The sequence below is a fragment of the Clostridium sp. CF012 genome (genome assembly GCF_018861755.1).
GTDB lineage: Bacteria > Bacillota > Clostridia > Clostridiales > Clostridiaceae > Clostridium_AD.
In genome coordinates, this window is sequence record NZ_JAHLEF010000005.1 from 1 (window position 1) to 57,671 (window position 57,671).

Sequence of the window (57,671 nt, forward strand, 5' to 3'; positions counted from 1 at the left end):
AGTACCCTATAAAAGTTTAAAAAAATACCCTAATATCAGAAAATATGATATTAGGGTATTTTTAAGGCTCTTTTTTTAGAATGTCCTTGACACAGGGTCCACTTTATTAACTTCACAGCCTTTTCTTTTATTTTAATTGCTCCTTAGTTTTACCCAATTTGTATACTGGTCATAGACATAGAACTATGTTGTATCCCTTTATATATAAACTTAACTTCATCTGCTTCTTCTTGCAGTCCCGCTATATAAAGTAATGGTAGATAATGTTCCTTTGTAGGTACAGATAATTTAGCTGTTTTGCCTAATTTTTCATAGGATATAATATTATCATGCATTCTACTTACAATAGCTTCCGAAATGTAATCATCAAATTCAGTTGCCCACTCAAAGGGTGCTGCATCCATATCATAATTCATAATTCTTAGGTTATGCACTATGTCCCCGCTTCCTATTATTAAAATTCCTTTTTCACGAAGCGCTGATAATTTTCTGCCAAGGTTATAATGGTAATTCTCATCCCCTAACCTATTTAAACTCATTTGAAACACAGGTATATCGGCCTTTGGATACATATGGGTCAGTACGGACCAAGCACCATGGTCTAGCCCCCACTCCTGCGTTAGCATAACATTCGAATCCACAAGTTCCATGGCTACCATCTGCGCATATTTTTTAGAACCAGTTGGGTTATACTTGATATTGTAAAGTTCTTCCGGAAAACCATAAAAGTCATAAATCTGTTTAGGTGCATCACTGGCTGTAATGTAAGTACCATTGGTCTCCCAATGGGCAGAAATCACTAAAATTGCTTCTGGCTTTGGTATATTTTCTATTGATTTACAAATAGCTTGTGTATAGGAATTGTCTAAAATTGCATTCATGGGACTACCATGTCCAATAAATAATACAGGCATTTTTTTATTCATTTATAATTACCTTCCTCTCTATATTATAAATTACTGACCTATTTGACACTCTAATTTTATCTCTTCACAATTATTAAATTCAGAAAATCTTTTAATACAGTCATAAATATTCTCAACAAATTTATCAGGGTTTACAATATCATCCTCAAACCAGAAATTTTTCACTATAAGTTGTTTTAGCTTTTTATCATTTACTATTTCTATCCTACCAATAAACCTTTCTCCAGACAATACAGGCAAAACATAATGACCATACTTTCTCTGAAGAGTAGGCGTGTATATTTCCCACTTGTAGTCGAAATTAAAAATCACTTTTATTAGCTTTCTATCCCAAAGCATATTATCAAGAGGTGCAATAAACTCTGTTCTCCACTTGAACTCATTATCACGCAACACCCTGTCAATGAGGGGTCTATCCCCGGACAAGCAATAAAAACTATCAGATATATTTTCAATTAGAATTTCTATAATTTCGTCTTCTTGAAATAATTTCTGATATATCATTTTTCGATTAGCCGCTTTTAAGCTACCAATTCCAAGCAATGCGTCTGATGGCTTATTCCAGAGCATTCCAACTGCACCAATACGTCTTAGAATTTGCCACTCCAGATATTCTTCCTGCGTTAAATTTGGATCACTAGCAGACAGAATTTCATTATCTATGTGATCCCTCGCAAGAGAATACTGCTTAATTGTTCCTTTTTTATGATGAATAATTAGCTCTCCACGAAAATACATAGTTTCAAGGGCTGCCCTGGATAATGTAGTAGGATTCCAAGCCCAGTCAACCTTCTCTTTTAAATTAATATCTTTTGAAGAGGCAAACCCTTTTTCTTTAATAATTAACTTTATCTCTTCTGAGACAGCATTTACCTGCTCCATGCTTCTACCATATCCAAGGTAAGAGGCCCTGAGCCTCGCGAAGTATTTCCAGTCCTCTATACTGAATATAGACATGTTCTTATCAAGGTAATCTATAAGTTTTCTGTCTATGTATAAAAGCTTATAAAGCATATCTTTAGTAAAGCCTTCTATTCTTGATTGCAATACCAATTCTGCATTTTTACCACAAACATCAATGGGGTCAAACTGAATACACCCTGCCTGTTTAATATAGTCACAAACGCCCTTTTCTTCAATAAATTTATGTTGTCCCATTAACCCTTGCTTTAGCAAAATAAACTCTCGAGCTTGTTTATTTGTAAGATTTACTGATTTCATAATGTTTCTCACCTTCTACTTTATTGCATTTGTTTATCAGGTTAAAATCGTCATTAATTTCATATACTCAGTGTATCACAAATGATTTTTTTTTGACATGGATTAACATATATTAAATAATTGGTTGCATAACATTTTTAGGTGATTTATTTATTTGAAATCAAAAAAAGCTCTTGAGAAATCAAGAGCTTAGATGGTCACTAAATTTAATGTACTTTTCTTTAATAGTTCTGTGGGTTTCATCCCTCTCATCATTAGTTGTATAATTGCATGTTTTATTTCATCATACTTACTGAAAATAACTTCTGCACTTTCAATATCATGATATACCTTCCAATAACCTACCAATTTACATTTAGTATTGGGACAGTCAACAAAGGATGTTACATCTTCTATAGGATATCCTAGGAAAATTCCAATTTCATGAGGGCACATGTATTGGAATCTTCTGCCGAGTAATAATAAACATTGCGCAGCATCCATGTCTTCATTGTATCCAAATCTTTTTAAGAACTCCATATTTTTATTATCCCGAATACTTAAATTAATTTTTTCACTATTATAAAATAGTACAAGAGTAGTTGTTTCATCTTTTTTTAATTCAAAGTAATCAACATCTAGCTTACCTTTAACTTCATTTTTATATTTTTCCCATATGTTATTTAAATTTCTATTACTATTACTAAAATTAATTAAAGAGGATGTCTTATGTTTTCTTATAGTTGGTGCAGCATTACGTATTATTACTGAAAATAAATACTCCAGTTCATCATATTCATTTACAATCTTTAAAAGTTTACTTATCTCTTCTGTTTTCATAAAACAACCTCCATTAACTTCATACTGGAACTTTTTAAGCTTTCGACAACAACTCACCAATTTCCTTGCACTTTTCTATGCCTTCACTATCCGCAGCATAATTAATTATAAGTCCATCTACTATAACCTTGGCACCATATCCTTCCATTCTCTCTTGCCAATCAGTCATCCATTCTCCATTACCCCATCCATAAGAACCAAACAATATAATATTTTTACCATTTACCACGCTGGCAATTGACTCAATAAATGGTTCCATTTCTGATTCCTCAAGCTCCTCAGCTCCCATAGATGGACATCCAAATGCTACTGCATCTGCCTTTGAAACATCCTCCACATTTGCGTCTCCTACATTAAGTAGTCTAACGTTTGTATCTCCTTTTTGGGAACCTTCCATAATCCATTCTGCCATAGCCTCTGTACTCCCTGTTCCACTCCAATAAATAACAACTATATTTTTCATTTTTTTCCTCCTCATATTTTAAATATGTACTTCTATATTAAATACTCACTTAGTTAAATTATCTGTTTTTAGAATCTAAATACTTTCTTGCAGCATTCATGTTGTCTACAATATATTGAACTATATCAGGAGCAAACATTAATCCTGTATTAATAATTATTTCATTAATACATTCTTCAAAACCCATAGCTTTTCTATAAGGCCTATCAGATGTCATAGCATCAATTGAATCGCATACTGCAATTATCCTTGCCCCTAGTGGTATATTAATTCCAGCTAATCCCTCTGGATAACCTTTCCCATCCCATCTTTCATGGTGATAAAGAACAATTTCACTTATATACTTTAACCTTATTGATTTGCTTAAAATATTATATCCTATTTTAGGATGCATTTTTATAAATTCCCATTCATCAGGTAATAACTTCCCTTTTTTGTTTAAGACTTTATCTGGAACTCCTATTTTACCTATATCATGTAAATGCGCAGCTATATGAATATTTTCAAGGTCAACCCCTTTAATTCCAAAGCCTTTTGACAGTTCATAACTCATTGATGCGACTCTTTCCGAATGACCACTTGTGTAATTATCTTTAGCTTCAAGTGCCGCCACTAAGCTTTCAATTATGTCATGAAATATTTCACTCTCGCTAAATTTAGGTAACACTTCTCTAAACATTTATATCCCCTTAATACAATTGTGAATATTGTTTGCTATGTGTATCCATGAACGCTTAGAAAAAGTTATTTGCACACCATATTTTTTAGATTCTTTTTTAATAATATTCATTAATGAATGATTTATAAAATCTACTAAAACTAATACTAAATCCGTTTCATAGGATAATTTAATTTTTTTATCTCCAGGTTTTCTTCCACTTATATGTTGTATCTCGGAAAATCCATTTTCAGATAATTTCTGAATAATATTTTCTATCCTATCCCCTCCCACAACTAAAATACTCATAAAACTCACCCCTTAAATTAATTCACATACTTAATCTCTATTTTTATTTAACACTTGTATTACATTTGTCCTCATACTTATTGATATTGATTATCGTTCTTATTTGTATTATAATATAAATAAGCTATATTTTTATTAAAATTATTACTATATTTTTTAAGAATATTAAGGAGATATTATGAATACTTTACTAAATCATACTGAACTGGCCACAAATATTAGAGATAACAATTTAGAAAATGCCAAATCCCTTTACATAAAAAAGATAAGAACGCTATTACATTTATCACATAACCCAAATGAATTAAAAAAACTGCTATATTCAATTAACATCTTTGTATACACTTATTTCTGTATCAACAGTTCAATATCCCTAGAGGATTCATGCAGTGTTAACCACGATCTCATAGATAAATGCCTCTCAAAAGAGGAGTTAATGACACTAGGAGAAAAAATTATTAAGGGCTACATAGAATTCATACATAATGATAATGTAATATCAAATAATGAAATTATAAAAAATGCACTTACTTATATTCACACAAATATTGAAAACAAGATAAGTTTAGACAAAGTTGCAGCTCACATTCATATAAGCAGTAACTATCTATGTTACCTTTTTAAAGAGAATACTGGTTTTAAATTTTGCGAATATGTAAATATATGTAGAATAAATGCAGCCAAAGATTTCTTAGATAATTCCTCCAGTCCTATAGAAATAGTTTCCTTTAAATGTGGATTTAATAGTCAAAGTCATTTTTCTACCACCTTTAAAAAATATGTAGGTACTTCGCCTAATGAATATAGAAAAAGGACCCGATAATAAATTATTAATTTTCATTATCAATCTATTGACATTTTCAGTTGTAAATGATATTCTTTATCAGTGAGAAGTAAATTAGTAGGTAAGCTACAAGAAAGGGTGATGTATCATGTTATTATCAAAAGCAAAAATCGGCGATACTTTTAATATTAAACAAGTTGAAGGTAAAGAAAAGGTTAAAAAATTTCTTTTTACTTTGGGATGTTTTGAAGGCGAAGAAATCACTCTTATTTCGAAACTTGCAGGAAACTATGTGGTAAATATTAAAGATAGTAGATATGCGCTTGATGAAAATATGGCAAAATCTATTACGATATGTACATAAGATATGTTGTTAATTTTTTTTATTTAATATAATGTCATTGATATGCTATAAAGTACATAGCATATTATTTTTGCTCTACAATTGATAATGATTATTAATATTAAATGAATTTATATAATGAGGAGGAATTTTCTATGAAAATAGCATTAGCTGGTAATCCAAATTCAGGGAAAACTACACTATACAATGGGATTACAGGGAAATCGGAGCATGTAGGAAACTGGTCTGGCGTTACTGTATCAAAGAAGGAATCAGATCTTAAGAAAAAGTATAATTCCAAGGGTCTTGATGTTAAAATCGTTGACCTTCCAGGTACATATTCTATTTCACCCTTTACTGGTGAAGAAGCAATTACTAGAGACTTTATCTTAGACGAAGCTCCAGATGTAATTATTAATATTGTTGATGGTGCCAACGTTAGTAGAAGTTTATTTTTTACAACTCAGCTTCTAGAACTGGGAATCCCGGTAATCATTGCTCTTAATAAAAATGATATTATATCCAAAAGAGGAGATATTATAGATATAAATCTTTTAAGTAGTGAATTAAATTGTAAAGTTATTGCTACTACTGCCACCTCTGAGGATGGGTTATTAAATTTAATTAATGAAGCTGTTAAGCTGGGCCAGGAGAAGAAACCTCAAATTGCGCCAGTTTTTGCAGATAGTGATTCCGATCTGGCAAGACAAAAGTTTGTAGATGGAATAGCCCTAAAATCTCAGGTTAAGAAAAGAGATGCTAGCAAGATCACCTTTTCTGATAAAGTAGATAGAGTTGTAGCACATAAATGGTTAGGTCTGCCTATATTTTTCGTGATCATGTGGGCAGTATTCGCATTTTCTATTGAAGGGCTAGGTGGGTACTTATCAGGATACTTTAATGATGTAGTGTTTGGAGAAATTGTTCCAAAGGCAGCGAATGCTTTTTTACAGGGCCTGGGGGTTAATTCACTATTGCAAGCCCTTATTGTAGATGGTGCCATCGGTGGTGTTGGAGCTGTTGTAGGGTTTTTACCTCTGGTTATGGTATTATTCTTTTGCTTATCACTACTTGAAGACTGTGGATATATGGCTAGAGTAGCAGTAGTAATGGATCGGTTTTTCAAAAAGATCGGATTATCTGGAAAATCTATTATACCAATGATTGTAGGTTCTGGTTGTGCTATTCCCGGTGTTATGGCAACGAGAACTATAGAAGATATTAATGAAAGGAGAATGACTACAATTCTTACTCCTTTTGTACCTTGTGGTGCTAAACTCCCAATTATTGCTCTGTTTGTAGCTGTATTTTTTCCTAAGAATTCTTGGGTTGGACCTAGTATGTATATCATCGCGATTACAGTTATTGTACTTGCCGGACTTCTACTTAAGAAAATTTTCGTATGGGACAACACCTCTCAATTTATTATGGAACTTCCTGATTATAAATTTCCTAGTTTAAAATATGCTTTTCTTCAAATGATGGACAAAGCAAAAGCTTTTATTATTAAAGCTGGAACAATTGTACTTGTGTGTAACACCTTAGTATGGTTCGCACAGGCATATAGCTGGAATCTTAGCCCTGTAATAGACCAGAGTTCAAGTATACTTGCTTCAATTGGGTCGGTAGTTTCTCCGATTTTTATTCCTCTTGGATTTGTTGGATGGCAGCTTGCAGCTGCAGCCATAACCGGTTTTATTGCAAAAGAAAATATTGTTGCAACATTTGCTGTATTACTGGCTGTGACTTCAGAAGAGGCATTACATTTGCCTGGAGGTGTATTAACACAATTTTTTACACCAGTAACTGCTTTTGCATACCTTGTATTTAATCTATTTACCCCTCCTTGCTTTGCAGCAATTGGAGCTATGAATTCGGAAATGGGTTCAAAAAAATGGTTATTTAAGGCTCTGGGTTTCCAATTTGGTGTTGGATACACTTTAGCCATGCTAGTAAACCAAATTGGGTCACTTATAGTATACGGTAAACCAGCAGCAGGTCTTATACCATCTATAGGAATAGCTGTTATTACCGCAACTTTTCTTGTTATAACCATTAGAAAAGCGGATTCTAAACGTGCGCAGTTAGGAGTTGAAATGTAATATGGGTAATATAATAGTTGGTTTAGTTTTTGCATGTATTATAATAATAGCTTTTAAAAAAGTTTATACTGATACCAAAAATAATAAATGCAGTTGTGGCAGCAGTTGCTCTGATAAAAGCAAGTGCAATAAACGCTAATTTTCATAAAATATAAAAGAGGCTATGCATCAAATTTAAAATTTGATGCATAGCCTCTTTTATACTTTATTCTTTATTTCTTATATATTTTAGACTTATACTTGGATTGCTTGTTTTTGTTGATCTAATCTCAAAATGATTTAAGGAAGCTACAAAAGGTGTGAGCTTTGTATAGCCATAGTTTCTTGTATCAAAATCTGGATATCTCTTATTAAGAGTGCTACCCAATTCACCTAAAAATGCCCAGCCGTCTTCATCTGAAATCTCAGTTATAATAGTTTTAATAGCCTCTACTAATTTATCGGTACTTGTCATACCAAGCTTAGATTCTTCTTGTATTTGTATTCCTTTAGTAGTAGTTGTTTCGGTATTTTTGGGCGACATTGAAGCTAATACTTCAAGATATTTAAACTTCTCACAAGCTGAGATGAAAGGTGTAGGTGTTTTCTTTTCTCCCATGCCGATAACATACATACCAGCCTCCCTAAGTCTTGCTGCGAGTTTAGTAAAGTCACTATCACTAGACACAATGCAAAAGCCATCAACATTCTTTGAATAGAGTATATCCATGGCATCAATTATAAGGGCTGCATCTGTTGAATTTTTACCTGTGGTATAACTGTATTGTTGTATTGGACTAATAGAATAATTAAGCAATACATTCTTCCAGGAAGCTAGTTGAGGCTTGGTCCAATCTCCATAAATTCTTTTATATGTAGGTGTTCCATGATTTGAAATTTCATCAATTATATACTTTATATATTTATCAGATACATTGTCAGCATCAATCAAAACTGCTATTTTTTTATCCTTTTCCATTTTTATCTCCTTCACACCTTAATGTCTTTAAACTATTTTGCAGAAAATATAATACTCATACTCATTACTTTAAAATAACATACTATTCTATAGAATTCTACAAAATCCTAAATATTCCTTCTTAATTTATATAATTATTGTAATCACGCATAATTTCTTTTAAATGAAATATAAATAATTAGATTATCAGTTATTGACAACTTATATTTTATGTCATCAATAGTATGTTTTATTTTCAATATTCGATACATTTACAAATTAATTATTTAACATTTTCTAAATATTATATTTTAAAAAACACTATGAAGGATTATTGAAATTCAATAATTATTCATAGTGTTTTTATTAAATCATGAAAGCTTTCCATCAAATTGTTCTCTAAAAATGAATTTTATACCTGCTTATGCTTTTTTATAATCTTCACTTCTACAACTTAAACTCACCTACTATTAAATCAAGTATTTGCGATACGCTCTTTAATTTTTCTGATGCTCGTGCTACATTTTCCATTTCCATAGATTGCTCTTGAACACTAGCACTAACCTGCTCTGTAGCCGCAGCTGTTTCTTCTGAAACAGCTGAAATATCATGTATTGCTTCTAAAACTATATTTTTATTATCATTTACAGTTTTAATATTATTACTAAGCTCCTCTATTTGTATTACTGTATCTTTAATAGATGACTTAATATAGGTAAAGGCACTTTCTGCTCCCTCCATGGCTTTGTTAGCTTCAATATTTATGTTTGAAGCATTATCCATATTAGTTTTGGTTCCCCTTATTTCATTTTGAATTTCTTCCACCAAACTACTTATTTCATTTGTTGAATTAGCCGTTTGTTCAGCTAATTTTCTAACTTCATCAGCTACTACTGCAAAGCCTTTTCCACTTTCTCCAGCTCTTGCAGCTTCTATAGCTGCATTTAGTGCAAGTAAATTAGTCTGCTTTGCTATAGCTTATATACTATTTATAATTTCTCCAATAAAGCTTGATTTACTGGAGAGGAGATTTATATTGACTTCTAGTTCACCTATAGCTTTATCGTTTTCCTTAAACTTGTGTGAAAGTAATTCCATAGATTTTATACCTTTATTGTTTATATCATCTGTTTTATTCCAGTATTCTTTAACTAAATTAGTGCTGTGGACAGCATTATCAATTTCTTTTGCAAAACTTACAATTTTTTCAGTGAAGTAATAACCATCCATCAATTATACTTGAATACTTCTCACTAGTTACTACTAGATTGTTGGTAGCTTCTTTTAATATTAATTTATTAGAAATCAGATATCCTGTAAATGTAGAAAAACAAAGCACAACTAAGACTATTAAACATATAAATGTTATAATTCTCGTTTTAATACTTTTCATTTTTTAAGCCCCCCTTTATTGTCAAACTAACACTTCATATTGGAATTGAAATTACTTAGTGCAGCTAGAGAAATATCCAAATTAAAAGACTACTGCCTTGATAAAGCTGTAGTCAAAAGCTCCGCCATCATTCTCACCCATTTTAAATAGATTTATGTATATATATTACTGTTATCGTATATTATGCAAAAACTTTAGTAAGTATTCATCTACTATTTTAAGCATACCATGAGATTCCAGTATTTCTGCTAGTCTTTTTTTGTTCAAATTTACTACCAAAACAAGTTATTTATTAATTTTTTTTAATTATATGGCATTCATACAAGTTAGATATTATTACTTTAAGGATAGCGTAAATAGGCACAACCGCAAAGGCTGCCAAAGGTCCTCCTACTGCAACTGCACCTATTACTAAGCATATGTCAGTTAAAGGATGTATTTTCATTGCATGAGACATAATTGCAGGAACAACAACTCTCCCTTTTAAAGTCTGCACAACGATGAACACAATTACAAGTTTTCCTATCATAATAAATCCCATGCTCAAAGCAATAATTGAGGGAATAATCATGGAAATAAAAAAACCTATAAAAGGAATAAACGCCAAAATAAAAGTTATTGATGCGAAAAGCGGAGCATTGGGAATACCTATAATTTTATAGCCAATAAATATCATAGTGGATAAAGCAAGAGCCACTTTTGCTTGGCCCGTAACATAGGCGCCCAAAACCGTATCACTCTCTGAAAGAATTTTCGATACATTTTTTTTATACTTTTCAGGGATTATGCACATAATTCTATCTTTAAATTTAGTACCATCTTTAAGTAAATAAAATAATATTACCAACATAAGCAATAGCGTTGAAAATGTGTGTAATGCATACTTTACTGCAAACATAAGGGTATTAACCAAATTCTTCGTATAAATATTAACTATATTGGTAAAGGCCTTATTAATCTCATCAGTAGGTATATAGTTACTAATTTTATTCATCATTTGATTAATAGAGTTTTGGTTTTTCACAATATTAGTTAGTTCTTCTATTGTTCCAGCAAACTGATTTGCGATATAATTACTAAAAAAAGTTATACCACCTGCGGCAATAAATAGTCCCAGTATTAATGTTAATAGAGCTGAGATACTTGGCTTTAATCCATTCTTAATAAAAATCGTATTTAATGGTTTTATAATATAAAACAAAAAAAGAGAAAATATTAATGGAGTTAAAAATGATTTAAAAAGTATTCTTATAAGTCTATGAACAAAAAACATCTTACCAAAAAGAAGTAAACTCAAAAAAAACAGATTAATAATCAGTAAATTTTTTAACATGTTATTTTTTAACATAACTACCCACTTCCTACGTTTAGTACATACAACATAGTTTGAGCATGTAGCTATGCACTTATTCATAATAGATACATTTTAAACGTTAATAAGAGTAGTTTTTTAGGTAAATAAAAAAAGCATGCTAATTTTACTGATTTAGCATACTTTTTTGTTATAAAATCTATTGCAAAAAACCAATTTCATCTTATCTTTTCTTCATTCTATGTAACATCCTCAGCCTTATATGAAAACCTTTGGTATGGCTGCATATCCACTTAAATACATCATTTGTGAGTAGTACATTCTAAAATCAAGTATATCACCTAATTTAATTTCAACGCAATCTTCAATATCAATAATTAAATGATCAGAACTGCTTCCCACAATTTTAACACCTTGTTTTTGTGGAATTAGATTATCTTGCAAACCAAAATCCTGCTTTCCCACTGCAAGTAACGCTCTTTTTCTTATTCCATTATCCTCATAGGTTGGCTTATTTCCAAAAGCATCAATAAATACTTCCCCCACAGGATGCGTAGGTTTACATTTTATTTCCACAACTTGAGCTTTTAGTACAAAAGCATCCTTATGCATATGTTTCATATCGTATCCCCAAAATTCTTCTAAATCTACTGCTAATAGTATTCCCTCGCCTATTCTTAAATTATTTACTCTTTTAGGCATATCACCATCTATTAATAGTGGTAATGAACTTGTAGCACCTCCAGAAATCATTTCTAATCTCCTATTTATTTTACTTTCAATTATTTCTGTAATATCACAAAGTCTTCCTAAATTTTCTTGTGTAGGCCTTATTGATCCATAACAACCTAAATTAGTCCCTACTCCATATATCTCAACATTTTTAAGATTATTTTCAACATATTCTGCTAATTTAATGAATTCTTCCTCATCAAATACACCTTCTCTTAAATCTCCAAGGTCAAGCATTAAAATCACCTTATGGTTTTTGCCTTGCAATTCACATTCCTTTTGAATCATATTCAATGTTTCTAATTCAGAATTTAGGCTGACAGAAGCAAATTCAACCAATTTTTTTATTTCACTAAACATTGGAATTCTAATCATCATAAAAGGCGTCTCTATACCATATTCCACTAGTTTAATTATTTGGTCCATTCTTGAAGTTGCTAAATAGCTACATCCTGCCCGTTCAAACTGCTTCACAACCTCTGGCATTGCATTAAACCCCTTAACCACTCCCGTAACGTTAACCCCCTGCGACTTACATAAATCAACCATGGATTTTATGTTTTCATATACATGCTTCAAATTTATTTCAAGCATTGGATATTTAAACTCTGAATAAGTTTTTTCATTCATACAACTACCTCCACCTAAAAAATTATTATACCAGTCCTTTTTCTTTATACATTGTATGTAGCTTATTGGCATTAACTTATTAATAGTATATCCCATAATAAGAATAATTTAAATAAGTTATAGCAGATTTAATATAATGGCTATAAATAGAAATGCAATCTAAAAAAGGTGCATGGTCTACAATTACTAAATTTAACTATGTAACAAGAGAAATGTACCATCTCAATCTATCCACTATAATTAAGTTAATTAAACTAAATTATATGTTATTGAGATGGTACATTTTATTATATAATTACATATTTATTTGTTTATTTGTTATATATTGATTCTCACTAATAATAAGTTTATAATCTTTTAAATCTGTATGCACTTCTTCTTTAAACGGATTACGTTTGTATTTAGCTACCTTATAGAAATGATATATAAATACTGCTATATTAGAGGCTAAGGCCAAAGCACTAACAATCCATAATGCCGATTTATTATGACTTGATTTAACAGCAAATATTGAAGTATCAACAAACCCTGGGAAACACATTACAAACATCATCCAAGTTGCTAGTGTTTGTGCTCGATGTTGTAGCCATGCACCCTTTTTTATGAAGAAAGCTGGAATAGTACAAGAAATTAATAGTGCTGCACCGGCATAAAACGCATGATCGGAAACACAGTTATAAACATAAGCAAAGTTCCAAAGATCATATGCAATAATCCAAAACCAGAGTTGATCCGGCCACAACATATCTTTATTCTTATCACTACCTATAAAAATGCCAACCCAACCAGAAATAGTAATAATATTTAAAATACCAGCAATACCATTCATTATATTCCAAGAACCACCAACCATGACAACCCCATCTACTAAACCATTTAAGCTATAACATTGAAAATCACGAACAACAGCTTCCATAATGTTTAATGATAGAATAAGTGCAGGAAACATCAACAGATATTTTTTTTTGCTCCAGCCTTTTACGAATCTTAGAGCCAAAAATCCTAAGCATCCTGCCAGTGCTGAATATACTTTTGCCCAATGGAACCAAGTCCCTACACTTGAACCTGCCCCTGCAGTATGATTCCATACCGTAAACGGTAACACTGCTGGTAATGCCAAAAAAATTAATAGAGTAAACCATTTATTTCTTCGAGCCAACTCATTTACAAGCATCAGAGCTGCAACAACTCCAATCCACATTAGAGCAGAGTACCAAGGTATTGATTGAAATAAAAACATAATATAGCCCCCCAATTAGTTTTTTTCAAAAATGGTTATTATTTCAAATTTACCATTTATCGTTATAATTTTAACACCAAAATTTGTAATTGTAAACGTTTTATATAATAATTTATCACGTTTTCTTCTTTTACAATACACAGTCTGTTTTCCGAGTCATTGAAATAAAAAGTAACCAGTCAAAGTGAATCTACATCACTTTAACTGGTTCTATAAATTATTTTGACTCTTCTTCATTTTCATTGCCATCTTTAATGTATAAATTAGCTTTAACAAACTCTAAGGGTGAAGCTTTTATATATTTTTTAAATACAGTAGAATAGTGTTTATAATCAGTAAACCCTACAAATGAAGATATCTCGTAAACCCTATACTCACCAGTCATAAGTAGTTCGATTGACTTTTGTACTCTATATCTATTTAAAAAATCATGAAATGTTTGATTTGTATGCTCTTTTAAATTTCTACTTAGATAGCTTGCGCTTACTGCTAATTTTTCTGAAACATCCTCAATAGTAATTTTTTTCGAATAATTATCTTTTACATAGGCGATTGCAGCCTCTGTATAATGAGATCTTTTTTTATTTGATTTTAAATAGTACTCCAAATTTAGAACATCAATATTTTTGTAGTCCTTGATACAGTTTTTAAATTCATTATATATTTTTTTCTCATGAATTTTATTCACAACTATTAAAATGATCTCTTTAAATTTATCCTCATCAATTGGTTTTAGTACATAGTCAAAGACTTTTAAATCTATAGCTTTCTTTGCATAGGGAAATTCTCCATAACTAGTCAAAATAATCTTTTCAAAATCATAAATACCATTAGCTTCCTCTAGCATATCCATACCATTCTTTATTGGCATTTTAATATCTGTAATGACTAAATCCGGCTTGATTTCTATAATAGATTTTAGTCCTTCTTTTCCATTTGATGCTTCCCCTGCAATGATACAATTCATACTAAGCCAGTCAATTGTATTGATTAATCCTTTTCTTATTAAATTTTCATCCTCTACAATAAGCACTTTAATCATAATTTACTCCTCACTTTCATGGACTGGGAGGTTTATAACTATTTCCGTACCCTCATGAAGTTTACTATATATATTTATACCGTACGACCTGCCATACATAAGGTTAATTCTTTTTTGTACATTGTAAAGTCCTATGTGGTTTGTGCTATTTTCATCTTTATCCATGAATTTTGATAACTCAGATAGTTTTTCATAACTCATGCCCTCTCCAGTATCCAAAATGGATATTACCAAATTGTTTTTTTCAATCCTACAGTCTATATTTATTTTTAAATACTCTTTTGTTTCAAATCCGTATTTTATACTATTTTCTATAATAGGTTGTATTACAAGCTTTGGAATCAGACATTTTTCTGCGACCTCATCTAAATTAATTAGAAAATCGAAATTGTCTTCAAATCTAAACTTTTGTATTATGAGATAATCCTCTATATATTTTATATCATCCACTATTTTAACCTTATTAAAATTTGTATTAATACTATATCTTAACAGGTTAGCCATGGAAACAATGATTTTGGTAGAACTCTTCTCATCTATTTTTATCATATATTTAAGCATTTCAAGGGTATTAAATAAGAAGTGGGGATTAAATTGTGCTTCTAGCTGCTTGAGCTCTGACAGAGCATTTCTTCTTGCCTCTTCCTTATTTTTTTCTACAAGCTCATTTATTTTTATTATCATCTCATTACAATACTGACCTATAACTTGAAATTCATCATTTGAGCTTATTGATACAACGGTGTCCAAATTTCCCTCTTGAACACTTTTAATGGCAGATAACAATTTGTCAATTGATATTGTCTTACTTATAGCTATTTTTTTAGCGATAAATAGCATAGAAAACACTAAAATCAAAAATATTAAAATCAAAAACATTTCACCTATGAAATAGATATTCTTTATAAAGTCTAGGTAGGTAATAGTATAAATGTATATATTACCTTCTATTATAGGGTTACTAAATACATAGTTATTTTCCTTATCCAAAAATGGCTTCAATTTACCTATACCATCTAAAAGTGCATTATTAGTAGAAACTATATTATTATTATATCTATCCGTTATTACAGCATGATGATTGGTACTGCTGTGCACTATTTTGTTCAACTCGTTTTCTAAAATATCAAAGACAATAAACCCCATAACTTGGTTATTATCATCAGTAATAGCCTTCCCTATGGAGTATACAGTTCTTGTATTTACATCAAGTTGAGCTCTATTAAGCATCATAACTGATTTATTAGCATTGTCTTTCATCTTTTTAAAAACTCCACCCATAAATAAGTCATCGCTTTTAGAGTATTGAGGCTCACCTTTATCATTGGTTATTAAAACCTCGCCTTTCCCGTTGAAAATATAAAAAACACTTCTTATATTGTGCTTATTAACTGTATTATATAATTTCTCATATATTATAGCTTCGCCATGTTGATTGTAAAGTACTTTTTTTATTTCCTCCCATTTTACTAAATCATCTACTTCTGTTTTATAACTTAAAAACTCTTTGCTGATAACCTTTGATATACTAGAATTATATTTTTCATTGCTTTTCTCAATGATTTTACTGCTATACCAAAATAATAAATTATAAAAAATAAAAGACAAAATTATAATAGGAGTCAATGCGTATAATATAAAAGTTTTTCTTATTTCTTCCTTGAAAAATTTTCTTTTAATATTTTTCATACGCAAGTCCTCCTATTGGTTTTTTATAAACTTATCTCTTTCTTACCTGTTACTTTAAAGAAAATTATAAGTGAAATAATAGTTGTAGCCGTCAATATACTCGATAGTGCAGCTGCTGTACCATAGCTTGCTCTTATAACGTCTGTATATATGGCAACTGATAATGTTCTTGTAGTACCTGTATATAAAATAATTGAAGAACTTAATTCATTTATTACTGTTATCCAGCTTAAAATTGCTCCTGCAAATACCCCTGGCAACATCATAATTGCAGTAACCTTAAAGAAGGTTTTCATTTCAGAATATCCTAAACTTATTGATGCCTCTTCAAGACTTGGACTTAGTTGCAATAATATTGCTGCACTCGATCTAATGGTATAAGGCAGTCTTCTTAAAACAAATGCAATTATGATTATAACAAAAGTACCACTAAGCACCATTGGTTTTTTATTGAATGCTAATAATAGTGTAATACCTAATACAGACCCTGGAATAATATATGGGAACATGGTTAATGTGTCTAATAAAGAGGTCAACGCACTTTTCCTACGTATAGATACGTAAGATATAAACATTCCTAGTATTATTATAATTACTATAGCTATTATACCATATACATAGGTATTCAAAATCGAATTACCAAGTTTCGACAATACGATCTTGTAGCTATTTAGTGAAAATCCCTTAACAAACATTGACCCACTTGTCTTTAAAAAAGAGGTGTATATTACTGTTACTTGCGGAATTGCAGCTAGCGCTACAATAATATAAACAAATACATGTGCAAAAGCATTCTTGTAGCCCGTAACCTTTTTAGCAGATATAGGCTTTAATGAGTTCATTACATATGATTTTCTATTAACTATATATTTTTGTCCTATAAAAATAAGTGCAGTTATAAGTACCATCAGTGTACTTAGTGCCGCTGCAAAATTCGCTTGACCGCCTACCTCTGATACGAACTCTGAATATATTAAAACTGGCATAACTCTAAAACCTTCACCTATGAGCATTGGTGTTCCAAAATCAGCAAGACAATTCATAAATACCAATAATGAACCTGCCATTATTGTGGGAAGTATAAGTGGTAATATAATAGTAAATACTTTTTTAACTCCACCGCATCCCAAACTTTCTGCAGCTTCACTAAGTGAAACATCTATTTTCTTTAGTGCTCCTGAAACATACAAATATATAAATGGAAATAATTTTAAGGTAAATACTAGTAAAATTCCTTTAAATCCATAAATACTAGGAAGATGTATTCCTAAATTATGCAAGAAGAAATTCGTTATTACTCCATTTCTTCCAAGTAGTAATATCCATGAATATGCTCCTATGAAAGGTGGAGATAATACAGATATAATAATGAGTACCTCTATAATTGATTTAAATTTAATTTTCACTGTAGTCATGATATAAGCTAAGGGAGCACCAATTAAAATGGCGAGTAGGGTTACAATAATACTTATAGTAAAACTATTTATAAGTGTTCCATAATAGTATTTCTTTGTGAAAAACTTAGCAAAATTATCTAAGGTATATTTCCCGGTCTCCACATCCTGAAAACTAGTCATAAATAGTGATCCTAATGGATAAATTAAAAATATAGAAAATAGTAAAAAAGAAATTATAATTACTACTGTCCAAAAATCAAATCTCATTTTTTTATTTTTCATATTTTTCCACTCCAGTGATAAGACTTATATTCCCTTCCTTATTAAAAATATTGATTTTCTTATTGTTTACTTCCAGATATATCTCTTGTCCAATTTCATAGAAAATATCGTTAGTACTAGTATCTTGTGTTAGTTCAATTATTTCCCCATTATCAAGTTTTACTTCGTAATTTATATATTTCCCAAGGAATGTATTAAAGTAAACTATGCCTCTAATTCCATCACTATTATTGCTTATTATAAATTCCTCTGGTCTAACTGATATTTGAATTTCTTCTCCATTTTTTGCTTCACTACTTAAATTATCCATAGGCACACTATATCCATTTTCAAATATAATGCAATTCTTTCCCTCTTTTACAAGCATTTTTCCATCAAATATATTAGAGTGACCTATAAATGTAGCAACAAATACATTTAATGGTCTTAAATAAATCTTTCGAGGTGTATCAATTTGTTGAATAACACCTTTGTTCATAATAGCTATTCTATCTGATATGGCAAGTGCTTCTTCTTGATCATGAGTTACATATACTGTAGTTATTCCTATATTTTTTTGTATTTCTCTTATAGCACTTCTCATTTCTATTCTAAGTTTTGCATCTAAATTAGATAGAGGCTCATCCATAAGTAATACAGTTGGGTGAATTACAATGGCCCTTGCTAGTGCAACACGTTGCTGTTGTCCTCCTGAAAGCTTATCTGGTGATCTATCCTTATATTCATATATTTTTACAACCTTTAAAATGTCCTCTAATTTTTTCTTTGCTTCTTCCTTACTATGTTTTCTAAGCTTAAGCCCATATTCAATATTTTCTGATACTGTCATATGAGGGAATATTGCATAGTTTTGAAACACCATACCTATATTTCTTTTATGTGCTGGAATATTATTGATTACCGCTCCGTTAAAAGTAATCTCGCCTTCTTCAATTGAGTTAAATCCAGCTACCATTCTTAAAAGAGTTGTTTTCCCACAACCTGATGGTCCTAGAAGTGTAAAAAATTCTCCCTCTTTAATCTTAAGTGAAAGCTTAGGAATTACTGTAATATCATCATATCTTTTTACTATATTTATAAATTCAATGGATGTACTCATGGTTTAATCTCCTTCCTAATTCAAAATTTTATAAAAAATCCCTAGGACTTTTTAATAATATTATATTTAAAAGTCCCAGGGGCTCATTTTTTAGTTGCTTGTAAATATATCTTTATATTTATCTAAAATCATTTGTTTATTTTCTTTAAGCCATGCTTCGTCATCTTTTATTATCTTAATTTGATCTAGTGGTTTAAGTCCTTCTACTGCTGGAACGTCTTTTCTAACTGAACGTCTATTTAATTTATTAACTATTAGTATTTGACCTTCCTTACTAGTAACGTAATCAATAAACTTCTTAGCATTTTCCATGTTTTTAGCACTTTTTATAATAACCACACCATCAGCTTTTGCAATAGTTCCCTCTATAGGATAAACTATAGAAACTGGTGCACCATCTTTTACATATTTTGCTGCTGCCTCTTCAAAGGTTAATCCTACTGTATATTCTCCATCCCCTACCCCTTTATAAACTGCTGAAGAACCACTTAAAAGCTTACCATCTAAATTTTTTGTTAATGCTTTTTCGAAGTCCCAGCCCTTTTCAGGATCTCCATTTCCCATAGCATATAAATGATTTATTACATGTTCAAAAGCAGAAGAGGATTTCGATGGATCTGCATTAGCTATTTTGCCTTTTAACTCTGGATTTAATAAATCCTTAAAGCCTTCAACTTTAATCTTTCCTATAAGATTTTTATTAATCATGATAACACTTGGTATAACAGTAAACCTTGTAATTTGACCGTCGTTATTTTTATAATCATCAACAACATCTTTTTCATTTATAGATTGATATTTTTCAAATAAATCCTTTTTTGGTTCTAAAGTAGATAATGACCCTCCCCATAGAATATCTCCTAATGGATTTTGTCCCTCTGCTTCAATTCTCTTTAGGAGTTCTCCTGTTCCTGCTGCTACAACCTCAACCTTAATTCCTGTCTGATTTTCAAACTCATTAACTACTGGGTCAATAAATTCTATTGGATGTGGAGAATAGACTGTTAACTTATCCGATACCTTTTTAGTTGCTACTACTCCCTCTTTTGCTGTCTCCTTTTTTGCTCCACATGCACTTAAAGATATTACCATTAAAGATGCCATTAAAATCGATACTGCTTTTTTCATTAATTAACCCCCCTGTTTTTTATGTAAACGTTTATCTATTAACTAAATGTTAACATAATTATAAATAATCAACAATCCTGAAAAACGGGAATAATATACTTAAAAATGAACTACATAAATTAATTAATCAGCTGTTTACCCTAAAATATAGGGATGTAACACTTAATCTTTAGAACATATTGTTAATTTGTACCATGAAATGTTATAGTATTATTATAATAAAACATATACAAATACTATTAGGTGATGTGATAATTTAAAATATAGAAAGGATGGTTTTTTTTATGAATGAAACACTAAAACTATTAAATGATAGAACTTCCCTAAGAAAGTATGTTGATAAGTCCATAACTCCAGAGGATTTGCAGTATATTTTAGAAGGAGCTATGAGAGCCCCTACTGCTGGAAATATGATGACTTACTCTATAATTGTAGTTCAGGATAATGAAAAAAAAGAGATACTCAGCAAAAGCTGTGACGATCAGCCTTTTATAGCAAAAGCACCCCTAGTTTTAATTTTTGTTGCTGATTATCAAAAATGGTTTGAATACTATAAGGTAAATAACGTACTGGAATATTGTGAGAAAAACAACCTGGAATATTTAGCTCCCTCAGAAGCAAGCCTTTTTCTAGCTATAGGAGATGCAATAATCGCGGCACAAAATGCAGTAGTAGCAGCGGAAGCTATAGGAATCGGCTCCTGCTATATTGGTGATATAATGGAGAAGTATGAGTTTCATAAAGAGCTTCTAAAATTACCTGAATTCGCATTTCCTGCAGCTATGCTATGCCTTGGTTATTACCCAGAGGATCATAATGTTAAGCCAAGAGATAGATTTTCACAAAAATATGTGGTATTTAATGAAGAGTACAAGACCCTATCGGAAGAGGATATTCAAGATATGCACAAAACACTAAACAATCGACCTATAGTTGGCAATAAATTTAATGCAGATAATTATGCGCAAATGCATTATGCCTTTAAAACCGGGGCAGATTTCTCTGTAGAAATGGCAAGATCTATTAAAGAAGTTTTAAAAATATGGAATGGGAAAAAATTATAAGGGAGTGACATAATGTATTTTGAAAAATGTGGAAAAGATAACACAAAACAAACAGTAGAACTTGCAGTTAAGGCTGCTAAAGAAAAAGGAATTAATTATATAGTAGTAGCATCAAATGAAGGAGAAACTGCTGGACTGCTTAAGGATTGTGGAATAAACATAGTTGTAGTTACTCATGTAAATGGGTTTAAAAAAGCGGGCACTCAGGAAATGTCTGAGCAAACAAGAATAGAATTAGAAAGCTATGGGTTTGTGGTTTATACTTCAACCCATGCGTTATCTGGCGCTGAGAGAAGTCTTTCTAATAAGTTTGGTGGAATATCTCCCATTGAAGTTATGGCTTATTCTTTACGAATGCTGGGTCAAGGCGTTAAAGTTGGAGTGGAAATATCTACAATGGCCTTAGATGGTGGGATGATACCTTATGATACTGATATTATATCAATATCGGGTACTGGGCGTGGTGCTGATACTGCTATAATTCTTAGACCTGCGCATAGTTCTACTATATTAGAAACTAAAATCAAAGAAATAATTTGTAAGCCAGCGCAGTGGTAATTTAAAAGTGCCACCCATGTGGGCGGCACCTTCAGTTTTAATAGGTGTTATTTAACACCATCTTTGACAAGCGTTTTAAAGGGAGAATTCCTATAATCACAAGTGTAATAACCGTTTCCACTCCCATGTATGAACCATTATATAAAAGGGAGTATAGATAAACAGAGGTTCCCTTTGGCGCATAGCTTCCGAAGAATACCGCCCCAGATATAAAATGGCAGGCGAATCTTGCAAACATTGCTATGAATACTCCACCAAGTATTCCTTTAATACTAAAGGCTCTAAAGTAACCAACTATTCCGATAGCCATAAAAGGGAGTGGATAATCGAATAGTACTTGCACAGGATGAAGTGCAAATGGACTCACCATAAAATTAATAATTCCAAATAAAAAGCCCGTTAAAAACCCAACTTCCGGGCCATAAAAAAATGCTATAAGTATTATGGGAACCATACTTCCAGCAGTAACACTACCACCTTGGGGTAATTTTAATATTGTAATAAATTGTAATACGGTAGCTAGTGCGATAGATAACCCAACTAAAGTTATCATTCGTGTAGTAAATTTAATTTTTCTAATTTTAAGTACCGCAAAGATTAATAAAAACACCCCTAATAGTGCAAAAATGGCAATAGGACTTTTTGTGATTTCAGTGATTCTTTCATTCAAACTCATTTAAATAGCCTCCTCAAATTGTGCTACAGAAGTATTATGTTAAAAACAAAAAAACTATATTCACATAAGGAATATAGTTAATGTATTTTACATCATAACCGCTTTCCTCCGCTGGTATTATCCAGATCAGGTATAAGGGTTAATGAATTAAATATTCATATCTCAGCCATAAGGCACCCCTAGCACATATTTTATTATTTCTTTCTAAGTATATAACTTAATGTTACATTCTACAACCATTTTCATTAATTCTTAAGAGTTGGTTATACGTTGCTATTCTTTTATCTCTTTAAAAAGCTCATATGCCTTTTCCCTTGCTTCTTTAAGAACATCTTCACCCATAGAGGTAATTGAGTAGTATTTTCTTATCTTTCCATCTACATTTTTATCCTGAACCTTAAGAATTCCATTTTTCTCTAGATTGTGAAGTATAGGATATAATGTTCCTGCACTTATTTCATATCCATGTTCTTTGAGTTCCTCTATCATCCATAGTCCATAAAAGGGCTCCTTTTTAGCATGATGTAGTATATGAATATGAATGAATCCTAAAAATAGTTTCCTCATAATTTGCTCTTGCATTTAAATTCCTCCTGTGGTAGTCTTAATTTATGATATCGTATTTCGATATCAATTAAAGATATCATTTTTAGCTATTTACTTTATATTTTATCAATCCAATGCACTGTAGTCAAGGAGGTCCTGTCATATGAGAGAAATATTTAATTATTTTTTTAAAATTGGTTTAATAGGTTTCGGTGGTCCCATGGCACATATTGCAATGATGGATTCAGACCTTGTGGATAAAAAGAAATGGTCAACAAAAGATGAGTTTTTAGATGGTCTTGCAGTATGTAATCTATTGCCTGGTCCAGCGTCAACTCAGTTAGGTATATATATGGGATTTCTTAGAGGTGGAATTTTGGGTGGGACGCTAGCTGGTATTGCTTTTATTCTACCAGCGTTTATAATTATAACTATATTAAGTTATGTATATTTCAAATATGGTGAAATTCCTAGTATAAGTGGTATCCTCTACGGAATTAACGCAGTAGTTATTGCATTAATATCTTCTTCACTGTTAAATATGTATAAGAAAACTGTTATTAACAAATCACAGTTTGTAATCTTTTTATTAACAACAATTGCTATAACACTCTTCAAAGTTAATATGATCCTTGCAATGCTCTTTGCTGGTGTAGCTGGTATATTTATATATTCAAATCCTTTTAAAAATAAAAATGGTAAAAGGCTATTTTCATTAGCTTTTACTCCCTTACTTTTAAAGCTTTTTATATTTTTTATAAAGGTTGGATCACTTATTTATGGTGGTGGTTTAGTTGTCATACCTTTTATAGAAAACGAGGTTGTAAATAAATTAGGATGGTTAACCCAAACAGAGTTTTTAGCGGGTATAGCCTTAGGGCAGTTAACTCCTGGTCCAGTAGTAATAACTGCCGCATTTATTGGTTACAAGGTTTTCGGATTTTTGGGAGCATTAGTATCAACTGTTGCAATCTTCTTACCATCATTTATATTTATTTTAATTGCGGCCCCATATCTAAAAAAAATTAAAAATATTTTATGGATTAAAGCTACACTCAAGGGAGTAAATGCTGCTGTTATAGGATCAATCTTGTCTTCAATAATATCCCTTGTTCCAGCAGCAATAATTGATATGCCAACATTATTAATTGCAGCAGTAGGTTTTATTTCAATAATAAAATTCAAAGTTAATGTTTTCTGGTGTGTGGGAATATCGGGTATATTAGGTTCAATACTAACTTTGATATAAATGAAAGAAGGAAATAAAATGAATGACCTATTATTTAAAGCCAGTAATCTTATTTATAAAGCCAATTTAACTTATGATGATATACAAATTAAGCAGGGCATGGTTAACTTTATTGTTGGGGACAGTGGCTCTGGTAAAAGCACTTTTTTAAAGTTATTGAACGGATCCATAAATAGTGTTTCCGGGGAATTATTATATAAAGGCACAGGGATTGATAAATATGAACCTATTGCTTTAAGACGTGAGGTCAGTCTAGTTTCTGCGGAGCCTTTTCTCTTTGATGAGAGCATAATAGACAATTTCAAAACTTTCTATACACTAAGACAACTACCTATGCCTAATAGTGATTATATAAGTTACATAACGGAGCTTTGCTCTGTAAATGTTCCACTAGACCAAAATGCATCTACTCTTTCTAGTGGAGAACGCCAAAGAGTTTATATATCCATTTTTTTATCATTATGCCCTAAAGTTATATTACTGGACGAGCCAACTTCAGCCTTAGATGAAAAAAACAGCCATAAAATAATAGAAAATATAATAAAATTCTGCAAGGAAAAGCATATTGATGTTGTAATTGTAAGCCACGATAAAAATATTGTTGAAGAGTTTTGTGAAAATAAAATTGAAATAATTAAGGAGTTTTAGATATGCATGGAACAGTTACTCTAAATATTTTTAAGTTTTCACTTATTTATTTACTGTTAATTATAGTTTTAGTAATTATGAAGAAATCAAAAGTTAATCAAACAAAGCTTCTTTTAATTGCAAGTATAAGAATGACGGTTCAACTTGTGACTGTTGGTTATATACTTCAATACGTCTTTAGTAAACCAAAACCAATATATACTGTGGTTTTTTTAATGATTATGATAGCATTTTCTGTGCATAGAGTAATTACAAGTAGAAAAGACTTAAACTCCAATTTCAAAATTGCAATTGGAACATCTTTAACCTTTTCAGGCCTTTTTGTTCTAATTTTCTTTGTAACTGTGGTTGTGAATAAATCTATATTCAATCCTCAATACACCATACCCCTAGCTGGTATGATTATTGGTAACGCTATGACTGGGGTAAACATTGCAATAAAAACCTTTATGGATGATATAAGCAAAGAAAAAAGTAAAATTAGTACACTACTTAATTTAGGAGTAGAACCTAAAGATATTTTGAAGCCTTTTGCTAATAATGCACTAGAAACCGCCTTAATTCCTACCATTAATTCCATGCTGGGAATGGGCATAATCTTTTTACCTGGGATGATGACAGGACAAATTTTATCAGGTACACTACCTACCACCGCCATTATGTACCAAATAGCCATTATGATTGCAATTTGTACTTCTGTTTGTATTACAGTTTTCTTATCTCTAAACTTAGGTTATAAATCACTGTATAATGATAGAAAACAATTCTTATAGATTTTATATATTTACATAGAATAATTTAGAAGTAGACCTTCGCAAAATACGAAGGTCTACTTCTAATTTTTTTTAATACTATTTTAATTCTGGCCAATATTCACTATTAGCTTCTATAAACTCATCTAAAATTTTCTTAGCTTGAAATGATGACTTAATTGTTTTATTCATAGTAAATCCCATAAGTGCTTTTTCATAGGAATTTTCTATTGCTGCATCAACAACTAACTTTTCAGAAGCCAATTCTTGTTCTATGAGACCCTTATAAAAAGTTGGTATTTCACCAATTCTTATAGGTTCTGGTCCATTACATGTGATATAGGCTGGTATTTCAACCATGGCATCATAAGGAAGATTACTTATTGCTCCCTTATTTTCAACAATTGCAAGAACCCTAGTCCGCAAATCAAAGGCCAATGACATAGCTACGTCCACAATAAACTGCCCATGTACTCCTACGTAGAAAGAGGATAAATCCATTTCTTTTGTTTCATTATAATGGTCTATTGCATCAAATAATTTTTTCTCTCTTCCTTCCATAACCTCATTTGCCCTTGTTCTTTCTTTATTTGAATTTGCTACAATATAATCTGATAGAAGATAGTACTGCATATATGGATTTGGGATATATTCAGGGAACATATCCACAATATATTTTAAATTCCTATAAGTTTTAAGCCATGAAGGATCTGAGTGCTGAGAATCAATTTTGGTCATATCTTCTAAAAGAAGTCCATGCTCTCTTGTATGTTTTCTTAAAATCTCAATTTTATCTTCTCCCTTTACCATTGCCTTTGTAAACCATCCAAAATGATTTAATCCAAAGTACTCAACAGTTAAATCTTCCCTATTACAGCCTAAAATCGCGGCCATATTTCTCATAGTTCCTACTGGCATATCACATATATTCATAACCCTTGCTGTTGGTCTTAACCTTTTAACCGCTTCCGCAACAATGGATGCAGGGTTGGAATAATTTACTATCCAACAAGTCTTTTTAGCATATTTTTCAACAAAATCAACGAGCTCTACCATTGGAAATATAGTTCTTAATCCATAAGCTAGTCCTCCTGGTCCACAGGTTTCTTGACCAATTACATCATATTTTAATGGAATCTTTTCATCAAACTCTCTCATTTTGTATTTACCAACTCTCATTTGTGCAAATACAAAATCTGCCTCGTGCATAGCCACTTTGGGATCTGTGGTTACTACTAACTTAACCTCTGGGCTCATCTCTTCTACAATTTTCTTTACAATAATTGCTACTTTGTTTTGTCTTTCTCCATCAATATCATACATTCTTATCTCTTGAAGACAAAATTTTTCTTTGTTTAATAATAAGCTTTTAATTATACCTGGAGTATAAGTACTGCCACCTCCAGCGATGGTAAGTATAAATTTCTTCATTCGAAACACCTCTTCCGTTTTTATTTAATAATTATTCATTAGTTAATCCTAACTCTTTATCTACAATTTTTCTTACTTTTGTAACGTTTAACCCATAAACAACCTGAACATTTTCACCTTTTATTACTACACCACTAGCACCAGTATTCTTTAATGCCTGCTTATCAATCACACTTGTGTCACCAACTATTAATCTTAATCTAGTGAAGCAATTATCAACTTTTTTAATATTTTCACTACCGCCAAGGGCAGCGACTATTATTTCACCCATTTCTAGTTTTGAATCTTCCTCCTTTGCTACTTTCTCCTTATAATCCTTTTTAGTATATAGCTGAACATTCTCCTTATTGTCTTCTCTCCCAGGTGTCTTCAACTTTAATTTAACAATTAGGAATCTAAATATGCCATAATAAACCGCAAACTGTACGAGTCCTATAAGTATGTACATGGGCCAGCTTGTTTTAGCTATCCCTAAGGGAAGATTATATAGAAGAAAATCAATTATTCCATTAGGCCCAATTGCTCTAACATTAAATATATTTAATGCAACCATTCCAAGACCGCTTAAAACAGCATGAATAACAAATAGAATTGGTGCAACAAACATAAATGAAAACTCGATTGGTTCAGTTACACCAGCGATGATAGATGTTACAGCTGCGGATATTAATAAGGCTTTAATCTTTACCTTGTTTTGAGGTTTTGTGGTATGGTACATAGCAAGGCATGCACCTACTAGACCAAACATCTTGGGAAGCCCTCTAGCATCCCATATAACAGTGCTAGATAATCTAGCAATTGTTGGATCAGCCATTTCTGCAAAGTATATATTTCTTGCTCCCTCTATGAGTTTTCCGCCTATCTCTGCAGTACCACCCAAACTACTGTATAAAAATGGTGTGTAAATTAAATGATGTAACCCTGTAGGAATTAGTAACCGTTCTAAAGTTCCATAAATAAATATTCCAAAATTACCGGAGTATTGAATAGCATTTCCTAAATTTAAAATTCCTCCTTGAACCACAGGCCATATTCCAGTAAATAAAATAGCTAATACTGTAACACTTGGTATTAATATTATAAATACTAATCTTGGACCTCCGTATATCTGCCAAGCGCCTTCAAACTCCCTGTTACAAAATCTATTGTGGACATAAGCTACAAGTAGTCCAAGTAAGATTCCTAAGAATACTCCCATATCAAGTATCTGAACACCTAATACCATTGCTTGACCCGAACCCCTTAACTTATCTGCAGGAACAAGCATGTTATTTAGACTCATAAATATATTCATTGCATTTATAAAAACTAAATAAGTTAAGAGTGCTGTGAAAGCAGCATCTGCCTTCTTTTCCTTGGCGAGTCCAATTGAAAGCCCAACGCAGAAAATTATTCCTAAATTTACTAAAACCGAAACCAGTGAACCAGACAACATCTTCCCAAATCCAAATATAAGGGGGTCTTTTAAAAATGGTAGATATGTTGCTAATTTGGCATTTGTTATAATATTACCAATAGCAATTATAATACCTGCTATTGGTAGTATTAATACAGGTACAAACATACCCTTTGAGAACTTTTGGAAAGCATCCATAATTTTTTTCTTCATTGCAATTCCCTCCTACTATAATTTTCGTCAACTATTTGTAAACCCATTATATTACCCTGCTTCGAACTTTGTAAACGATGTAGGACGTTTAAAAAACATGTTATCTAACTTGGTAACATGTTTTTATTATTTATATATTTTATTAAGTTAACTTATTAGAAAAATAATAATCAATTTCTATTTATATCTTCGTAGTATTTGTATATGATATACTCGATAAGCATACATACATTAGGAAAAAATGTATTTGGGTATATATTATTATCATCCAATTTATTTATGTCTAATATCTTGAAGGAAATATCCGAAAGCTTTGAAATACTATTTTCTAATTCATTAGTAAATGAAATTACTTTAATTTTTTTATTTTTGGATATAGTAACTTTATCTAAAACCATTTTTGTCTCTCCTGATTTTGAAACAACAATAAGCGCTTCAATATCCATAATGTTATTTTCAAAGATACCTACTGAATCACTACCAGTTGCAAAAATACACTTTTTCCCAAGCACAAGAATTTTTTTATTTAAATAATTAGCAATTAGTGATGAAAACCCAGTTGAATATATAAAAATCACCTTGTGCTTGATGTCTTTTAATATACTAATAAAATGTGAAATATCTTGCTCAGTAACATACTCAAGAAAAGTGCCCGCATCGGAACCTATAAATGCATTTTTATCCTTATGCTCCCCTTTACTTGGTGAACTTGTCATTGAGATAATATGGTATGCCAAATCAACAAATCCTGTATATCCCAATTTTTTTGCAAGTCTCATGATAGTAGATGTAGAAGTATAATTTTCTTTTGCAATGCCTCTAACCCCCATTGCCATCACTTTATCAACATTATTAATAATATAATTAAGAACTAATTCTTCAGTTTGTGTTATTTCTTTATTCCTTGTTATCTTACCAATATCGAAGTTCATAAACCCACCGCCCTTTGTATGATATATATTAGTCAAAATCGCAAAACAAACCTACAGTTAAAATGTAAACTGCAGGTTTTATATATTTACTATTTTATTTAGTATCAGTTATCCATTCATGATGGAAGCTTCCTTCTTTATCCGTTCTTTCAAAGGTATGAGCACCAAAATAATCTCTCTGTGCCTGTAGTAAGTTTGCTGGGAGATTTTCACTTCTATAACTATCATAATACATCAGTGCACTAGAAAATCCTGGAACTGGCACACCTAAATTTACAGCTGTAGATACTACGCTTCGCCAATCCTTTCCATAATTATTAAGAATATCCTTAAAATAAGAATCTAACATTAGATTTTTAATATTAGCATCATTTTCATAAGCAACGCTAATCTTGTTAAGGAATTGAGCGCGAATAATACACCCACCTCTGAATATTTTAGCAATTTCCCCATATTGAAGTTCCCAATTATACTCCAGCGCTGCAGCTTTCATAAGTGCAAATCCCTGTGCATAGGAACATATTTTACTAGCATAAAGAGCCCTTCTTACAGATTCTATAAACTCATTTATATCTCCTTCAAATAATGTATCTGGACCTTTTAATATATTGCTAGCGTATGTTCGTTCATCCTTTAATGCAGACATGCACCGTGCAAAAACAGCCTCTGTTATTGTAGGTATTGGTACTGCTAAATCTAGAGAACTTTGACTAGTCCATTTTCCGGTTCCCTTTTGGCCTGCACTATCCAGAATAATATCAACCATATGCTTTCCAGTCTCATTATCTTTCTGTGCAAATATTTCGCTAGTTATTTCCATTAGGTAGCTATCAAGCTCACCACTATTCCACTCTGCAAAGGTATCATGAAGCTGCTCATTCGAAAGTCCTAAAACTCCTTTTAAAAGTGCATATGCTTCACAAATAAGCTGCATGTCTGCATACTCAATGCCATTATGTACCATCTTCACATAATGTCCTGCTCCATTTTCTCCAATATAAGTACAACAGGGCTGCCCATCTACTTTTGCAGCTATAGCTGTAAAAATAGGTTCTACTATTTTATAAGCTTCAATTTCACCACCAGGCATAATTGACGGCCCTTTTAAAGCGCCCTCTTCTCCTCCAGATACGCCTGCGCCTATAAATCTAAAGCCCAAAGCTTCTAGTTTTTTGCTTCTGCGTATTGTATCCATAAAAAATGAATTTCCACCATCAATTAATATGTCACCCTTTGAGATATAAGGTATTAATTCCTCTATAGTATCATCAACAGGTTTCCCTGCTTTAATCATAATTAATATTTTTCTTGGAAGCTCTAGAGAGTTTACGAAGTCCTCTATAGAATATGTTCCCAAAATACTTTTTTCTTTTGACGCTAACATTAACTCATCCGTCTTTATTCTATTTCGATTATACACTGATACTGAAAAACCTCTACTTTCAACATTCAAAGCTAGACTTTTACCCATAACACCAATACCAATAACTCCAAATTGCTTTTTATCCATATATAGACTCCTCCTCACTGTAGGATAGTGTAAACACTATCCTCTATAATACCCATTTGATTTTCACATAGGTAAAGTTTTTATTTTCTTAATTATACACTTAAAGCACTGAAAGAAGTGCAATATTTCTTATATATTTATTTGATATATAAATATTATAATATTAAAAGTTATGAGCACCAAAATAATTATTTTTTTATTATTTTAATAAGGATTTTATATATCTCAGTTCCAAGAGACCCTACAATTATTATTAATGCTCCGATAATCTGAAAAACTGTCATGATTTCTCTGAATATCAAATATCCTACTAGAGCTCCCACAACAGTTTGCAAGGACGATAAAATACTTGTCATTGATGTTCCTATATATTCAGACGATTTTATATATGCTGTATTCGCTATCATTGTACAAACAATCCCTAATATTAGTATGTGTAAAATAACACTTGTGGATTTATCACCTGTTACCGTGGTAAATATAATCTCAAAATTTGTTATAAATCCAAGTGATATAATCCCTCCCAAAAATCCATATACAAGCATTGTGCCTGCATCATACTTGTCTTTAAAGTATCGTGGTATCATTATTTGAAGAGCAACTCCAATTCCATTTATTATTCCTGCAATTACTCCTATAGGATCTAAATCTCCTCCTGTTGTTGATAATAATCCAGCAGTTAAGATACATCCCAATAAACAAATACCAATAGTAATAACATTTTTTAAGGTTATTTTTTCTTTAAACACTATAGCACCGAGAATACTAACCCAAATAGGACTCATAAACATCAAAACAGTTGCTACTGCAACAGGTATTCTTTCAACTGATATACTATAACTTAAAAAACTTACAGTAAAAGCTACTGAACCATATATAAAACACACTATCAGTCCTTTTAAATCAATTCTTAAAAGGTTCCTATTTGTTATATATAGATATAAATAATATATGCTGCCAGCTAATAAACATCTTAAAAAGGAAATATCATAACTAGAATAACCTGCCATTGAAAGTTCTCGACTACTTACCCCCATGATTCCCCAAAGAATTGAGGCAATAACTACAAGAATAATACCCCTTGATTTCTTACTCATCTACTTCTCCTCTAAAATCCAATTTTCACTTGAAGATATCAGGTAAGAATTGCTTTTTTATTGAATATATTTTAAATATAAGTCTAAAACCTGGTTTATAAATATTCTTTTAAGTATTCCTTTGCATCCAAAAGTGTTTTGAACTTTCTATGAGAAAGTATTTCTATTTCATTAGAAGGCTCTTTCATATCCGGAATCATAATAGGAATCATTTTTGCTCTTGCTGCTGCTATTATTCCATTTTCTGAGTCTTCAAAAACTATGCATTCTTCAGGTTTGCAGTTTAATTTATCAGCAACCTTTAAAAAAATTTCCGGATCAGGTTTTCCTTCTGTTACTTCATCCCCGTATACAATTAAATGAAATTTATCCAAAATATGCGCGCTTTCAAGAAGTTTTTCAGCGCTTTTTTTCGCTGTAGATGTTGCTACTGCAATCAATACAGGTTTTTGTTTTAAAAATTCTAACAGTTCATAAAGTCCCGCTTTCACCGGAATTCCAGTCTTATTAATTATTCTTGATGCAAATTTCGACTTTAATTTTCTTATATCATTCAGCGGAAAAGAGTCTCCAAAACTTTCTCTAAATATAGCCTCACAGCCTTGTGAATTCATACCTATCATTTTAAACACAACATTTTGTGTAATTTTATATCCATACCTTCTACTGGCTTTTTGAAGCGCCTCCATAGAGATTCTTTCAGTGTCTAGCATTAAGCCATCCATATCAAAGATTATCAATGATATCTTTTTAATGTTTTTCATTATAATCACTCTCATTCCTATGTGCCTTCTGGTAATCAAGTCTTCCATAATATCTTCTTATAGGAGCACCATAAACATTATGTAAATTTACAACGTTCTAAAGCCCTAGAATCTCTTTCTCAATTACTATTCTTAATTCTTCTACAGCCTTTACTTCATCATCCCCACTGGCAACAATTTTGAGTTTATCACCTTTTAAAGCTGCCATACTTAATATGTTTATTATACTTTTCGCATTATACTCTTTCCCATCCTTGATCAAATTTATATGTGAAGTAAACTTAGATGCTTTTTTTACTACAATGCTTGCTGGTCTTGCATGCAAACCTTGCTCATTCATCAACACAATCTCTGCTTCGTACATATGTACATCTCCTTTTTAAGTATTATTAACATTGCTATACTATTCATAGCCCTTAGTCTCAGTTACCCATTCGTGATGGAATGTTCCCTCTTTGTCAGCTCTCTCAAAGGTATGAGCGCCAAAATAATCTCGCTGTGCCTGAAGTAAGTTTGCTGGAAGATTTGCCGTTCTATAACTGTCATAATACATTAGAGCACTAGAAATTGCTGGCACTGGTACCCCTAAATTTACAGCTGTGGATACTACTCTCCGCACGTCTGACTGATAACTATTAAGAATATCCTTGAAATACGAGTCTAACATTAGATTTTTAAGACTAGCATCCTTTCCATAAGCAACGCTAATCTTGTTAAGGAATTGGGCTCTAATAATACACCCACCTCTAAATATTTTAGCAATTTTCCCATACTCAAGGTCCCAGCTATACTCCACTGCTGCAGCACTCATAAGTGCAAACCCCTGTGCATATAAACATATTTTGCTTGTATAAAGAGCTCTTCTTACAGATTCTATAAACTCATTTACATCTCCTTGAAATTTTGCATCTGGCCCTTTTAAAATATTACTTGCGAGGATTCGTTCATCTTTTAATGCAGATATGCAACGTGCAAAAACAGCCTCTGTTATGGTAGGTATTGGTACCGCTAAATTAAGGGCGCTTTGACTAGTCCACTTTCCTGTTCCCTTTTGGCCTGCTTTATCTAAAATTATATCAACCATGTGTTTTCCAGATTCATTATCCTTTTGCGCAAATATTTCATTAGTTATTTCCATTAGATAGCTATCAAGTTCACCTTTATTCCATTCTGCAAAAACATCATGAAGTTGCTCATTAGAAAGCCCTACAACTCCTTTTAAAAGTGCATAAGCCTCACAAATAAGCTGCATGTCCCCATACTCAATGCCATTATGAACCATCTTTACATAATGTCCTGCTCCATTTGCTCCAATATAAGTACAGCATGGTTCTCCATTTACTTTTGCAGATATAGCTGTGAAAATTGGTTCTACCATTTTATAAGCTTCTTCCTGACCTCCAGGCATAATTGCTGGTCCTTTTAAAGCTCCCTCTTCTCCTCCGGAAACTCCTGTGCCTATGAATTTAAATCCTAAACGCTCAAGTTCTTTGCTTCTACGAATTGTATCCATAAAAAATGAATTGCCACCATCAATTAATATGTCGCCCTTTGAGATATATGGTATTAATTTTTCTATAGCTTCATCAACAGATTTCCCTGCTTTAATCATAAACAATATTTTTCTTGGAATTTCAAGAGAATTTACGAATTCCTCCATAGAATATGTTCCCATAAGATTTCTTTCTTTTGCTTCTATCAATAACTCATCCGTCTTAATTTTACTTTGATCATATACTGAAACAGATATTCCTCTGCTTTCAACATTTAAAGCTAGATTTTTACCCATTACACCAATTCCTATAACTCCAAATTGCTGTTTATTCATAATATAAATGCCCCCTCTCAAAAAAGCTTACACAGGAGAATTATAACTTCTCCTGTATAAAATTTTAATGTATAACCGTACTTAGTAATAGAAGCATAAGTAACCCAACCACTATTTATCGAAAATTTGATTTTCTAAACTTTTATTTAGCAGCAGATCTATAATGACATGTGCCATAGACTTTGCAGCTAATATAAGAGCTTTTTCACCAGGAGAAGAACCTGCAAGTTCTCTAAATTCAGGAGTATGATTTGATATTCTTGTAGGCTTTAAAGAGATATAAGGATTACATGTAGGCATTATCTGACTAACATCACCAAAATCTGTAGAACCAAAATCATCAGGAAAACCTTCAATTATTTCCTCCCCTAGGTTTTCCAAGTTTTCTCTACACAAATTACCTATATATTTATCGAATATTCTAGCTTTGTATCCGGGTTTTTCCTCTATTTCAACCTTACATCCCGTAGCCAATGCTCCAGCTTGAATACAGTTTAAGACCTTTATTCGAAGGTCTTGTAAAGTAGAATCCTCCATAGCTCTTATTTTATATTCAATTTCTGATATGGCAGGTATAGTTGCACCTGTTTCCATTTCGCCTGTAAAAACACCATGCATTCTAACATCTGAAGTGACTTGTTGTCTTAAACAAGCAACACTGTGAAAAAATATATTAGCAGCATCTAGTGCATTAACCCCTCTATGAGGACTACTTGCGGCATGAGAAGGTACCCCAATATATCTTACCTTAAAAGCATGAGCTGCCAAACATCTACCAGCTATTCTACTAACTCCAGAAGTTGGGTGCATCATAATGGAAGCATTAATATCTTTAAAAATACCTGCTTTTATTAACTCAACCTTACCACCTCCACCTTCTTCAGCTGGTGTTCCTATTATGCTAATATCCCCGCTAATCTTGAACATTTCCATAGCCTTTCCAAGTGCTAAAAATGCTCCAACAGCAGAAGTACTTATAATATTATGCCCGCACGCATGACCAAGTTTTGGTAAGGCATCGTATTCAGCCAAAATTGCATATTTATAATTATTATTTCCTTGTGTTATATTCGACTTAAATGCTGTTTCCAAATTTCCTATAGGTTTTTCTACATCATATCCTTTTTTTTCTATAAATTCTTTTAGCCAATTACTAGCCTTATATTCTTCATAAGCTAATTCAGGATTTTCGTGAATTTTTTTACTTAACTCTATCAATTCTGGTTTAATATTTTCTATATATATATTAATAAATTCCTTTACATCGCTATTATTGCTCATATTTTATCTCCTTCTTAATTTTATAATTTATCAACCCTTAAAGAGTAAATTGATTAAACACATTTTACGTAGCGCTATGATATTTACTAACAAATATCATAGCAAAGAGTATTTAACTATTTAATTTTTATATTTATAAGTAATTAAAATATTTTAAGGAAAGATGCTATTAATGAAAATGTCAATACTCCTAATAATATGGTTGTATATTTGATTTTTTTCTTAGTTATCAAATAATCAATAAAGAAAACTAAACTCAGAGCTAAAATTCCGGGTAATATTTTGTCAAACTGAGACAGCAGAGTAGTTTCTTTACCACTAACCTTATATTTTACAATTGGCTCAAACTTAACAAATTGAGATGATAAGACACCCATCATGAATAATCCTAATACTCCAGCAAAGGATATTACTTGTTTAATCTTACCGCTCTTCAAGATTTCCATTATGGATGCTTTTCCAACACGATAACCTAAAGACCAAAGTTGATAACTAATTGTCCATGTTATAAGGGGTATAACAACAATGGGCCCTATTGCTCCAACCATAGACCCCGATGCGGCTAGAGGAAGAAAAAACGCTAATACTATTGGTCTTATTGTTCCCCATGTTATTGTATCCCCAATTCCAGCTAATGGTCCCATGAAACCAGTCTTTACATTTATTATCATCTCATCTGGAATTTCTTCTTCTGACATTGCCTTTTTTTCTTCCATAGCAATGGTTATACCGTGTATGAGACTTCCCCAAGTTCCTTCAGTATTGAAAAAAATTAAATTCCTTTTTAAGGCAGACTTTAAATCATCTTTATTTTTATATAATTTTTCTAATATTCTAGACATGCAACCTGCAAATGTAAGAGCTTGTAATCTTTCGAAGGAGTTAGATAACTCTACTGTATTAATCCAAACTAACCAGGACCTAAATATGTCTTTCTTTGTTAATAACCTATCTTTATTTTCTGCATTAATTTCTTGTTTCACTACATAATCCCTCCTTCTTCAGATGTTTTATTGCTGGTAAATAGCACATGAAGATAAGCAAAGAAAGCGCCAAAAACGGCTAAAGTAATTGTATTGACACCTGGTGCTATTCTAAATAATAAAAATCCTACAATAAAATAAGGAATCATTTGTTTTTTTCCTATTACAGAAATAGTAATTGCAAATCCTAGTGCAGGTAAAATCCCGCCTGCCACTGATAGTCCATGAATAAACCATTCTGGGATTGACTTCATTACTACATTAACTGCTGCTGGGCCATAGTAAATTGCTAATGTCATAGGTACAAAATAAATTAAAATTACTAGCAATGTTGGATAAAGATATGCTGCTCTTCTAATTCCTTTAACATCTGCATTTTCAGCATATTTATCTGCCATATGTACAAAAGAAGCATTAAGTGTTCTCCTTATGTATTCTAATAATAAGCCTAATAATCCAACTGGAACTGCTAGAGAAACAGCTACTTGTGGGTCTAATTTATTTATTATAGCAATTGGTATTGCTATAAAAGAAGCTACTGCCAAGTCAGATGGTATGTTTCCTCCTGGTGATATAAATCCTAAGTATATTGCTTGTAAAGCCGCGCCTATAATTATAGCTTGCTTAACATCTCCTAGTACTAGTCCAATTAAAAGCCCCACAAACATTGGCGAATTTTTAGGTATTGTGTACATTATATTTATTTTTACAAATATAAATAACACTCCGAGGATTACCGCTTGCACAATACTCATTATTGCTCCCCCTTTAATTTAATTTTTAAAATATTTTTCAACAATTGACTGAAAGTCTATTTCCCTTTCATCAGGTAATATATGCAGTGTGATTTCTAAGCCTTCTTTTCTTAATTCCTGTAAACTATCTACTTCTTTCTGGCTTAATGTAATATTTTTATGTACAGTTGTTCTTCCTGGTGCAGAACCAATTCCACCAATTTGTAATTTTGTATATTTAAAACCTTCTTCCCAAGCCTTAACTACTTCATGTACTCCCTTAAATAAAAACATTATTTTATCCTTTTCGTTTTTACTCCAATTTTCAATAGTTTGTTCAATGGTATAAACATCAACTTTAACATTAGCTGGTGCTGCCATCTTATATACCTCGGCCATAAAAGAATCTTTAGCAAGAGTATCATCTACAATAATTATTCTATTTGCTTGAGTTCTTTGAATCCATCTTGTTACAACTTGACCATGAATCAATCTACTATCAATTCTAACCAATACTTTTTCAGCCACTAATCTCACCCTTTCTTTATTTAATAAATTTACTTCTAATATTTTGAATAGAATTAATACCTGTAGTTTCTACCAGTTCACTTATCTCGTCTATATTGCCATTATTATTTAACAGTACTTCTATAACCATTGCTAAATTCACTCCACTAATTATAGGGTAATCGTTATTTTTTAAAAAAGATGCGGATACATTAGAAGGGGTCCCTCCAAAAATATCAGTTAAAATTAATGTGTTTTTTCCTAACTCGATTAATTTAATCTCTACTTGATGTGTGAATTCTTCAAATCCCATGGTAGGATATAACCCTAGTGCATGGATATCTTCGCTTTCTGGAACAAACATTTTAGAAACTTCTATTAATGATTCACCTAAATTTCCATGTGTTAGTAGTAAAATATTCCATTTTTGATTAATGCTTATCTCCACTTTATCACCCCCTATTATTTTATTTTTGGTCTTTTTCAGAGCCCTAGAAAGATTTGTCGATATTTTTAGCATATGACATTTTAGAATTTTTTTTCATAACTCCATAAATAATCACCTCAAACCTAACTTATTGAAAATTTCCTCCATATTTATATATTACTACACTTATATTAATAGTCAAGTCATTTTTTAGAATTTTCGCATAATTTGTACAAGTTATTTTTTTCACAAAAAAAAAATTCAAACACATATTTTCAGCATGTGTTTGAAAAGTTTGAAAAATTTTAATATCTCTTGTTTGCTATAGCTTCCCTTATCTGTCCTAAAGCCTTATAATAATTATCTTTATCCTTTAGACAAGTACCTACAAACAAACAGTCTATAAGTGTTAATGCACTAATCCTAGACTCCATTGCCTCACTTTTCGATAAATTTTCTTTTCCATAGGATACGAGAACTACATCAGATACTTTTAATATAGGAGATTTGTAATTTGAAGTTATGGATATAATTTTCACGCCTTTGTCCTTGGCAATTCGCAGGTTCTCTACTAACTCCTTATTACTTCCAGTATTTGAAATAGCTATTATGCAATCATTTTCATCATACATTGAACTTACCATAGCTTGAAAATGAGAATCTGAATGAAATATGCAGTACTTACCTGTTCTCATAAACTTATGATATGCATCAAGAGCTATTGCGGCTGAACCACCCATACCAAAAAAAGCTATTCTTTTCGCACTATGAATATAGCCTATAGCCTTATCTAACTCCTCACTGTCGTTTATTCTTAAAGTCTCATTAAGAGAACTTATTGTAGAATTAAATATCTTCTGCATTAAAACCAGACTATCATCATTCTCTTTTATTTGCTCATGTATATTTACAAGAGGCTTTACAATTTCACTAGCTATGCTTATCTTTAAATCCTGATATCCTTTAAACCCTAGTTTTTTACTAAGTCTAAACACCGTGGCTTCACCACATTTACAATTTTCAGCAAGTTCTGTAATAGATGAGTGAATAATATCCTTAGGGTTTTTAAGGATGTATTCCCCAACTCTCTTTTCCGCTCCTTTAAGTTCTGAATATATATTTCTTAAACTTTCTATACCGCCTACGTCATTCATTATTTTATCTCCTAACAGTATTTTTGGCTTTATTAGCCACTTAACCACACAAACTCTATTTCTATTATACTATAATATACCATATAATAGTAAATTGCGTAAGCAAAAAAACGCTATTGTACTATTTAAAGTACAATGCATTTACAATTATCCCTTATTTTCCCACGACCCATATTAAATTATCTTTTAAGAATCTCGAAAAAGAATATTAATGATAAAAAGCCCGAGAAAAATCATATAGATTACTTCTCGGACTTATTTATATATTTGTATTCTTAGTGTTATTCTGCATTTTTAAGTGATTCAATCATATCTATGTTCCCAAATTCTCTATACATAGCTAAGTTTACAATTATAGAAAAGGAAATTGTAATTAATACTGAATATAGAAAATAAATAGGATCAATGTGTCTCATAAACATCATTACGTTTGTTTCTGAAGTATTTATTACAAAACTGTTTAAAAGTATGCCCACAGCTATTCCAGTTAAGCTTCCTATAACCGTTAATATGATATTTTCTCGGTATATATATAAGGCAAGCTCATTATTATAAAAACCTAAAAGCTTTATTGTAGACAGTTCTCTTTTTCGTTCATTTATATTTATATTTGTAAGATTATATATTACAACAAAAGCAAGAACTCCTGCGGACACTATTAACACAAGCACCACTGAATTTATACTTTTTGTGGTTTTATTAAAATCAAAGTGCATGTTGTTTTTATAACTTATGGAGCCTACATCTTTTATTGTTGTTAGTAACTTTGAGGTGCTATTTTCAGAGCTTTCTGTGGTGGATTTCAAAAGTCCATAAAACCCATTAAACTCCAGGTTACTCCCTGTTATTTTTTTGTAATAATCAGCACTCATATAAATATAATGTTGCACATAATGCTGGGTAATAGCTGTAATTTTAGCTTTTACCACTTTATCATTCAGGGTTATTTCAAAGGTATCTCCAATCTTTTTATCCATAAGCTTGGATAGTTTTTCAGTAATGATTACACCATCTTCACTTAGGTTCAGCGCGCTACCCTTCTTTGTAAGATTAATATAATTATTTAGCTTTTCCTTATGATCTGTAACCACCACGTAGGCATCTTCTCTACCAGATTTATCAACATCCACTGTTCCGTTCTTTGTATAGGTAAATAAAACTGATTTAACATTGGTATCTTCCATTATTTTTTTTTCTGTTATGACTTTCTGATTATACTCTATGTTTTTCTTAAGTGTTGACTGCATATCATATCTATATATATTCGTAAATTGACTTTCTACAGCACCTATTATTCCTGACTTAAGGCCAAAGCCTGTTATCATAAGGCCTGTGCAGGTAGCAATTCCTATTACTGTCATGAAAAGTCTTTGTTTGTATCTAAATATATTTCTGGCAGTAACCTTTTTTGTGAAACTTAATCTTTTCCATATAAAAGTTACTCTTTCCAGCAATATAGTCTTACCAGCCTTTGGCGGCTTTGGTCTCATTAGTGATGCTGGCGCTTCTCTTAATTCTTCAAGAGTTGCCGCAACTGCTGCTATCGTAGTAAAGAATATAGCTATTAATGAAGCCTGGAATGCTAGCCCAGTATTAAAGGGCGTTAATGAATTCGGAATAGAATAAAGTGAGCCATAGGCATTCATAATAAGCGGTGGAAACAGTCTAAATCCAAAGGATACCCCTAATATACTTCCAGCTATACTGGCCGATAGTGCATATATTAAATAGTGTGAAACTATAGCCCCTCTTGAATATCCAAGCGCTTTGAAAGTTCCAATTTCAATTCTATTTTCTCCTACCATTCTTGTCATGGTTGTAAGACTAACTAAGGCTGCCACGAGGAAAAATATAAGTGGAAAGGCCTTACCTATATTGTCTATCCTATCACTATCTTGCCTATAGGTTTCATATCCCAGGTTAGCGCTTCTTCCAAGTACATACCACTCTGGAGATTTAATATCTGCAATTTTGTCCTTATTTTTTTGAATTTCTAGTACAGCATCATTTATTTTAGCGTTGGCGCTTTCTTCTTCAGCCTTTATTTTTTTCATGTTTGCAGCAATTTCTTTCTCAGCATCATCAAGCTTTTTGCTTCCTGCGTCTAGATCTTTCTTTGCCTTTTGCAGTAATCTTTCTTGCTTAATTAATTCATCCCGTCCCGCATCAATTTGTGATTGTGACTTATCAAAATTGGTCTTTAATATTTCAATATCAAAATAAGGCTTCACCTGATCTAACACACCATTACTTTTTAATGAATTGTACATGGTATCAAAATCTTTTCCCTGGATGTTTTTTTCATATATTAGATTTATCCCATTAAACTGAGCGACATATATGGGATTAGTAGGGTCTGCATCTAATTGTTTTTTCGCATCTGCAACCTTTAATGCCATGGAGGATGATATACTATTTGCAGCTTGCACCTTCCCTATATTAAGTTTCTCTTGACTTGCAGTAAGTTGGTTTTTACCCTCTGCAATTTGAATTTCACCCTGAGCTTCTTTCTGATTAAAAATCTTTTGATTTCTTGCAAGTTCTACTTTTCCCTGCTGGGTTTTAATTTTTGCATCATTTAATTTTTTATAGCCTTCTGCAAATTTATCTCCTGCTTCTTTTTTAGACAGGTTTATTTTCCCTTCCGCTGTATTTATTTTACTTTGAGCTTCTCCTACTACCTGCTCATACCTAACTTTATTTCTAATAACCCCAAGCTCTTTTAGCTTTTGTTCTATATCACCAGTTACATTTTTATATTCGCTATTTAATAAAAGGCTATCTTTTGACTCTACCTTATTAAGTTTAACATAAATTTCAGTATAAACTTCGTTCTTAAACACCTCAGGTTTAATATGTATAAACCCTCGAGTTGAGCCATTTCCAATAGAGCTTAGCTGCCTTTGAGCTGATAAATATAGAGGTGACAGTGAAGCTCCTACTATTTTGAATTTACTTATTTTTAAGTCATCCCCTATTTTAGTATCTTTACCAGATTTAAGTTCTATCTCATCACCTATTTTAAATTTATTTTCGCTTAAAAACCTTTCTTCTACTACGGCTTCATTATTATTTTCTGCTATTCTTCCTGAAACAATTTTCATCTTATTTATACCGTCTTCGTAGGGAATTGAATTAACATTAATCACCAGTTCATGTTTGTCTTTTTCAACTATGGCATCTATTGAGTATGAACCCTCCACCTTTTTTACATCTTTTAGTTTTTCCACCTGTTTTACATCATCCAATGTAAGCCCGAGTGTAGAAATCAATTTAAAATCCATAAACTCTGTTTCATTAAAATATGAATCTGCTGATGTTTTCATATCTGGACTAGTAGCGCGAACTCCAGCATAAAAAGCCACTCCCATTGCAATAATTATTACTATAGATAAAAACCTTGAAAGTGTGTGTTTAATATCTCTAAATAAATTCTTAAAAAATGTTTTTTTCATTTTTACCACTCCAATTTTTCTATGGACATTGGATTATTATTTTTAACTACACTTTCAACTTTACCGCTTCTTAATGTTATTATTTTGTCAGCAATAGGAGTTATAGCAGAATTGTGAGTAATAACTATAACTGTCATTCCATGTTTTTTCGATGTATCAGATAATAGCTTAAGTATTGATTTACCAGTATTATAATCCAATGCACCTGTGGGTTCATCACAAAGAAGCAACTTAGGATTTTTAGCAAGGGCTCTTGCTATGGAAACTCTTTGTTGTTCTCCTCCAGAAAGTTGGGACGGAAAATTTTGCATCCTATCTTTAAGCCCTACATTAGTAAGTACATCCACAGGGTTCATTGGATTTTTACATATCTCAACTGCAAGCTCTACATTCTCGATCGCATTTAAATTTTGTACTAAATTATAAAACTGAAATACAAAACCTATTTCGTCACGTCTATACTTCGTAAGCATTTTTTTATTATATTCGCTTATCTCATTACCATCTACAAGAATATTTCCACTTGTAACCTGATCCATACCTCCTAGAAGGTTAAGTATTGTGGTTTTTCCTGCACCACTAGCGCCAATAACCACTACAAATTCACCCTCTTCTATAGAAAATGAAACATCATCTACTGCTTTAATAATAACTTCTCCCATGTGATAAGTCTTTTTTACATTTTTTAGTTCTATAAAATTTTTCATTTTTTTATCTCCTAATCATTATTTTCACAATCTAACTTGCCTTTAATATCACCATAAAATATATCTATTATATCAAGGATAAGCTTTCTAACTTCTCCACCATCCTCTTTTTCTCTAAGTATTATAGAGATACTCTCCACAAGATTATAGGACATAAGATATATAATAAAATTATTTTTAAGTTTTTTGCCCTGGAGTAATAGCTCATATTTCATTTTTTCAGATACTATTCTAGTTATGAAATCAACAAAGGTTTTTTTACAGTTTTCATACTTAGAACCTTCGCTTTTATTAAGTAATATTGTTATTTCTGTGCTGCTGCCTTTGAATATCTCCATTATTTTTTCCATTAATTCATAAAAGATTTCATCTGCCTTTTCGTTTATCTCCACTTTATTAAATTGATTAATGTAATCCATTAATCTTTCATACACAGAGCCAATCAATTTTTCATACAAATCATCCTTACTATGAAAATATTTATAAAAATTTCCCACTGATGTTTGAGAATTCACAGCTATACCCCTTATAGATGTACCTTTGTATCCCATTTCTTTAAATTGCTTTAGCGCTTGTTCTACTATATTTTTTCTGACTTCATATTTCAAATATTGCATTAGAAAACCTCCGTTCTCTTTTGTAGTATACTCTTTTTAAAATAAAACTTCAATACCTATAATGGAAATTTTTATTACTTGACAACTATAATTACTGGAAATAGTATAAAGATATATTAAATAAAAAATATAAGCCCTAGAGCCAGAAGTTTACTTCTCACTCTAGGGCTTATTTCTTTAATACAAGCTCTACTAATATAATTCTAACACATCATTTAGCAGACTGTTTTTCCATATCTAGCTGAAAACTATGCCTTTCCATCTCTTTATCCTTTTGTCGTTTCCAAGCATGTAGAACTAGCGCTATGGTAATAACCCCATAGGATATAAACATACGAAAGTATTCACCAACCATAGCCGACCCAGTAATGTTTTTACCTGCCATAGGCATAACTATAAACATTAAATGAAACAGTGCAGTACCAAAAATGGCATTTGGGATAGAAGCTTTAGCAACCGTTGCACCGCCAACTAAAAGTGATGCAGCTGCAAAAAGGCCTGCTTGATCTGCTCCATTATAAGTGTTCATAGTTCCTATATTTTGCAGATAAATTATTTGTCCAAAGCAAGCAAGGACTGTTGAAATTATGATGGACTGAATACGTGTCTTATCAACAGCAATTCCTGCAGTATCAGATACACTCATGTCAAGTCCTACAGCTCTCATGTCCTGACCCAGTTTTGTTTTTCTAAACCAAACAGTGAAGACACAAATCAAACCTATAATCAAAAAGGTTCCAACTGGAATACTTATATCACCTATTTTTAATAAAATTAGGTGATCAAATCCTTTAGCTACACCCAAGTTCAAGGCATTACGTACACCATACCCTTTAGAAAGCAGCAGTGAACTAGTCTTAAATGGAATTATAGATCCGCACAGGTATAAAAGAAAAAATTGATAAACACCCAGAATAAAAAAACCTAGAATCATGCCAGTAACCATCTCACGGCCTTTAGCCCTATTTAGTACCACACCACAAAAATATCCCAGACCTATAGCTATAGGAAGTGCAACAAGTGCCGCAAGGAGTAGCCCTGGAGCTCCTGTAATACCCCAGTCAGTAATAAATATCAATCCAATTTGACCTGCCATAGCACCTAAAACCATCCCAAAGTTGATACCCATTCCCGCCATAATAGGAAGCAGCAATGATAGTACTAGGAAAGAGTTTCTTGCCAGCCTGGTAATAATCTGATCCACCAAAAAACTTCCAGAATACCCCGAAAGCGGTATTGCTATTATGCTGATGATTAAAAACATTAATGGCACAACACTACCCGTAAGTAATGGGCCTATTTTTTTCTTATCAAATTTCATGACTTACCTCCCTTTCCGAGTCAGTGCATATACAACCAATCCGTTAGAAACAATTATTCGGATGATTTCAGATACATCAATATTAATGGCACTGTTTATAACTGACGGCGTCATTGTCACAATACCTTGAAACAAAAACGTTCCAATAACTACATTGGTAATGGTTGCTTTGTTAACGGAAGCGCCTCCAAGTAGAACCGCTGCCACCGATGAAAATACAAACGATGTTGGTGCATTGTACATTTGAACAAAACCAAAGCCTTGCTGAAAAACAATCATACCAACTGCTGCTATCATTGTTGACAGCATTACTGATACTAGTCTCATTTTATTAATATTAATTCCTGAAGCCCTTGCATAATCTGGATTAGAGCCCACCGCTGTAATAGCAGTGCCAAGCTTTGTTTTAAAAAACCCCCAAACTATCAAACACATAAGAATAAAAAATAAAATCATTCCTGTAGGTATAATTAGATATTTAGAAACGTCAATTTTTAAGATATCACTAAGTACATGTATCCAGTAGTCTTCAATGCTAATTGTGGTTCTGAGCCCCTCGCCTTTGAATCCCATAACACTTGCTGGATTTTTAAAGGGAAGTTTGAGCCACATTATGTTCATTAAAAATACGAATGAGAAACCCACATATGTGGCTATAATCATTTCATCGCCTTTAACACGATTTAAAAGCAATCCATAAAGAAAACCCAAAACTGCGGCCATGGCCAGGCCTACTAAAAAGGCCACTCCAATCCCTGCCATACCTGTAAGCTTAAAGTCTAGGCTCACCACAGCTCCCATCATTCCTGATATAAGGCCCACTGGAACACCAAAGTTCAGACCGCATCCTGATTGAATCATAGGCACCATAGAAAGTACCATGATTCCACTCATACCAAAACGCACAATAACATCATTTAAAGATGTATCAACCCTTACCCCGAAAATAGGAGCCACAATAAATAATGCTAAAAGGAAACTGGCAATGATTATGCGAGCCCATCCAAAGTTTTTGATGAATTTATTTATCTGAGCCATATTTTTTCACCTTCTTCATTTATTTGAAATTCTCCGGCCATTAATAACCCAAAATCAACCACTGGAGCATCTGGTGGCAAAATACCAAATATTTTTCCTTCACAAACAATAGCTATTCTATCACTAATAGCTCTAAGTTCTTCCAGTTCTGAGGATATTATAACTATAGTTGTGTTGTTTTCTTCGTTATATTTTCTTAATGCATCTAAAACCAATTTTTTTGCTCCAACATCAATACCACGGGTCGGTTCAGAGACAAACAATAGCTTGGGATTCATGGCGAATGCCTTTGCAAGGCAAACCTTTTGTTGATTTCCCCCTGATAAATTTCTTGCCTTTTGACGTTCGCTAGTGCACCTTATTTCTAATGACTTTATATATTCCAGGGCACATGCTTTCATAGCTTTCTCGTCACGCCACTTAATCGCCCCCCCTAAATAACTTTTAAGAAATTTATTTTGAACTTGCATGGCATTAAAAGCAATATTCCAGTCAATAGGTTCATCTAAAAGTAGTCCAACACCTCTACGATCCTCAGATACAAACACTATGCCACTTTGCAGCGCATTTAGCGTATTGTTTAATTGGAGTGCTTTACCCTCGAAGAAAATCTCCCCACCGCTCGCAAAGAGTCCCATAATTCCGTTAGGAATTCCAAGCTTCCCTTGCCCTGCAAGACCACCAATACCTAAGATTTCACCTCTACGAAGCTTTAATGACACATTTTTAATTGTTTCACCAGGCATGTCCACCCAAAGCTTTCGAGCTTCGAAAATTATATCCTTTTCATCAATTTTTACTAGGGGCCTTATATGTTTGGCTTCTGCATCAACATCCCTACCCACCATCCATTCAGCAATCTGTCTTACATCCACACTCTCTGATGGTGTTTCCACCACAACTAACCCATCACGAAGTACAACAATAGTATCGCAAATAGATGTTATTTCATGAAGTCTGTGGGATATAAATACAATAGAAATACCTATATCAGCCAGCAGTCTCATTGATTTAAGTAAAATCTCAGCCTCCGATTCTGTAAGTACTGCAGTTGGCTCATCTAAAACAATAAGTTTAACTTGACTTCTGTCAATTTCACGTGCTATTTCTATAAATTGCTTATGTCCAACTGGCATGTCGGATACCAAAGTTTCTGTATCTAGCTGAACTCCTAATGTATCTATTGCTTTTTGAGCACTCTTTCGAATTTCTGGTAAATCTATAGTTTCTACCCGTTTACCTAGGACCTTTGAAAGCAAACTTTTCTTGGTCTTTTCCATGTTAAGAAGTACATTTTCTCCTACCGTAAACCCAGGAATTAGTGAAAATTCTTGGTGTACCATTCCTATTCCTGCTTTTAATGCATCAACGGGGCTTTTAAATTTGATTTTTTCTCCATTTAAATAAACAGAACCTTCGTAGCCTCCAGTTTCGGAAATCACCTTCATACCAAATAAGATATTCATCAGTGTAGATTTCCCTGCTCCATTCTCTCCTACAAGTCCCAATATTTTTCCTTTTTCAAGTGTGAAACTTATATCTTTAAGCACCCTGTTTCCGTCATATTCTTTGCCAACACCTTCTACTTTAAGTAGTACATTATTTGTAGACAATAAATTCACCTCTTATATTCCAACATAAGGAAAATTGCTTTGCACACATATGCAGGCAAAGCAATTCACACTTATTTGGTTATAATAATACATTTAGAATAGTCTATATAGACCGCTTCCAAATGTTCAATGTTTTTTAACTTATTTTATGGTCTTATATACTGGCGGAACTACTTCTTTACTATTACCTAGGTATCCTTTTCCAAATACATAAGTATCTTGATAAACCATTATGTGGTTAGAAATCTCTTTATTACTAACTCGGTCTGTATACAATGATCCATTCCACTCAGCACCTGGTGTGTATAAACCAAATGCCTTTATTACATCAGCAAGATTTCCCTTCTTCATTGTACCTTCTACTACATTCTTACCATATTCTACTAAACCTTCAGAAGCTGTGTAACCATAAGAGAATGCCCATGTACCCATTCTTCCAGAGCCACCTTTAGCAACTACAGTAGATTCAACTTTTTTAAGAATTTCAGGCCAATTTCCAGCTTCTGCTTTTAAATCTATACCAAATGCTCCTGGATATCCCATTACTGGTGAAGGTAGATCTGGTTCTACGAATATAGCGCCTAGTTCTGCAACACGTTTTAATAATGGTTCTGTCTGAGCATCATTTGTGCAGAAAAATGCTGTATCTTTTCCATATTTTTCAACCCATGCAGGCATTTTTTCAAGAATAAATTGTTGTGCTCCTGGAATTCCAACGTCACTCGTTGGGTCTGGAGCTGTTTCAAATACAAATTTTATTCCTAAGTCCTTACAAGCTTGTTCCATAATGTTTTTTCTGAGTGAAAGAAGTTCTATACTCATATGTCTTGGGAAAGAAATGTGAACGAAAGTTTTTGCGCCCATCTTTTTAGCAGCGAGTATCATTAGGTATCCACGATTTACGTTATCAGGGTCAACAACTAAATCCGAAACTGCTTCAATCATAGCAGTATCTTCTTGAGAAGAGTTAGCTAATAGTAATATATCAGGTCTTTTTTCACGAATCTGTGTAAATGCTGCAACAGTACCTGGAACTGCTTGGTTTACCACGATTACTTTCATGTCTGCATCATCTGCTAGTCCAGTAATTGTTGAAATAGTAGTTTCTAGTTCTTGCGTAAAATTATCTGGATAAGTAACATGCTTTATCATTCCGCCGGAAGCAGCATCGCCATACTTTTTAATCATTGCTTCGGCACCACGCAAATCATCTTCACCTTGTGATACAGTACCAGTAACAATACCAATATGCATCTTTTTAGCCTCAGTTACAGCAGGTGTTTTTGTTTCAGGTGTTGTTGTAGGTGTTTTTCTTGCGCAGCCTACCATACCAAATGTTAGCATTAAACTTAAACCAATTGCTAATGATTTTTTTAACATCTAGAATCCCCCTTTTTATTTTTCAGAGCATAGCTCATTTATAATACAAAAATTCTAAGTCTAATAGCTTCCCCACAAAAGGAATTAATTTTACAAAGAATTTAGCATCCAAGTTGTAGCTTGTATAAATTTTTGAATAATTTCAGAGAAATTCATTGCTATAATAATTCATATTCTGATTTTGCTTCTTTATTCTCTGTATTATTCCTTGTTTTGCTATAAAAACCTTTTTTCCGATAAATAGTCTGTCCATTTTCTTCAATCAATTGAATTATCATCTAATCAAAAATTCAACTTATTAAATATTTCATTTATTCAGATTATTATTATTTATAATATTACAAGGTTTAATATTTTTTGTCAAGATATATATAAATTATGAACTCACAACCATAAAAAAGGTGTCTAGCATAGTCTAAAGGTCATCCTAATATATGAACTTTTTAATTCTCGCCTCTAACAAGTATATGTTAAACGTTTGTTATATTATGCAGTTTTTCTTGCTTTCGGTAATTTAATGCTTTGTTATTCAATAATACAATGACCCTTAAATTAATTGGTTATGCATTTGGTTCTTATATAGATATAGAAAAGCACTCAATCACAAAAGATTGAGTGCTTTTACTTTGTCCTTTACTTTTAAATTATATTAGTGTTTTATTGTTGATATAAGCAAGCTTACAAGGTAGGTTATGCTAGAAAAAATCAAGGACACTATAAGAAAACCTATTAACACAATGTTATATTTTAATATACTTTCAGCAATAAAAAATCTTGAAAATCCAAGTACATTCACAACTAATATTAATAAGAATATTATAATTAATCCCTTACTCGCACCTTTAATATCCGCAGAACTTAAGGATATGTGAGATGAAATACATATAGCTAAAAATAAGAATAGTATAAAGTATGGATTCGCAAAGTTGTTCATTGAAAAGATTGTTTTTATTAAATCAATATAAGAATTCAGTATGATCTTTATTGATTCCTGATTTATATTAGTTATATTCAAATTATTTAAAGATATATTTATAAATTTATTGTATGTCTTAGGAATCATTACGCGCATTAGTGCAATTATAACGGAAATTCCTCCGAAGATAGGTGCAATTCCTATAAAAAAATTACCCGCTTGTTGATATAAACTATTAGGATTATAGGCATGGCTTACATACCCCAGTACGCCATTTTCATCCCTCTTTTGTAGTAGTACCACTTTCTTAATTTTATGTCCAAAGAGAACAGAGAAGATAGCATGGGACATTTCATGAATGGGGACACCAATAATCGCTGTAATGGCAACTGCCTTCCAGCCAAAACTTCTTTGGAAATTTTCCATTGAATGATCCCTCAAAAATCCAAGTATAAAGCCTACTAGAATTATCATTCCTGTCAAATATAAGGTATCAATTATTGTCTTTATTACTGTGTTTAGTAAGAAATTCATGCAATCATCCTTTCAAATTTGGCTAAGCTCATATCATACGGGAAGCCTTTTGAGCTTCCCTTATACTTGTTTTTTAGGTAGTTTGCAATAAAGTTTTTACTTTAGACAATCCTTCTCTTTTGAAATATTTATTTAAGACTTTCAATAGCCCTTTTAGCCCACTTAGAGTCTTTATATATAGCTCTGGCTACACCAATAAGATCTGCTTTACCTTCTGAAAGAAGTTTTTCAGCTGCATGAGCGTCAGTAATTCCACCAGTGAGTATAACTGGAATTGACACAACTTCCTTAATAGCCTCAGTTAAGGGTGAAAAATATCCTTGACTAGTATTACCGGTCACCGTATACCCACAAAATCCCCCTGAAATATCGAGAACATCTACTCCTGCATTTTCAAATTCTAAGGCTGCAGCTTTGCTATCATCAATAGTACTTCCACCTTCCATATAATCAGAAGCACCTAACCTAAGCAAAATGGGGAAGTCTTTGCCCACAGCGTCTATTACGGCTTTAATAATTTCTAAATGAATTTTAATTCTTCCGAGTATTTCTCCACCATATTCGTCTCCTCTTTTATTAGAAAGTGGAGAAAAAAATTGATTTAAAAGGTATCCATGAGCAGAATGAATCTCCACTCCATCAAAGCCCGCTTCTTTTGTACGCAACGCAGCATCCGCAAATTCTCCGATTATAATTTTAATTTCATTTTTAGTAAGTTCCTTTGGAACATTACCTGTGCGTGGATTAGCTATAGCAGAAGGTCCAACTGGCTCATATCCTGTGACCTCTTTATTTGCTGCACTTCCAGCATGATTAATTTGCATTACTGCTTTAGAGCCATTTTTGTGAATAATATTTGCAAGTTCTTTTAGGTCTTCCACAATACCATTATCTGCTATAGAAAGCTGTCTTTCGCTAGCCTTTCCCTTTTGCGCTATAAAGCTATGTTCTATAATAATCAATGATATATATCCACCTTGTGATTTTTCATCATAGTATTCCAATATATCTTTACTTACCCTTCCATCCTGCTGAGCTTTAGAAGTAGCCATGGGCGGCATAACCAATCTATTTTTAAAAGTTAACTTACATTGTTCTAGTGGTTTAAGTAAATATGACATTTTTTATCCTCCTAGCTAATATTATATTTCTAATTTTTGTTGGCATATTAAATCCTTATTTAACTATTTTATCACATACACTCTAGCTTCATAAGGTCTTAATTAATATTTCTAAGATCATTATTTTCGTCTACATAATTATTAACTAATATGTTATCATTTTTACTAGCCTTATGTTTAAAAAAATAAAAACACTCTGAAAACTTTCAGAGTGTTTTTGAACCCAGACAATAATAAACCAGGCTCTGTTATTCTATTCACTTTATAAGTTTTCTTTGATTTTGTTCATTAACTGATTATATTCTTCATCTTTAAGAAGGACTTTATCATTAGGTGACATTTCAAATGTTCCTCCAAAGCTAGGTCCATTCTCATATTTAGGAACTATATGAAAATGAAGATGAGTCATCTTATCAGCATAAGCACCATAGTTGATTTTATCTGGTGAAAATGTTTTGCTTAAAGCACCTGCAACTCTTGCTACATCTTTCATGTAAAGTGAACGCTCTTCATCATTTAAATCGAAAAGCTCACTTTTATGGCCATTATATGCTACAACACATCTGCCCTTATAAGTCTGCTCTTTAAATAAATATAAAGTAGAAGCCTCAAGCTTACAAATTTCAATCATTAAATTCGTAATTCTTTCATCTCCAGTGCAGTAAAAACAATCATTATCCAAGCTCATATTTTATTTCTCCTTTTTCAATAATTTTTCTTAAAAATAATTAAAGTGTAACTCCATTCTTGAAAATAGCGAGTTCTCTGAAGTTATTCACTTCATTGTTCACTAATTCTCCACTAGCTACTTTGATTATATAGTCTATAAATTCCTCAACCAAAGATTCTAATGACTTATCTCGTGTTAAACTTCCAGCATTAAAATCAATCCAATGAGGCTTTAATTTGTATATTTGGCTGTTTGTTGAGATCTTAATTGTAGGTACAAAGCTTCCAAACGGAGTGCCCCTTCCCGTTGTGAAAAGAACCATTTGACAACCCGAAGCCGCTAATGCAGAGGAGGCCACTAAATCATTACCTGGTGCGCTTAAAAGATTAAGGCCCTTTTTCTTTAGTGTTTCTCCATATTTAAGAACATCCACAACTGTAGCGGTACCTGCTTTCTGTGTGCATCCTAGTGATTTATCTTCAAGCGTAGTTATGCCTCCTTCTTTATTTCCTGGAGAAGGATTTTCATACACTGGCTGATTATACTGCATAAAATATTCTTTAAAGTCATTAATTAAGTGAACTGTTTTGTTATATACCTCTTCACTTTCTGATCTAGCCATTAAAAGAGTTTCTGCTCCAAACATTTCTGGTACCTCTGTTAATATTGTGGTGCCGCCTTGAGCTACAAGAAAATCCGAAAATTTTCCCACAAGAGGGTTTGCAGTTATACCAGAAAGCCCATCAGATCCGCCGCATTTCAAACCTATTTTAAGTTCTGATAAGCTGCAAGCTTCCCTTTTGTCCTCTTTCATAATTTCATAAAGTTCTACAAGAAGTCTCGCCCCTTCTTCTATCTCATCTGAAACTTCTTGAGAAATTAAGAATTTTACCCTTTTCTCATTAAACTCGCCTAGTGATTTTTTGAATTCAGCCATACCATTATTTTCACATCCAAGTCCTAATACTAAAACTCCGCCGTTGTTTGGATGTTTAACTGCATCACCTAATATAGTTCTTGTACTTACATGATCCTCTCCAAGCTGTGAGCAACCATAATTATGCTTTAAAACTGAAACGTTATCTATGCTAACATTTCCTACTATTTCTTTGAACCTGTGGATGATTCTATCTCCTATGCCGTTTACACAGCCTACGGTAGGAACTATCCAAAGTTCATTTCTAATGCCTACATTTCCATCAATTCTTTTGTAGCCATTAAAGGTTAGCTTTCTATCTGTAAAACTGTTTTCTATAAGCTTTTGATTAAAACTATATTCCTTTATACCATCTAAATTTGTTTTTATATTATGAGTATGAACCCATTGCCCCTCATAAACATCCAGCATTGAATGTCCTATAGGAAATCCATATTTCACAATATTCTCCCCTACTTTAATATCTTCTGTAGCTATTTTATGACCCCTTTTAATCGCTTCTTTTATTGTTACTTCACTGTTACCTATAGAAATTACTTCCCCTACTGATAAATCCGTCAAAGCTACTACTATATTATCATTTTCATTTATCTGTATAATATTTTTCATGAGTGTTCCTCACTCTCCTTAAATCATCACCTGCGGTGCTGCAATATTAACGACTTCAGAAGGGAGATGACTTTCCTTCTGAAATGTCGTTAAAGAACTTCTTTAAGCGCTTCATTAATTCCAATTTTCTCAATGTTAATTAAATAATGTGCTACTGCCTCAGTTAACCCCTGTACTTCATTTAAATCCATCTTCCAGACTTTTTTGTATGCAAGTACTGTAGTTACTAATTTTTTTAAGGCTTCTTCACTTCCATCAGATTTATCCCATAGAGTTTTATAAAATTCTAAAATATCCGCATCATCAGATAATTTAATTGTTTCATCTCCTCTTTTGCCTTTATAGAATTCTATAAGTGCAGCTAGTGAGAATACTAATCTTTTAGGAAGTTCACCCTTTATTTTTACAAACTGAAGTAAGGAAGGTAAATCTCTTGTTTCATACTTTGACATTGAATTTAGTGATATACTCATTAAATAATGCTTAACAAAAGGATTCATAAATCTTTCAAGAACAACTCCTGCATAGTACTTCAATTCTTCCGCTGGAAGGTCTAATGTAGGTATTATTTCTTCGTATATTGTATCCTTAATGAATTTTCCTATTACCTCATCCTCAACAGCCTCCGAAACTGTATTTAACCCATAAAGGTAGGCTACTGGTACAAGTGAGGTATGGGATCCATTAAGTATCCTTACCTTTCTTGTTCTGTATGGTGTCATATCCTTAACAAATTTAACGTTAAGACCTGCTTTACTTACTGGGAATTCATTTTCAATCCATTGTGGTCCTTCAATAATAAAAAGGTGAAAATGCTCCCCAATATTAACTAAGTTATCCTCATATCCTAACTCCTGCGTTATTTCTTTTATTGTATCTCTTGGGTAGCCTGGAACTATTCTGTCAACAAGTGTTGAGCAAAAAGTATTAGCCTCATTTATCCAAGTAGCAAATCCCGTTTCTAAATTCCAAAGCTTTGCAAACTCCAAAATTATTTTTTTAAGTTTATCACCGTTTCTATCGATAAGCTCACAAGGAATTACTATTAACCCCTTAGCCTTTTCTCCATTAAAAAATTTAAATCTATGATATAAAAGCGCTGTAAACTTTCCCGGAAAACTTTTCTGCGGTTTATCACAAAGCTTATCATTTTCATCAAAAGTAATTCCTGCTTCAGTAGTATTTGAAAATACAAATCTTAATTCTGGGTTTTCAGCTATCTTTAAAAATTCTGCGTGCTGCGTATAAGGATTTATTCCACGGCTTATGCTATTTATAACTGAATGTTCTTCTATAGCTTTTCCTTCATTCATTCCTTGTAAATAAAGAGTATATAACCCATCTTGCTCATTTAATTTATCTACTAGGCCAAATTCAATAGGTTGAACTACTACTACACTACAATTAAACCCTGCCTCATTATTCATTTTATCAATCTGCCAATCCACAAATGCTCTTAAAAAATTACCTTCCCCAAATTGAAGTACCTTTTCTGGATACTCTTTATATTCAGCATATGTTTCCTTATTTAATCTCATTTTAATTCCCCATTATCTTTCAATTATTTTATTTTTACCAATAAACGCCATCAATTGTTCAAGAGTTGGATAGCCTTACATATCCCCTTTTACTATCTTTGCACCCTTCCTGAAGCATCACCATTCATAAGCGTTTCTACTTCGCCTTTAGCAACAAGGTTGAAATCTCCCTCTACAGTATGCTTGAGGCATGAAGCAGCCACTGCATATTCAAGTGAATCTTGATGTGAAAGACCAGATGTTAAACCATAAATAAGTCCCGCTCCAAAGGAATCTCCGCCTCCAACTCTATCCACTATGTGCATTTTATACTTTTTCGAGCTATAAAATTCTGTTCCATCATAAAGCATTGCAGACCATCCATTGTCGCTTGCTGAAAAGCTTTCTCTGAGTGTAATTGCAACGTATTTTAATCCAAATCTCTCTGTAAGCTTTGTTGCAACACTTTTATATCCCTCATCATTTAAGGTTCCACCTGTAACATCTGTGTTCTCTGCACTAATTCCAAAGACCTTTTCAGCGTCTTCTTCATTTGCTATAACTACATCACAATATTTTACGATTTCTCCCATAACCTTGCCTGCTTTTTCGCTACTCCATAGTTTTTTTCTGAAATTTAAGTCTACACTTACTGTTACTCCAGCTTCTTTAGCGGCTTTAACTGCATCTAAAGTAATGGCAGCACATTCATCTGAAAGTGCTGGTGTAATTCCTGTAAAGTGGAACCATTCTGCATCTTGAAAGATTTCCTTCCAGTTAAAGTCTTCTCTTTTTGCTTCTGCAATAGCTGAATGTGCTCTATCATATATTACTTTTGAAGGCCTTTGTGAAGATCCCTTTTCACAGAAATAAATTCCTACTCTTTCTCCAGCTCTAACTATCATGTCAGTATTAACACCATATCTTCTAAGTTCATTAACTGCTGATTGTCCTATTTCATGATTTGGAAGTTTTGTTAC

The 57,671-nt window shown here is 32.2% G+C and carries 56 protein-coding genes and 1 riboswitch (1 of these 57 running past the window's edge); of the genes, 9 read left to right on the forward strand and 47 right to left on the reverse strand.

What is annotated here, in order from left to right:
• Positions 1-149: 149 nt before the first annotated feature.
• The 6 genes from ygiD to KPL50_RS06750 form a co-directional block, all read right to left on the reverse strand.
• Positions 150-926 (reverse strand): 4,5-DOPA dioxygenase extradiol, encoded by a 777-nt coding sequence (gene ygiD, locus KPL50_RS06725; protein WP_216297691.1) that lies wholly within the window; start codon positions 924-926, stop codon positions 150-152.
• A 30-nt stretch (positions 927-956) separates the two neighbouring features.
• Positions 957-2,147, reverse strand: coding sequence for a DNA glycosylase AlkZ-like family protein (locus tag KPL50_RS06730; protein ID WP_216297692.1), 1,191 nt, complete (start codon positions 2,145-2,147; stop codon positions 957-959).
• A gap of 189 nt (positions 2,148-2,336) precedes the next feature.
• Positions 2,337-2,966: a DUF3793 family protein gene (locus KPL50_RS06735; RefSeq protein ID WP_216297693.1), complete on the reverse strand. Its 630-nt coding sequence runs from the start codon at positions 2,964-2,966 to the stop codon at positions 2,337-2,339.
• 34 nt (positions 2,967-3,000) lie between these two features.
• Positions 3,001-3,429: a flavodoxin gene (locus KPL50_RS06740; RefSeq protein WP_216297694.1), complete on the reverse strand. Its 429-nt coding sequence runs from the start codon at positions 3,427-3,429 to the stop codon at positions 3,001-3,003.
• A 58-nt stretch (positions 3,430-3,487) separates the two neighbouring features.
• The gene (locus KPL50_RS06745; protein ID WP_216297695.1) at positions 3,488-4,108 is read right to left on the reverse strand and encodes an HD-GYP domain-containing protein; all 621 of its coding nucleotides are present in this window, start codon (positions 4,106-4,108) and stop codon (positions 3,488-3,490) included.
• Positions 4,109-4,396, reverse strand: coding sequence for a DUF2325 domain-containing protein (locus tag KPL50_RS06750; RefSeq protein WP_216297696.1), 288 nt, complete (start codon positions 4,394-4,396; stop codon positions 4,109-4,111).
• Between the two features lie 178 nt (positions 4,397-4,574).
• Here KPL50_RS06750 and KPL50_RS06755 point away from each other — a divergent pair, with 178 nt between their 5' ends.
• From KPL50_RS06755 to KPL50_RS27840, 4 genes are all read left to right on the forward strand, one after another.
• Positions 4,575-5,219, forward strand: a complete 645-nt coding sequence (locus KPL50_RS06755) for an AraC family transcriptional regulator (RefSeq protein WP_216297697.1) — start codon at positions 4,575-4,577, stop codon at positions 5,217-5,219.
• Between the two features lie 109 nt (positions 5,220-5,328).
• Positions 5,329-5,544: a FeoA family protein gene (locus KPL50_RS06760; protein WP_216297698.1), complete on the forward strand. Its 216-nt coding sequence runs from the start codon at positions 5,329-5,331 to the stop codon at positions 5,542-5,544.
• 134 nt (positions 5,545-5,678) lie between these two features.
• Positions 5,679-7,625: a ferrous iron transport protein B gene (feoB, locus tag KPL50_RS06765; RefSeq protein WP_216297699.1), complete on the forward strand. Its 1,947-nt coding sequence runs from the start codon at positions 5,679-5,681 to the stop codon at positions 7,623-7,625.
• Position 7,626: 1 nt separating this feature from the next.
• A complete protein-coding gene (locus KPL50_RS27840) occupies positions 7,627-7,764 on the forward strand; it encodes a FeoB-associated Cys-rich membrane protein (protein ID WP_216297700.1) in 138 nt (45 codons plus the stop codon).
• A 66-nt stretch (positions 7,765-7,830) separates the two neighbouring features.
• Here KPL50_RS27840 and KPL50_RS06775 read toward each other — a convergent pair whose 3' ends face one another.
• From KPL50_RS06775 to KPL50_RS06825, 12 genes are all read right to left on the reverse strand, one after another.
• Positions 7,831-8,583 (reverse strand): NYN domain-containing protein, encoded by a 753-nt coding sequence (locus KPL50_RS06775; RefSeq protein ID WP_216297701.1) that lies wholly within the window; start codon positions 8,581-8,583, stop codon positions 7,831-7,833.
• 426 nt (positions 8,584-9,009) lie between these two features.
• The gene (locus tag KPL50_RS26915) at positions 9,010-9,537 is read right to left on the reverse strand and encodes a methyl-accepting chemotaxis protein (protein ID WP_309245148.1); all 528 of its coding nucleotides are present in this window, start codon (positions 9,535-9,537) and stop codon (positions 9,010-9,012) included.
• A gap of 3 nt (positions 9,538-9,540) precedes the next feature.
• Positions 9,541-9,792 carry a hypothetical protein gene (locus tag KPL50_RS26920; RefSeq protein ID WP_253200490.1) on the reverse strand — a complete coding sequence of 84 codons (252 nt, stop codon included), beginning with the start codon at positions 9,790-9,792 and terminating at the stop codon, positions 9,541-9,543.
• Positions 9,770-9,955, reverse strand: a complete 186-nt coding sequence (locus tag KPL50_RS06785; protein ID WP_216297702.1) for a hypothetical protein — start codon at positions 9,953-9,955, stop codon at positions 9,770-9,772. Before KPL50_RS06785 ends, KPL50_RS26920 begins: the two co-directional genes overlap by 23 nt.
• A gap of 292 nt (positions 9,956-10,247) precedes the next feature.
• Entirely contained in the window at positions 10,248-11,303 is a 1,056-nt protein-coding gene (locus KPL50_RS06790) for an AI-2E family transporter (RefSeq protein ID WP_216297703.1), read from the reverse strand.
• A gap of 222 nt (positions 11,304-11,525) precedes the next feature.
• Positions 11,526-12,629 carry an alanine racemase gene (locus tag KPL50_RS06795; protein ID WP_216297704.1) on the reverse strand — a complete coding sequence of 368 codons (1,104 nt, stop codon included), beginning with the start codon at positions 12,627-12,629 and terminating at the stop codon, positions 11,526-11,528.
• A gap of 295 nt (positions 12,630-12,924) precedes the next feature.
• The gene (locus KPL50_RS06800; protein ID WP_216297705.1) at positions 12,925-13,869 is read right to left on the reverse strand and encodes a DUF5692 family protein; all 945 of its coding nucleotides are present in this window, start codon (positions 13,867-13,869) and stop codon (positions 12,925-12,927) included.
• 217 nt (positions 13,870-14,086) lie between these two features.
• A complete protein-coding gene (locus KPL50_RS06805; protein WP_216297706.1) occupies positions 14,087-14,911 on the reverse strand; it encodes a response regulator in 825 nt (274 codons plus the stop codon).
• A gap of 3 nt (positions 14,912-14,914) precedes the next feature.
• Positions 14,915-16,600 (reverse strand): sensor histidine kinase, encoded by a 1,686-nt coding sequence (locus tag KPL50_RS06810; RefSeq protein WP_216297707.1) that lies wholly within the window; start codon positions 16,598-16,600, stop codon positions 14,915-14,917.
• A gap of 23 nt (positions 16,601-16,623) precedes the next feature.
• Positions 16,624-18,279, reverse strand: a complete 1,656-nt coding sequence (locus tag KPL50_RS06815) for an iron ABC transporter permease (RefSeq protein ID WP_216297708.1) — start codon at positions 18,277-18,279, stop codon at positions 16,624-16,626.
• Complete coding sequence (locus KPL50_RS06820) at positions 18,269-19,378, reverse strand: ABC transporter ATP-binding protein (protein WP_216297709.1); 1,110 nt, start codon at positions 19,376-19,378, stop codon at positions 18,269-18,271. Before KPL50_RS06820 ends, KPL50_RS06815 begins: the two co-directional genes overlap by 11 nt.
• A 90-nt stretch (positions 19,379-19,468) precedes the next feature.
• A complete protein-coding gene (locus tag KPL50_RS06825) occupies positions 19,469-20,506 on the reverse strand; it encodes an ABC transporter substrate-binding protein (RefSeq protein ID WP_216297710.1) in 1,038 nt (345 codons plus the stop codon).
• A gap of 284 nt (positions 20,507-20,790) precedes the next feature.
• On the opposite strand from KPL50_RS06825, the gene KPL50_RS06830 reads away from it, so the two are divergent.
• On the forward strand, positions 20,791-21,570 hold the full coding sequence (locus tag KPL50_RS06830) for a nitroreductase family protein (protein WP_216297711.1): 780 nt from the start codon (positions 20,791-20,793) through the stop codon (positions 21,568-21,570).
• Between the two features lie 12 nt (positions 21,571-21,582).
• Entirely contained in the window at positions 21,583-22,128 is a 546-nt protein-coding gene (locus KPL50_RS06835; protein WP_216297712.1) for a pyruvate kinase alpha/beta domain-containing protein, read from the forward strand.
• Between the two features lie 37 nt (positions 22,129-22,165).
• Here KPL50_RS06835 and thiT read toward each other — a convergent pair whose 3' ends face one another.
• Both thiT and KPL50_RS06845 read right to left on the reverse strand, forming a co-directional pair.
• Positions 22,166-22,804, reverse strand: coding sequence for an energy-coupled thiamine transporter ThiT (gene thiT / locus KPL50_RS06840; RefSeq protein ID WP_216297713.1), 639 nt, complete (start codon positions 22,802-22,804; stop codon positions 22,166-22,168).
• 86 nt (positions 22,805-22,890) lie between these two features.
• A riboswitch (TPP riboswitch) is annotated at positions 22,891-22,995 on the reverse strand.
• Positions 22,996-23,077: 82 nt separating this feature from the next.
• The gene (locus KPL50_RS06845) at positions 23,078-23,386 is read right to left on the reverse strand and encodes a PadR family transcriptional regulator (RefSeq protein WP_216297714.1); all 309 of its coding nucleotides are present in this window, start codon (positions 23,384-23,386) and stop codon (positions 23,078-23,080) included.
• A gap of 127 nt (positions 23,387-23,513) precedes the next feature.
• On the opposite strand from KPL50_RS06845, the gene KPL50_RS06850 reads away from it, so the two are divergent.
• From KPL50_RS06850 to fetB, 3 genes are read left to right on the forward strand one after another with little or no spacing between them, the layout of a single operon-like run.
• Positions 23,514-24,599 (forward strand): chromate transporter, encoded by a 1,086-nt coding sequence (locus KPL50_RS06850; protein WP_216297715.1) that lies wholly within the window; start codon positions 23,514-23,516, stop codon positions 24,597-24,599.
• An 18-nt stretch (positions 24,600-24,617) separates the two neighbouring features.
• Positions 24,618-25,247 carry an ATP-binding cassette domain-containing protein gene (locus KPL50_RS06855; RefSeq protein WP_216297716.1) on the forward strand — a complete coding sequence of 210 codons (630 nt, stop codon included), beginning with the start codon at positions 24,618-24,620 and terminating at the stop codon, positions 25,245-25,247.
• 2 nt (positions 25,248-25,249) lie between these two features.
• On the forward strand, positions 25,250-26,020 hold the full coding sequence (gene fetB, locus KPL50_RS06860; protein ID WP_216297717.1) for an ABC transporter permease: 771 nt from the start codon (positions 25,250-25,252) through the stop codon (positions 26,018-26,020).
• A 78-nt stretch (positions 26,021-26,098) separates the two neighbouring features.
• Here the strand turns inward: fetB and KPL50_RS06865 are convergent, their stop codons facing one another.
• The 27 genes from KPL50_RS06865 to KPL50_RS06995 all read right to left on the reverse strand — a co-directional run.
• On the reverse strand, positions 26,099-27,430 hold the full coding sequence (locus tag KPL50_RS06865; RefSeq protein WP_216297718.1) for a 6-phospho-alpha-glucosidase: 1,332 nt from the start codon (positions 27,428-27,430) through the stop codon (positions 26,099-26,101).
• Between the two features lie 31 nt (positions 27,431-27,461).
• Positions 27,462-29,039, reverse strand: a complete 1,578-nt coding sequence (locus KPL50_RS06870) for a PTS transporter subunit EIIC (RefSeq protein WP_216297719.1) — start codon at positions 29,037-29,039, stop codon at positions 27,462-27,464.
• A 170-nt stretch (positions 29,040-29,209) separates the two neighbouring features.
• On the reverse strand, positions 29,210-29,971 hold the full coding sequence (locus tag KPL50_RS06875; protein WP_216297720.1) for a MurR/RpiR family transcriptional regulator: 762 nt from the start codon (positions 29,969-29,971) through the stop codon (positions 29,210-29,212).
• A 94-nt stretch (positions 29,972-30,065) separates the two neighbouring features.
• Positions 30,066-31,481: an NADP-dependent phosphogluconate dehydrogenase gene (gndA, locus tag KPL50_RS06880; RefSeq protein WP_216297721.1), complete on the reverse strand. Its 1,416-nt coding sequence runs from the start codon at positions 31,479-31,481 to the stop codon at positions 30,066-30,068.
• A gap of 188 nt (positions 31,482-31,669) precedes the next feature.
• Positions 31,670-32,578, reverse strand: a complete 909-nt coding sequence (locus tag KPL50_RS06885; RefSeq protein WP_216297722.1) for a DMT family transporter — start codon at positions 32,576-32,578, stop codon at positions 31,670-31,672.
• A 95-nt stretch (positions 32,579-32,673) separates the two neighbouring features.
• The gene (locus KPL50_RS06890; protein WP_216297723.1) at positions 32,674-33,357 is read right to left on the reverse strand and encodes an HAD family phosphatase; all 684 of its coding nucleotides are present in this window, start codon (positions 33,355-33,357) and stop codon (positions 32,674-32,676) included.
• An 82-nt stretch (positions 33,358-33,439) separates the two neighbouring features.
• Positions 33,440-33,706, reverse strand: a complete 267-nt coding sequence (locus KPL50_RS06895; RefSeq protein ID WP_216297724.1) for an HPr family phosphocarrier protein — start codon at positions 33,704-33,706, stop codon at positions 33,440-33,442.
• Between the two features lie 39 nt (positions 33,707-33,745).
• The gene (gene gndA, locus KPL50_RS06900) at positions 33,746-35,170 is read right to left on the reverse strand and encodes an NADP-dependent phosphogluconate dehydrogenase (RefSeq protein ID WP_216297725.1); all 1,425 of its coding nucleotides are present in this window, start codon (positions 35,168-35,170) and stop codon (positions 33,746-33,748) included.
• A 111-nt stretch (positions 35,171-35,281) separates the two neighbouring features.
• The gene (locus KPL50_RS06905; RefSeq protein ID WP_216297726.1) at positions 35,282-36,451 is read right to left on the reverse strand and encodes a M20 family metallopeptidase; all 1,170 of its coding nucleotides are present in this window, start codon (positions 36,449-36,451) and stop codon (positions 35,282-35,284) included.
• Positions 36,452-36,594: 143 nt separating this feature from the next.
• Positions 36,595-37,434 carry a PTS system mannose/fructose/sorbose family transporter subunit IID gene (locus tag KPL50_RS06910; protein ID WP_216297727.1) on the reverse strand — a complete coding sequence of 280 codons (840 nt, stop codon included), beginning with the start codon at positions 37,432-37,434 and terminating at the stop codon, positions 36,595-36,597.
• Positions 37,434-38,189 (reverse strand): PTS sugar transporter subunit IIC, encoded by a 756-nt coding sequence (locus tag KPL50_RS06915; protein WP_216297728.1) that lies wholly within the window; start codon positions 38,187-38,189, stop codon positions 37,434-37,436. Before KPL50_RS06915 ends, KPL50_RS06910 begins: the two co-directional genes overlap by 1 nt.
• Positions 38,190-38,207: 18 nt before the next feature.
• Positions 38,208-38,696 (reverse strand): PTS sugar transporter subunit IIB, encoded by a 489-nt coding sequence (locus KPL50_RS06920; RefSeq protein WP_216297729.1) that lies wholly within the window; start codon positions 38,694-38,696, stop codon positions 38,208-38,210.
• Between the two features lie 16 nt (positions 38,697-38,712).
• On the reverse strand, positions 38,713-39,123 hold the full coding sequence (locus tag KPL50_RS06925; RefSeq protein ID WP_216297730.1) for a PTS sugar transporter subunit IIA: 411 nt from the start codon (positions 39,121-39,123) through the stop codon (positions 38,713-38,715).
• Between the two features lie 284 nt (positions 39,124-39,407).
• Positions 39,408-40,256 carry a MurR/RpiR family transcriptional regulator gene (locus KPL50_RS06930; protein ID WP_216297731.1) on the reverse strand — a complete coding sequence of 283 codons (849 nt, stop codon included), beginning with the start codon at positions 40,254-40,256 and terminating at the stop codon, positions 39,408-39,410.
• A gap of 281 nt (positions 40,257-40,537) precedes the next feature.
• Complete coding sequence (locus tag KPL50_RS06935) at positions 40,538-43,711, reverse strand: FtsX-like permease family protein (RefSeq protein WP_216297732.1); 3,174 nt, start codon at positions 43,709-43,711, stop codon at positions 40,538-40,540.
• Positions 43,712-43,713: 2 nt separating this feature from the next.
• On the reverse strand, positions 43,714-44,418 hold the full coding sequence (locus tag KPL50_RS06940) for an ABC transporter ATP-binding protein (RefSeq protein WP_216297733.1): 705 nt from the start codon (positions 44,416-44,418) through the stop codon (positions 43,714-43,716).
• An 11-nt stretch (positions 44,419-44,429) separates the two neighbouring features.
• Entirely contained in the window at positions 44,430-45,035 is a 606-nt protein-coding gene (locus KPL50_RS06945; protein ID WP_216297734.1) for a TetR/AcrR family transcriptional regulator, read from the reverse strand.
• 211 nt (positions 45,036-45,246) lie between these two features.
• Positions 45,247-46,356 carry an ABC transporter permease gene (locus KPL50_RS06950; protein WP_216297735.1) on the reverse strand — a complete coding sequence of 370 codons (1,110 nt, stop codon included), beginning with the start codon at positions 46,354-46,356 and terminating at the stop codon, positions 45,247-45,249.
• A 3-nt stretch (positions 46,357-46,359) separates the two neighbouring features.
• On the reverse strand, positions 46,360-47,394 hold the full coding sequence (locus KPL50_RS06955; protein ID WP_216297736.1) for an ABC transporter permease: 1,035 nt from the start codon (positions 47,392-47,394) through the stop codon (positions 46,360-46,362).
• Positions 47,382-49,007, reverse strand: a complete 1,626-nt coding sequence (locus KPL50_RS06960) for a sugar ABC transporter ATP-binding protein (protein WP_253200491.1) — start codon at positions 49,005-49,007, stop codon at positions 47,382-47,384. Before KPL50_RS06960 ends, KPL50_RS06955 begins: the two co-directional genes overlap by 13 nt.
• Before the next feature lie 141 nt (positions 49,008-49,148).
• The gene (locus KPL50_RS06965; RefSeq protein WP_216297738.1) at positions 49,149-50,387 is read right to left on the reverse strand and encodes a DUF3798 domain-containing protein; all 1,239 of its coding nucleotides are present in this window, start codon (positions 50,385-50,387) and stop codon (positions 49,149-49,151) included.
• 649 nt (positions 50,388-51,036) lie between these two features.
• Positions 51,037-51,837: a metalloprotease family protein gene (locus KPL50_RS06970; protein WP_216297739.1), complete on the reverse strand. Its 801-nt coding sequence runs from the start codon at positions 51,835-51,837 to the stop codon at positions 51,037-51,039.
• A 128-nt stretch (positions 51,838-51,965) separates the two neighbouring features.
• Positions 51,966-52,958: an NADH:flavin oxidoreductase gene (locus KPL50_RS06975; protein ID WP_216297740.1), complete on the reverse strand. Its 993-nt coding sequence runs from the start codon at positions 52,956-52,958 to the stop codon at positions 51,966-51,968.
• A gap of 262 nt (positions 52,959-53,220) precedes the next feature.
• Complete coding sequence (locus tag KPL50_RS06980) at positions 53,221-53,646, reverse strand: HIT family protein (protein ID WP_216297741.1); 426 nt, start codon at positions 53,644-53,646, stop codon at positions 53,221-53,223.
• Positions 53,647-53,686: 40 nt separating this feature from the next.
• The gene (locus KPL50_RS06985) at positions 53,687-55,174 is read right to left on the reverse strand and encodes a UxaA family hydrolase (RefSeq protein ID WP_216297742.1); all 1,488 of its coding nucleotides are present in this window, start codon (positions 55,172-55,174) and stop codon (positions 53,687-53,689) included.
• Between the two features lie 89 nt (positions 55,175-55,263).
• Positions 55,264-56,712 (reverse strand): tagaturonate reductase, encoded by a 1,449-nt coding sequence (locus KPL50_RS06990; RefSeq protein WP_216297743.1) that lies wholly within the window; start codon positions 56,710-56,712, stop codon positions 55,264-55,266.
• Positions 56,713-56,804: 92 nt separating this feature from the next.
• Positions 56,805-57,671, reverse strand: partial view of a sugar kinase gene (locus KPL50_RS06995; RefSeq protein ID WP_216297744.1) — the 3' portion only. The gene runs 156 nt beyond the window's last position; only the last 867 of its 1,023 coding nucleotides appear in the window; its start codon lies beyond the right edge, outside the window — the gene reads right to left on this strand; it ends in the stop codon at positions 56,805-56,807.

What these genes read in the sequence shown, in the direction of transcription:
- KPL50_RS06815 (WP_216297708.1), bottom strand. Translation starts at nt 18,279, where the DNA reads ATGAAAAATAAAAAAATGAGATTTGATTTTTGGACAGTAGTAATTATA.
- KPL50_RS06800 (WP_216297705.1), bottom strand. Translation starts at nt 13,869, where the DNA reads ATGTTTTTATTTCAATCAATACCTTGGTACTCTGCTCTAATGTGGATT.
- KPL50_RS06740 (WP_216297694.1), bottom strand. Translation starts at nt 3,429, where the DNA reads ATGAAAAATATAGTTGTTATTTATTGGAGTGGAACAGGGAGTACAGAG.
- KPL50_RS06830 (WP_216297711.1), top strand. Translation starts at nt 20,791, where the DNA reads ATGAATGAAACACTAAAACTATTAAATGATAGAACTTCCCTAAGAAAG.
- KPL50_RS06760 (WP_216297698.1), top strand. Translation starts at nt 5,329, where the DNA reads ATGTTATTATCAAAAGCAAAAATCGGCGATACTTTTAATATTAAACAA.
- KPL50_RS06885 (WP_216297722.1), bottom strand. Translation starts at nt 32,578, where the DNA reads ATGAGTAAGAAATCAAGGGGTATTATTCTTGTAGTTATTGCCTCAATT.
- KPL50_RS06755 (WP_216297697.1), top strand. Translation starts at nt 4,575, where the DNA reads ATGAATACTTTACTAAATCATACTGAACTGGCCACAAATATTAGAGAT.
- KPL50_RS06990 (WP_216297743.1), bottom strand. Translation starts at nt 56,712, where the DNA reads ATGAGATTAAATAAGGAAACATATGCTGAATATAAAGAGTATCCAGAA.
- KPL50_RS06895 (WP_216297724.1), bottom strand. Translation starts at nt 33,706, where the DNA reads ATGTACGAAGCAGAGATTGTGTTGATGAATGAGCAAGGTTTGCATGCA.
- KPL50_RS06905 (WP_216297726.1), bottom strand. Translation starts at nt 36,451, where the DNA reads ATGAGCAATAATAGCGATGTAAAGGAATTTATTAATATATATATAGAA.
- feoB (WP_216297699.1), top strand. Translation starts at nt 5,679, where the DNA reads ATGAAAATAGCATTAGCTGGTAATCCAAATTCAGGGAAAACTACACTA.
- KPL50_RS06850 (WP_216297715.1), top strand. Translation starts at nt 23,514, where the DNA reads ATGAGAGAAATATTTAATTATTTTTTTAAAATTGGTTTAATAGGTTTC.
- gndA (WP_216297725.1), bottom strand. Translation starts at nt 35,170, where the DNA reads ATGAATAAACAGCAATTTGGAGTTATAGGAATTGGTGTAATGGGTAAA.
- KPL50_RS06945 (WP_216297734.1), bottom strand. Translation starts at nt 45,035, where the DNA reads ATGCAATATTTGAAATATGAAGTCAGAAAAAATATAGTAGAACAAGCG.
- ygiD (WP_216297691.1), bottom strand. Translation starts at nt 926, where the DNA reads ATGAATAAAAAAATGCCTGTATTATTTATTGGACATGGTAGTCCCATG.
- KPL50_RS06775 (WP_216297701.1), bottom strand. Translation starts at nt 8,583, where the DNA reads ATGGAAAAGGATAAAAAAATAGCAGTTTTGATTGATGCTGACAATGTA.
- KPL50_RS26920 (WP_253200490.1), bottom strand. Translation starts at nt 9,792, where the DNA reads ATGGATGGTTATTACTTCACTGAAAAAATTGTAAGTTTTGCAAAAGAA.
- KPL50_RS06935 (WP_216297732.1), bottom strand. Translation starts at nt 43,711, where the DNA reads ATGAAAAAAACATTTTTTAAGAATTTATTTAGAGATATTAAACACACA.
- KPL50_RS06795 (WP_216297704.1), bottom strand. Translation starts at nt 12,629, where the DNA reads ATGAATGAAAAAACTTATTCAGAGTTTAAATATCCAATGCTTGAAATA.
- KPL50_RS06915 (WP_216297728.1), bottom strand. Translation starts at nt 38,189, where the DNA reads ATGAGTATTGTGCAAGCGGTAATCCTCGGAGTGTTATTTATATTTGTA.
- KPL50_RS06865 (WP_216297718.1), bottom strand. Translation starts at nt 27,430, where the DNA reads ATGAAGAAATTTATACTTACCATCGCTGGAGGTGGCAGTACTTATACT.
- KPL50_RS06970 (WP_216297739.1), bottom strand. Translation starts at nt 51,837, where the DNA reads ATGAATTTCTTACTAAACACAGTAATAAAGACAATAATTGATACCTTA.
- KPL50_RS06745 (WP_216297695.1), bottom strand. Translation starts at nt 4,108, where the DNA reads ATGTTTAGAGAAGTGTTACCTAAATTTAGCGAGAGTGAAATATTTCAT.
- KPL50_RS06825 (WP_216297710.1), bottom strand. Translation starts at nt 20,506, where the DNA reads ATGAAAAAAGCAGTATCGATTTTAATGGCATCTTTAATGGTAATATCT.
- KPL50_RS06805 (WP_216297706.1), bottom strand. Translation starts at nt 14,911, where the DNA reads ATGATTAAAGTGCTTATTGTAGAGGATGAAAATTTAATAAGAAAAGGA.
- KPL50_RS06855 (WP_216297716.1), top strand. Translation starts at nt 24,618, where the DNA reads ATGAATGACCTATTATTTAAAGCCAGTAATCTTATTTATAAAGCCAAT.
- fetB (WP_216297717.1), top strand. Translation starts at nt 25,250, where the DNA reads ATGCATGGAACAGTTACTCTAAATATTTTTAAGTTTTCACTTATTTAT.
- KPL50_RS06975 (WP_216297740.1), bottom strand. Translation starts at nt 52,958, where the DNA reads ATGTCATATTTACTTAAACCACTAGAACAATGTAAGTTAACTTTTAAA.
- KPL50_RS06785 (WP_216297702.1), bottom strand. Translation starts at nt 9,955, where the DNA reads ATGAAAAGTATTAAAACGAGAATTATAACATTTATATGTTTAATAGTC.
- KPL50_RS06930 (WP_216297731.1), bottom strand. Translation starts at nt 40,256, where the DNA reads ATGAATGACGTAGGCGGTATAGAAAGTTTAAGAAATATATATTCAGAA.
- KPL50_RS06890 (WP_216297723.1), bottom strand. Translation starts at nt 33,357, where the DNA reads ATGAGAGTGATTATAATGAAAAACATTAAAAAGATATCATTGATAATC.
- KPL50_RS27840 (WP_216297700.1), top strand. Translation starts at nt 7,627, where the DNA reads ATGGGTAATATAATAGTTGGTTTAGTTTTTGCATGTATTATAATAATA.
- KPL50_RS06955 (WP_216297736.1), bottom strand. Translation starts at nt 47,394, where the DNA reads ATGGCTCAGATAAATAAATTCATCAAAAACTTTGGATGGGCTCGCATA.
- KPL50_RS06750 (WP_216297696.1), bottom strand. Translation starts at nt 4,396, where the DNA reads ATGAGTATTTTAGTTGTGGGAGGGGATAGGATAGAAAATATTATTCAG.
- KPL50_RS06790 (WP_216297703.1), bottom strand. Translation starts at nt 11,303, where the DNA reads ATGTTAAAAAATAACATGTTAAAAAATTTACTGATTATTAATCTGTTT.
- KPL50_RS06835 (WP_216297712.1), top strand. Translation starts at nt 21,583, where the DNA reads ATGTATTTTGAAAAATGTGGAAAAGATAACACAAAACAAACAGTAGAA.
- KPL50_RS06940 (WP_216297733.1), bottom strand. Translation starts at nt 44,418, where the DNA reads ATGAAAAATTTTATAGAACTAAAAAATGTAAAAAAGACTTATCACATG.
- KPL50_RS06730 (WP_216297692.1), bottom strand. Translation starts at nt 2,147, where the DNA reads ATGAAATCAGTAAATCTTACAAATAAACAAGCTCGAGAGTTTATTTTG.
- KPL50_RS06980 (WP_216297741.1), bottom strand. Translation starts at nt 53,646, where the DNA reads ATGAGCTTGGATAATGATTGTTTTTACTGCACTGGAGATGAAAGAATT.
- KPL50_RS06985 (WP_216297742.1), bottom strand. Translation starts at nt 55,174, where the DNA reads ATGAAAAATATTATACAGATAAATGAAAATGATAATATAGTAGTAGCT.
- gndA (WP_216297721.1), bottom strand. Translation starts at nt 31,481, where the DNA reads ATGGATAAAAAGCAATTTGGAGTTATTGGTATTGGTGTTATGGGTAAA.
- KPL50_RS06950 (WP_216297735.1), bottom strand. Translation starts at nt 46,356, where the DNA reads ATGAAATTTGATAAGAAAAAAATAGGCCCATTACTTACGGGTAGTGTT.
- KPL50_RS06820 (WP_216297709.1), bottom strand. Translation starts at nt 19,378, where the DNA reads ATGAGTACATCCATTGAATTTATAAATATAGTAAAAAGATATGATGAT.
- KPL50_RS06810 (WP_216297707.1), bottom strand. Translation starts at nt 16,600, where the DNA reads ATGAAAAATATTAAAAGAAAATTTTTCAAGGAAGAAATAAGAAAAACT.
- KPL50_RS06735 (WP_216297693.1), bottom strand. Translation starts at nt 2,966, where the DNA reads ATGAAAACAGAAGAGATAAGTAAACTTTTAAAGATTGTAAATGAATAT.
- KPL50_RS06845 (WP_216297714.1), bottom strand. Translation starts at nt 23,386, where the DNA reads ATGCAAGAGCAAATTATGAGGAAACTATTTTTAGGATTCATTCATATT.
- thiT (WP_216297713.1), bottom strand. Translation starts at nt 22,804, where the DNA reads ATGAGTTTGAATGAAAGAATCACTGAAATCACAAAAAGTCCTATTGCC.
- KPL50_RS06870 (WP_216297719.1), bottom strand. Translation starts at nt 29,039, where the DNA reads ATGAAGAAAAAAATTATGGATGCTTTCCAAAAGTTCTCAAAGGGTATG.
- KPL50_RS06965 (WP_216297738.1), bottom strand. Translation starts at nt 50,387, where the DNA reads ATGTTAAAAAAATCATTAGCAATTGGTTTAAGTTTAATGCTAACATTT.
- KPL50_RS06875 (WP_216297720.1), bottom strand. Translation starts at nt 29,971, where the DNA reads ATGAACTTCGATATTGGTAAGATAACAAGGAATAAAGAAATAACACAA.